Source organism: Pararhizobium sp. DWP1-1-3 (assembly GCF_049896125.1).
In the GTDB taxonomy this organism is placed as follows: Bacteria; Pseudomonadota; Alphaproteobacteria; order Rhizobiales; family Rhizobiaceae; genus Pararhizobium.
The window spans coordinates 57,067-113,028 of sequence record NZ_JAFCTR010000009.1 but is presented as its reverse complement, the minus strand read 5'-3'; the positions used below and the strand labels follow the sequence as shown (position 1 = coordinate 113,028).

At 58.4% G+C, this 55,962-nt stretch carries 55 protein-coding genes and 3 pseudogenes (2 of these 58 cut by a window edge); 38 read left to right on the top strand and 20 right to left on the bottom strand.

Translation table 11 applies throughout. The annotated features are described in order from the left end of the window. The 3 genes in view from ACP7BS_RS18715 to ACP7BS_RS18705 are tightly spaced (at most 27 nt apart) and all read left to right on the top strand, a layout consistent with a single transcriptional unit that may run on beyond the window. On the top strand, positions 1–699 hold the end of the coding sequence (locus ACP7BS_RS18715) for an ABC transporter ATP-binding protein (RefSeq protein ID WP_426230855.1). The gene continues 1,113 nt to the left of window position 1, outside the view; only the last 699 of its 1,812 coding nucleotides appear in the window; the start codon falls outside the window, past its left edge; the stop codon is at positions 697–699. Between the two features lie 16 nt (positions 700–715). Further along, positions 716–1,534, top strand: coding sequence for a 4-hydroxy-tetrahydrodipicolinate reductase (dapB, locus tag ACP7BS_RS18710; protein WP_426239318.1), 819 nt, complete (start codon positions 716–718; stop codon positions 1,532–1,534). A 27-nt stretch (positions 1,535–1,561) separates the two neighbouring features. Next, entirely contained in the window at positions 1,562–2,197 is a 636-nt protein-coding gene (locus ACP7BS_RS18705) for a 2,3-bisphosphoglycerate-dependent phosphoglycerate mutase (protein WP_426239317.1), read from the top strand. A gap of 54 nt (positions 2,198–2,251) precedes the next feature. Here the strand turns inward: ACP7BS_RS18705 and ACP7BS_RS18700 are convergent, their stop codons facing one another. Together ACP7BS_RS18700 and ACP7BS_RS18695 are read right to left on the bottom strand one after the other, a co-directional pair. After that, positions 2,252–3,124, bottom strand: coding sequence for a methylated-DNA--[protein]-cysteine S-methyltransferase (locus ACP7BS_RS18700; RefSeq protein WP_426239316.1), 873 nt, complete (start codon positions 3,122–3,124; stop codon positions 2,252–2,254). A gap of 64 nt (positions 3,125–3,188) precedes the next feature. Beyond that, positions 3,189–3,686, bottom strand: coding sequence for a DUF2244 domain-containing protein (locus ACP7BS_RS18695; protein ID WP_426239315.1), 498 nt, complete (start codon positions 3,684–3,686; stop codon positions 3,189–3,191). Between the two features lie 22 nt (positions 3,687–3,708). Between ACP7BS_RS18695 and nth the strand changes: the two genes are divergently transcribed. Continuing rightward, positions 3,709–4,473: an endonuclease III gene (gene nth / locus ACP7BS_RS18690; protein WP_426239314.1), complete on the top strand. Its 765-nt coding sequence runs from the start codon at positions 3,709–3,711 to the stop codon at positions 4,471–4,473. On the opposite strand, the gene ACP7BS_RS18685 is transcribed toward nth, so the two are convergent. Next, positions 4,466–5,044, bottom strand: a complete 579-nt coding sequence (locus ACP7BS_RS18685; protein WP_426239313.1) for a TetR/AcrR family transcriptional regulator — start codon at positions 5,042–5,044, stop codon at positions 4,466–4,468. The genes nth and ACP7BS_RS18685 overlap by 8 nt on opposite strands. An 83-nt stretch (positions 5,045–5,127) precedes the next feature. On the opposite strand from ACP7BS_RS18685, the gene ACP7BS_RS18680 reads away from it, so the two are divergent. Next, entirely contained in the window at positions 5,128–5,553 is a 426-nt protein-coding gene (locus ACP7BS_RS18680; RefSeq protein WP_426239312.1) for a VOC family protein, read from the top strand. A gap of 6 nt (positions 5,554–5,559) precedes the next feature. Here the strand turns inward: ACP7BS_RS18680 and ACP7BS_RS18675 are convergent, their stop codons facing one another. Further along, entirely contained in the window at positions 5,560–6,726 is a 1,167-nt protein-coding gene (locus ACP7BS_RS18675) for an MFS transporter (RefSeq protein WP_426239311.1), read from the bottom strand. A 131-nt stretch (positions 6,727–6,857) separates the two neighbouring features. Then, the gene (locus tag ACP7BS_RS18670) at positions 6,858–7,478 is read right to left on the bottom strand and encodes a TetR/AcrR family transcriptional regulator (protein ID WP_426239310.1); all 621 of its coding nucleotides are present in this window, start codon (positions 7,476–7,478) and stop codon (positions 6,858–6,860) included. A gap of 140 nt (positions 7,479–7,618) precedes the next feature. Between ACP7BS_RS18670 and ACP7BS_RS18665 the strand changes: the two genes are divergently transcribed. After that, a complete protein-coding gene (locus ACP7BS_RS18665; RefSeq protein ID WP_426239309.1) occupies positions 7,619–8,611 on the top strand; it encodes an adenosine kinase in 993 nt (330 codons plus the stop codon). Positions 8,612–8,633: 22 nt separating this feature from the next. Here ACP7BS_RS18665 and ACP7BS_RS18660 read toward each other — a convergent pair whose 3' ends face one another. Next, complete coding sequence (locus ACP7BS_RS18660; RefSeq protein WP_426230845.1) at positions 8,634–9,173, bottom strand: SH3 domain-containing protein; 540 nt, start codon at positions 9,171–9,173, stop codon at positions 8,634–8,636. Positions 9,174–9,370: 197 nt separating this feature from the next. Between ACP7BS_RS18660 and ACP7BS_RS18655 the strand changes: the two genes are divergently transcribed. Then, positions 9,371–10,375: a 2-hydroxyacid dehydrogenase gene (locus tag ACP7BS_RS18655; protein WP_426230844.1), complete on the top strand. Its 1,005-nt coding sequence runs from the start codon at positions 9,371–9,373 to the stop codon at positions 10,373–10,375. A gap of 4 nt (positions 10,376–10,379) precedes the next feature. Here the strand turns inward: ACP7BS_RS18655 and ACP7BS_RS18650 are convergent, their stop codons facing one another. From ACP7BS_RS18650 to recF, 3 genes are read right to left on the bottom strand one after another with little or no spacing between them, the layout of a single operon-like run. Further along, entirely contained in the window at positions 10,380–10,850 is a 471-nt protein-coding gene (locus ACP7BS_RS18650; RefSeq protein WP_426239308.1) for a GNAT family N-acetyltransferase, read from the bottom strand. Then, complete coding sequence (locus tag ACP7BS_RS18645) at positions 10,847–11,608, bottom strand: molybdopterin-synthase adenylyltransferase MoeB (protein WP_426239307.1); 762 nt, start codon at positions 11,606–11,608, stop codon at positions 10,847–10,849. The genes ACP7BS_RS18650 and ACP7BS_RS18645 overlap by 4 nt, the downstream gene beginning before the upstream one ends. Positions 11,609–11,620: 12 nt before the next feature. Further along, entirely contained in the window at positions 11,621–12,745 is a 1,125-nt protein-coding gene (gene recF / locus ACP7BS_RS18640; RefSeq protein ID WP_426239306.1) for a DNA replication/repair protein RecF, read from the bottom strand. Between the two features lie 215 nt (positions 12,746–12,960). On the opposite strand from recF, the gene ACP7BS_RS18635 reads away from it, so the two are divergent. Genes ACP7BS_RS18635 through ACP7BS_RS18625 form a run of 3 tightly spaced genes read left to right on the top strand, consistent with a single transcriptional unit; the run spans position 12,961 to position 16,164 of the window. Next, positions 12,961–13,422, top strand: a complete 462-nt coding sequence (locus tag ACP7BS_RS18635; protein ID WP_426239305.1) for a MarR family winged helix-turn-helix transcriptional regulator — start codon at positions 12,961–12,963, stop codon at positions 13,420–13,422. Further along, positions 13,415–14,617 carry an HlyD family secretion protein gene (locus ACP7BS_RS18630; RefSeq protein WP_426239304.1) on the top strand — a complete coding sequence of 401 codons (1,203 nt, stop codon included), beginning with the start codon at positions 13,415–13,417 and terminating at the stop codon, positions 14,615–14,617. Before ACP7BS_RS18635 ends, ACP7BS_RS18630 begins: the two co-directional genes overlap by 8 nt. A gap of 5 nt (positions 14,618–14,622) precedes the next feature. Continuing rightward, positions 14,623–16,164 (top strand): DHA2 family efflux MFS transporter permease subunit, encoded by a 1,542-nt coding sequence (locus ACP7BS_RS18625; RefSeq protein WP_426239303.1) that lies wholly within the window; start codon positions 14,623–14,625, stop codon positions 16,162–16,164. Between the two features lie 6 nt (positions 16,165–16,170). Here the strand turns inward: ACP7BS_RS18625 and ACP7BS_RS18620 are convergent, their stop codons facing one another. The 4 genes from ACP7BS_RS18620 to dnaK all read right to left on the bottom strand — a co-directional run bounded on the left by ACP7BS_RS18620 (position 16,171) and on the right by dnaK (position 21,000). Continuing rightward, positions 16,171–16,890 carry a glutathione S-transferase gene (locus tag ACP7BS_RS18620; protein ID WP_426239302.1) on the bottom strand — a complete coding sequence of 240 codons (720 nt, stop codon included), beginning with the start codon at positions 16,888–16,890 and terminating at the stop codon, positions 16,171–16,173. Positions 16,891–17,019: 129 nt separating this feature from the next. Next, positions 17,020–18,150, bottom strand: a complete 1,131-nt coding sequence (gene dnaJ / locus ACP7BS_RS18615; RefSeq protein ID WP_426239301.1) for a molecular chaperone DnaJ — start codon at positions 18,148–18,150, stop codon at positions 17,020–17,022. A gap of 244 nt (positions 18,151–18,394) precedes the next feature. Continuing rightward, positions 18,395–18,988 (bottom strand): GNAT family N-acetyltransferase, encoded by a 594-nt coding sequence (locus ACP7BS_RS18610; RefSeq protein ID WP_426239300.1) that lies wholly within the window; start codon positions 18,986–18,988, stop codon positions 18,395–18,397. A gap of 89 nt (positions 18,989–19,077) precedes the next feature. Next, the gene (gene dnaK, locus ACP7BS_RS18605; RefSeq protein ID WP_426230835.1) at positions 19,078–21,000 is read right to left on the bottom strand and encodes a molecular chaperone DnaK; all 1,923 of its coding nucleotides are present in this window, start codon (positions 20,998–21,000) and stop codon (positions 19,078–19,080) included. 440 nt (positions 21,001–21,440) lie between these two features. Here dnaK and ACP7BS_RS18600 point away from each other — a divergent pair, with 440 nt between their 5' ends. The 5 genes from ACP7BS_RS18600 (at position 21,441) to ACP7BS_RS18580 (ending at position 24,400) form a co-directional block, all read left to right on the top strand. Then, positions 21,441–21,830 (top strand): hypothetical protein, encoded by a 390-nt coding sequence (locus ACP7BS_RS18600; protein WP_426239299.1) that lies wholly within the window; start codon positions 21,441–21,443, stop codon positions 21,828–21,830. Positions 21,831–22,166: 336 nt separating this feature from the next. Then, positions 22,167–22,535, top strand: a complete 369-nt coding sequence (locus ACP7BS_RS18595; RefSeq protein WP_426239298.1) for a hypothetical protein — start codon at positions 22,167–22,169, stop codon at positions 22,533–22,535. A gap of 571 nt (positions 22,536–23,106) precedes the next feature. After that, the gene (locus ACP7BS_RS18590) at positions 23,107–23,475 is read left to right on the top strand and encodes a hypothetical protein (RefSeq protein WP_426239297.1); all 369 of its coding nucleotides are present in this window, start codon (positions 23,107–23,109) and stop codon (positions 23,473–23,475) included. An 88-nt stretch (positions 23,476–23,563) separates the two neighbouring features. Next, on the top strand, positions 23,564–23,932 hold the full coding sequence (locus ACP7BS_RS18585) for a hypothetical protein (protein ID WP_426239296.1): 369 nt from the start codon (positions 23,564–23,566) through the stop codon (positions 23,930–23,932). A gap of 99 nt (positions 23,933–24,031) precedes the next feature. Further along, entirely contained in the window at positions 24,032–24,400 is a 369-nt protein-coding gene (locus ACP7BS_RS18580) for a hypothetical protein (protein ID WP_426239295.1), read from the top strand. Positions 24,401–24,467: 67 nt separating this feature from the next. On the opposite strand, the gene ACP7BS_RS18575 is transcribed toward ACP7BS_RS18580, so the two are convergent. After that, positions 24,468–26,711, bottom strand: coding sequence for a transglycosylase domain-containing protein (locus tag ACP7BS_RS18575; RefSeq protein WP_426239294.1), 2,244 nt, complete (start codon positions 26,709–26,711; stop codon positions 24,468–24,470). 411 nt (positions 26,712–27,122) lie between these two features. Here ACP7BS_RS18575 and ACP7BS_RS18570 point away from each other — a divergent pair, with 411 nt between their 5' ends. From ACP7BS_RS18570 to ACP7BS_RS18555, 4 genes are all read left to right on the top strand, one after another. Further along, complete coding sequence (locus tag ACP7BS_RS18570) at positions 27,123–27,269, top strand: hypothetical protein (RefSeq protein WP_426230831.1); 147 nt, start codon at positions 27,123–27,125, stop codon at positions 27,267–27,269. A 116-nt stretch (positions 27,270–27,385) separates the two neighbouring features. Beyond that, positions 27,386–27,712, top strand: a complete 327-nt coding sequence (locus tag ACP7BS_RS18565; protein WP_426230830.1) for a hypothetical protein — start codon at positions 27,386–27,388, stop codon at positions 27,710–27,712. Between the two features lie 120 nt (positions 27,713–27,832). Further along, positions 27,833–28,027 carry a hypothetical protein gene (locus ACP7BS_RS18560; RefSeq protein WP_426230829.1) on the top strand — a complete coding sequence of 65 codons (195 nt, stop codon included), beginning with the start codon at positions 27,833–27,835 and terminating at the stop codon, positions 28,025–28,027. Positions 28,028–28,050: 23 nt separating this feature from the next. Then, positions 28,051–28,314 (top strand): DUF2934 domain-containing protein, encoded by a 264-nt coding sequence (locus ACP7BS_RS18555; RefSeq protein ID WP_426239293.1) that lies wholly within the window; start codon positions 28,051–28,053, stop codon positions 28,312–28,314. Positions 28,315–28,371: 57 nt separating this feature from the next. On the opposite strand, the gene ACP7BS_RS18550 is transcribed toward ACP7BS_RS18555, so the two are convergent. Next, positions 28,372–28,524 carry an entericidin gene (locus ACP7BS_RS18550; RefSeq protein ID WP_426239292.1) on the bottom strand — a complete coding sequence of 51 codons (153 nt, stop codon included), beginning with the start codon at positions 28,522–28,524 and terminating at the stop codon, positions 28,372–28,374. A 384-nt stretch (positions 28,525–28,908) separates the two neighbouring features. Here ACP7BS_RS18550 and ACP7BS_RS18545 point away from each other — a divergent pair. From ACP7BS_RS18545 to ACP7BS_RS18525, 5 genes and pseudogenes are all read left to right on the top strand, one after another. Beyond that, a pseudogene (locus ACP7BS_RS18545) lies at positions 28,909–30,237 on the top strand (ATP-binding protein); the annotation flags it as partial. 116 nt (positions 30,238–30,353) lie between these two features. Beyond that, complete coding sequence (locus tag ACP7BS_RS18540; protein WP_426239291.1) at positions 30,354–30,647, top strand: DUF982 domain-containing protein; 294 nt, start codon at positions 30,354–30,356, stop codon at positions 30,645–30,647. Positions 30,648–31,319: 672 nt separating this feature from the next. Further along, the gene (locus tag ACP7BS_RS18535) at positions 31,320–31,574 is read left to right on the top strand and encodes a hypothetical protein (RefSeq protein WP_426239290.1); all 255 of its coding nucleotides are present in this window, start codon (positions 31,320–31,322) and stop codon (positions 31,572–31,574) included. A 1,753-nt stretch (positions 31,575–33,327) separates the two neighbouring features. Further along, positions 33,328–33,513 carry a hypothetical protein gene (locus ACP7BS_RS18530; protein ID WP_426239289.1) on the top strand — a complete coding sequence of 62 codons (186 nt, stop codon included), beginning with the start codon at positions 33,328–33,330 and terminating at the stop codon, positions 33,511–33,513. A gap of 336 nt (positions 33,514–33,849) precedes the next feature. Continuing rightward, positions 33,850–35,748: a diguanylate cyclase gene (locus ACP7BS_RS18525; RefSeq protein ID WP_426239288.1), complete on the top strand. Its 1,899-nt coding sequence runs from the start codon at positions 33,850–33,852 to the stop codon at positions 35,746–35,748. 121 nt (positions 35,749–35,869) lie between these two features. Here the strand turns inward: ACP7BS_RS18525 and ACP7BS_RS18520 are convergent, their stop codons facing one another. From ACP7BS_RS18520 to ACP7BS_RS18510, 3 genes are read right to left on the bottom strand one after another with little or no spacing between them, the layout of a single operon-like run. After that, on the bottom strand, positions 35,870–36,724 hold the full coding sequence (locus ACP7BS_RS18520) for a TIGR01459 family HAD-type hydrolase (protein WP_426239287.1): 855 nt from the start codon (positions 36,722–36,724) through the stop codon (positions 35,870–35,872). After that, positions 36,721–37,989: an FGGY-family carbohydrate kinase gene (locus tag ACP7BS_RS18515; protein WP_426239286.1), complete on the bottom strand. Its 1,269-nt coding sequence runs from the start codon at positions 37,987–37,989 to the stop codon at positions 36,721–36,723. Before ACP7BS_RS18515 ends, ACP7BS_RS18520 begins: the two co-directional genes overlap by 4 nt. A 3-nt stretch (positions 37,990–37,992) precedes the next feature. Further along, on the bottom strand, positions 37,993–39,012 hold the full coding sequence (locus ACP7BS_RS18510; protein ID WP_426239285.1) for a class II aldolase/adducin family protein: 1,020 nt from the start codon (positions 39,010–39,012) through the stop codon (positions 37,993–37,995). A gap of 267 nt (positions 39,013–39,279) precedes the next feature. Here ACP7BS_RS18510 and ACP7BS_RS18505 point away from each other — a divergent pair, with 267 nt between their 5' ends. The 11 genes from ACP7BS_RS18505 (at position 39,280) to ACP7BS_RS18455 (ending at position 50,870) form a co-directional block, all read left to right on the top strand. Further along, entirely contained in the window at positions 39,280–40,059 is a 780-nt protein-coding gene (locus ACP7BS_RS18505; RefSeq protein WP_426239284.1) for a DeoR/GlpR family DNA-binding transcription regulator, read from the top strand. Further along, positions 40,056–41,465 (top strand): FGGY-family carbohydrate kinase, encoded by a 1,410-nt coding sequence (locus tag ACP7BS_RS18500; RefSeq protein WP_426239283.1) that lies wholly within the window; start codon positions 40,056–40,058, stop codon positions 41,463–41,465. Before ACP7BS_RS18505 ends, ACP7BS_RS18500 begins: the two co-directional genes overlap by 4 nt. Then, positions 41,462–43,042 carry a sugar ABC transporter ATP-binding protein gene (locus ACP7BS_RS18495; protein WP_426239282.1) on the top strand — a complete coding sequence of 527 codons (1,581 nt, stop codon included), beginning with the start codon at positions 41,462–41,464 and terminating at the stop codon, positions 43,040–43,042. Before ACP7BS_RS18500 ends, ACP7BS_RS18495 begins: the two co-directional genes overlap by 4 nt. Then, on the top strand, positions 43,039–44,016 hold the full coding sequence (locus tag ACP7BS_RS18490) for an ABC transporter permease subunit (protein ID WP_426239281.1): 978 nt from the start codon (positions 43,039–43,041) through the stop codon (positions 44,014–44,016). Before ACP7BS_RS18495 ends, ACP7BS_RS18490 begins: the two co-directional genes overlap by 4 nt. A gap of 68 nt (positions 44,017–44,084) precedes the next feature. Continuing rightward, complete coding sequence (locus ACP7BS_RS18485) at positions 44,085–45,023, top strand: ABC transporter substrate-binding protein (protein ID WP_426239280.1); 939 nt, start codon at positions 44,085–44,087, stop codon at positions 45,021–45,023. A gap of 85 nt (positions 45,024–45,108) precedes the next feature. Then, entirely contained in the window at positions 45,109–46,005 is an 897-nt protein-coding gene (locus ACP7BS_RS18480) for a TIM barrel protein (protein ID WP_426239279.1), read from the top strand. A 1,006-nt stretch (positions 46,006–47,011) separates the two neighbouring features. Further along, positions 47,012–47,725, top strand: a complete 714-nt coding sequence (locus ACP7BS_RS18475) for an alpha/beta hydrolase (protein ID WP_426239278.1) — start codon at positions 47,012–47,014, stop codon at positions 47,723–47,725. Positions 47,726–47,845: 120 nt separating this feature from the next. After that, a complete protein-coding gene (locus tag ACP7BS_RS18470) occupies positions 47,846–48,832 on the top strand; it encodes an MBL fold metallo-hydrolase (protein ID WP_426239277.1) in 987 nt (328 codons plus the stop codon). An 89-nt stretch (positions 48,833–48,921) separates the two neighbouring features. Beyond that, positions 48,922–49,545, top strand: coding sequence for a pyridoxamine 5'-phosphate oxidase family protein (locus ACP7BS_RS18465; RefSeq protein ID WP_426239276.1), 624 nt, complete (start codon positions 48,922–48,924; stop codon positions 49,543–49,545). Further along, a complete protein-coding gene (locus ACP7BS_RS18460; protein ID WP_426239275.1) occupies positions 49,542–50,015 on the top strand; it encodes a DUF1348 family protein in 474 nt (157 codons plus the stop codon). The genes ACP7BS_RS18465 and ACP7BS_RS18460 overlap by 4 nt, the downstream gene beginning before the upstream one ends. A 39-nt stretch (positions 50,016–50,054) precedes the next feature. Beyond that, complete coding sequence (locus ACP7BS_RS18455) at positions 50,055–50,870, top strand: GNAT family N-acetyltransferase (RefSeq protein ID WP_426239274.1); 816 nt, start codon at positions 50,055–50,057, stop codon at positions 50,868–50,870. 202 nt (positions 50,871–51,072) lie between these two features. Here ACP7BS_RS18455 and ACP7BS_RS18450 read toward each other — a convergent pair whose 3' ends face one another. Next, positions 51,073–51,693 carry a response regulator transcription factor gene (locus ACP7BS_RS18450; protein WP_426239273.1) on the bottom strand — a complete coding sequence of 207 codons (621 nt, stop codon included), beginning with the start codon at positions 51,691–51,693 and terminating at the stop codon, positions 51,073–51,075. Beyond that, complete coding sequence (locus ACP7BS_RS18445) at positions 51,683–53,584, bottom strand: PAS domain S-box protein (RefSeq protein WP_426239272.1); 1,902 nt, start codon at positions 53,582–53,584, stop codon at positions 51,683–51,685. Before ACP7BS_RS18445 ends, ACP7BS_RS18450 begins: the two co-directional genes overlap by 11 nt. A 324-nt stretch (positions 53,585–53,908) precedes the next feature. Here ACP7BS_RS18445 and ACP7BS_RS18440 point away from each other — a divergent pair, with 324 nt between their 5' ends. From ACP7BS_RS18440 to ACP7BS_RS18430, 3 genes and pseudogenes are all read left to right on the top strand, one after another. Then, positions 53,909–54,586, top strand: a complete 678-nt coding sequence (locus ACP7BS_RS18440; RefSeq protein ID WP_426239271.1) for an isochorismatase family protein — start codon at positions 53,909–53,911, stop codon at positions 54,584–54,586. Positions 54,587–54,750: 164 nt separating this feature from the next. Continuing rightward, positions 54,751–55,003 (top strand): annotated as a pseudogene (locus ACP7BS_RS18435) (XapX domain-containing protein). Between the two features lie 58 nt (positions 55,004–55,061). Further along, positions 55,062–55,962 (top strand): annotated as a pseudogene (locus tag ACP7BS_RS18430) (MFS transporter) (its annotated part continues 317 nt past the right edge of the window); the annotation flags it as partial.

Sequence of the window (55,962 nt, the reverse complement as noted above, 5' to 3'; positions counted from 1 at the left end):
AGCTTCATCGCAGAAGGCGGCAAGACGACGGCGCTTGTCGGGCCATCCGGTGCCGGCAAATCAACCGTCATCAGCCTCATTCCGCGGTTCTACGACCCTTCCGGCGGCGAGATCCTCATCGACGGACAGGACATCGCCCATGTCACCAAGCAGTCGCTGCGCAACGGCCTCGCCTATGTCTCGCAGCAGCCTTATCTGTTCGAAGGATCGATCCGCGACAATATCCGCTATGGCCGCCCCACCGCCACGGATGCAGAAGTCGAGGAGGCTGCGAAACTGGCCTATGCGCATGACTTCATCCGCACACAGCCGCAGGGATACGACACCGCAGTCGGTGAAAACGGTGTGACCCTTTCCGGTGGCCAGCGCCAGCGGCTGTCCATCGCCCGCGCATTGGTGCGCAATGCGCCCATTTTGCTTCTCGACGAGGCAACTTCTGCACTTGATACCGAGTCGGAAGCAGCCGTCCAGAAGGCTCTCGATCACGCCATGAGCGGCCGCACCGTGGTGGTCATCGCTCACCGCCTGTCCACCGTCGTCAATGCCGACAAGATCATCGTCATGAAGGACGGGATCGTTGCCGAGGAAGGCACGCATGAGGCGCTTGCGCAGCGCAGTGACGGCCTTTACGCTCGCCTTCACAATCTGCAAGGCACGGCGGAGTCAGAACCGGTCGCGGATGCCGAAACACTGATCTGAGGAAAATGAGGCAGGCATGAGCGGGACAGACATGAAACTCGTGGTGGTCGGTGCCGCAGGCCGGATGGGCCAGACGCTGATCCGCACCATCCATGCCATGCCGGGCGCGACCGTCTTTGCCGCCGTCGAACGGCCGGGTTCGGCCTTCATCGGCCGCGATGCCGGCGAGATTGCCGGGCTTGGACCGACCGGTGTCATCGTCACCGACAAGCCGCTCGAAGCCTTTGTCGAGGCGGAAGGCGTGCTCGATTTCACCGCGCCTGCCTCCTCGGTGGATTTTGCCGGCCTCGCGGCGCAGGCCCGCATCGTCCATGTCATCGGCACGACCGGTTGCTCATTGGACGATGAGGAAAAATTCAAGGCGGCCGGGCGGCATGCCCGGATCGTCAAATCCGGCAATATGAGCCTCGGCGTCAACCTCCTCGGCGTGCTGACACAGCAGGCGGCCCGCGCACTTGGGCCGGAAAACTGGGACATCGAAATCCTCGAAATGCACCACAAGCACAAGGTCGACGCGCCGTCCGGAACGGCACTGCTGCTTGGCGAAGCAGCCGCCAGAGGCCGCGAGATCGACCTTGCCGAACATTCGGTGCGGGTGCGCGACGGCCATACCGGCGCACGTGTCACTGGCGCCATCGGTTTTGCCACGCTGCGCGGCGGCTCGGTGATCGGCGAGCATTCCGTTATCCTTGCAGGCGAAGGCGAGCAGGTGACATTGTCCCATTCGGCGACCGACCGGGCAATCTTTGCCCGGGGTGCCATTACCGCTGCACTCTGGGCACGCAACCAGAAACCCGGCTTCTACTCCATGCTCGACGTGCTCGGGCTGTCCTGACCCCTAAAACTCCCCGGAGGAACTTCTATGAGCGGCACCCTCGTCCTTGTGCGTCACGGCCAGAGCGACTGGAACCTGAAGAACTTGTTTACCGGCTGGAAGGACCCCGACCTGACGCCGCTTGGCATCGAGGAAGCCAATGCCGGAGGCAAGGCGCTGGCCGATTACGGCATCAAGTTCGACGTCGCCTTCACATCGGTGCTGACGCGCGCCCAGCATACGCTGAAGCTCATCCTCGACAATCTCGGCCAGCCCGATCTGGAAACCATCAAGGACCAGGCGCTGAACGAGCGCGACTACGGCGATCTGTCCGGTCTCAACAAGGACGACGCCCGCGCCAAGTGGGGCGAAGAGCAGGTGCATATCTGGCGCCGCTCCTATGACGTACCGCCGCCAGGTGGCGAAAGCCTGAAGGACACCGGCGCCCGTGTCTGGCCCTATTACATGACCGACATCCTGCCGCGCGTTCTGGCCGGTCAGAAGGTCCTGGTCGCCGCTCACGGCAATTCGCTGCGCTCGCTGCTGATGGTACTCGACCGGCTGGACCGCGAGCAGATCCTCTCGGTCAATCTCGCGACCGGCGTGCCGATGGTCTACAAGCTGAAGGCGGATTCCACCGTCGCTTCCAAGGAAGTTTTGGGCGACATGTCCGGCGCCCATTGAGCGTCTGGATTGATCGAATTCAATGAAAGGGCCGCTTGCGCGGCCCTTTTCACGTCAGACCTTGCCCGCCTCCCAGCCGAGCATCGCCCGCTTGCGGGTGAGGCCCCAGTGATAGCCGGTGAGCGCGCCGCTTTTGCCGAGCGCTCGGTGACAGGGAACGACGAACGAGATCGGGTTGCGGCCGACGGCCGCACCGACGGCCCGTGAGGCGGTGGGCTGGCCGATATCGCAGGCAATGTCGGAATAGGTGACCGCCTTGCCCATCGGGATCTTCAACAGCGATTCCCAGACGCGGATCTGGAAATCGGAGCCGATCAGCACGACGCGCAACGGCTCTTGCGCGCTCCATTCCCTGGCATCGAAAATACGAGCCGCGTAGCCGGCGGTTGATGCGCTGTCCTCGATAAACTGGGCATTCGGCCAGCGGCTGGCCATATCCTCGAAGCTGGCTTTTTCATCGCCGGCATCGTTGAAAGCCAGACCGGCCAAGCCGCGATCGGTAACCATCACCAGCGCCACGCCGAATGGGCAGGGATGGAAACCATATCGAATCGTCAACCCGCCGCCGCGTTGCTTCCACTCGCCCGGCGACATCGCCTCGTGGGTGACGAACAGATCATGCAGACGCGAAGGCCCTGAGAGGCCGAGTTCGAAACTGGTCTCCAAAAGCGGCAGCTCCTCCTGGCGCAGCAGGCGCTTGGCATGATCAAGCGTCACGGCCTGGAGAAACGCCTTTGGCGACAGCCCGGCCCAGCGGGTAAAGGTCTTCTGAAGCTGCGTGGGCGACTGACCGAGATCACTGGCAATGGCGTCGAGAGACGGCTGATCGCGATAATTTTCGGTCAACAGTTCGACGACGCGGCTGACGGTCTCGTAATCGCTGCCGCGCGGCGTGATGTCGGTGGGAATCGATGTCTTGATATCCATCAGCGTATCTCCTTGAGACCAGAGATAAACACTCGAAGCGGGTCATCGCCACCCGATTCTTGTTCTATCGGCGTTTCACCGTCGCCAAGGCACCGGAAAAGGCGGCGGCGAATGTCTCGCGGTCATCGCGGTTGAGGAAAGAGCCGATATCGGTGGTGCGCTGCCGGTCGCTGAGCTGCATCGAGACGATGCCGATTTCTTGATGGCGGGAAATATTGAACCGCGTCCAGAAGGGATTGAACCGGTGCTCGATCATCCGGCCGGCCGGGTTGAATTTGCGCACGGAAACATCGGTGCGCGAAATGCGGATTTCCTCGCGGGCGCGGGCGGAGCGATAATTCAGCCAGAACGCACCGAACAGCAGCAGGAAATCCAGCCCGAAGAAAAAGACGATCGGCCAGGCTCCGATGACGATAAAAACGAAGATATGGACGAGGCTCATCAGGGCAGCGATGAACAGGAAAACCTTGAAACCCTTTATCCCGAGCGAACGATAGGGTGTCAGCTCGGCGGCGAAAACCGGCTGCTCCTCACTCGACATCTCGGCGTTGCCATCGTTCATGGCGAATGACTATAGATGCATCATGAAAAACGTGAAGCCACAATCAGCGGTCAAGCCGGCGAAAACAAAATCCGCGACCACCGGCCGCGCCAAAACAAAGCCGAAGGCGATCTACAGCAGGGAAGAGATCGAGGAGATTTTCCGCCGTTTCTCGATCCAGCGGCCCGAGCCGAAGGGCGAGCTGGAACACGTCAATCCGTTCACGCTGGTTGTTGCGGTGGCACTGTCGGCGCAGGCGACGGATGCCGGCGTCAACAAGGCAACGCGGGCGCTTTTCGCCATTGCCGACACGCCGGAAAAGATGGTTGAGCTCGGCGAGGAGCAGGTTCGCGAACATATCAAGTCTATCGGGCTTTACCGCAACAAGGCCAAGAACGTCATCGCGCTCAGCGAAAAACTGATCGCCGAATTCGGCGGCGAAGTGCCGCGCACCCGCGAGGAACTGATCACCTTGCCCGGCGTTGGCCGCAAGACCGCCAATGTGGTTCTATCCATGGCGTTCGGCCAGGCGACGATGGCAGTCGATACGCATATTTTCCGCATCGCCAACCGGCTATGTCTGGCACCGGGGAAGACCCCGGACGAGATCGAACACCAGCTGATGCAGATCATCCCCGGGCACTATCTCTACCATGCCCATCACTGGCTGATCCTGCACGGGCGCTATTGCTGCAAGGCGCGCAAGCCGGAATGCCAGCGCTGCGTCATTGCCGATATCTGCAAGGCAGCCGAAAAGACCAGCGAGATGCCGGCACCGCTGGTCGAGTTGCCGGCGCAGATCATCTGAGGGAAATGCCGTCAACCAGGGCGGCGATCGCCGCCTCATATTGATCACGCCTGCCGCCGGCCTCGATCGCCAGCGCTGCGCGGTCGAATGCAGCGGAAAGAAGCTGAGCGAATGCGCCCAGCAATACGGGGTCCTTGCCGGTTGCTGCAAACAGATTTGCGAGGCCAGCCTTCAAGCTCCCCTCCGCATGCTCAGCGTCTATGCCCTGCAGACTGTGAAGTCCGAGAATAGCGGGGCCTTCAAGCAGCAGAAGGCGTGTGCGGCCGGGCACAGCCATTGCATCGAAATAGCCACGTGCGCCATCCAGCAGAGCTTCGCGGGCGTTGCTGGATCCGGCGGCTTTTGCCTCGATCTCGACGCCTACCTGGCGGGCTTCGTCAGCGACGACGGCCGCAAACAGCGCCTTCTTATCCTCGAAATGATGATAGAGCGCGCCGCGCGTCACGCCAGCGGCGCTGGCGATCTCAGGGGTCGCCGTATCGGCATAGCCTTTTTCGACGAATAGCCCGCGCGCCGCCGCCATCAGGGCGAGGCGCATGCTATCGGTCCGATCCTTGTTGCTACGTCGCATTTTCCGCCTTTACATACAATCTGAATGTATGTTAATTACAAAAACATACAGAATGTATGATAATTTCGCACGGAGGAAAAGCCATGAAAATCACCAGCTACTATCCCGTCATCATGACCGGCGACGTTCAGGGCACGGCCGAATTCTATATCCGGCATTTCGGCTTCAAAGCGCTGTTTACGGCTGACTGGTATATGCACCTGCAATCAACTGAGAACGAGCATGTGACCCTGGCCATTCTCGACGGCAGTCACGAGACAATCCCGCAAAGTGGACGCGGGACCGTTTGCGGGCTTCTGCTCAATTTCGAGGTCGAGGATCCGGATGCAGTCTATGCGCAATTCCAGGCCGCGGGCCTGCCGATCCTTCTAACGCTGCGCGATGAGAATTTCGGCCAGCGGCATTTCATCACCGCCGATCCCAACGGCGTGCTGATCGACGTGATCAAGCCGATCTCGCCAACGGCCGAATTTGCGGCGCAGTATAATGCGTCCGTGCTGCCGGCCTGATCACGCTTAGGCCGTCGGTCTACGCTCCGTCAGCGAATAAAGGAGCGCCGAGACCGGCAGTGCCAAGCCGAGCATCGAGGCGGCCCACCAGCCGCCTTGCGCATAAAGCCAGCCACCAAGCGCCGAGCCGACGGCACCACCGGCAAAGAACGTCGCCATGTAAAGCCCGTTCAAGCGACTGCGATATTCGGCGCCGAGCATGAAGATGGCGCGCTGGCCCATAACCAGATTGGTCACGACGCCAAAATCCAGGAGGATGGCGGCGAAGGTGAGAAGGCCGAGTGCCCACAGTGACCCGGCCGGCGCGATATGGGTGATGAGGAAGGCCGCCGCGACGGAGATCATCGACAGGCGCGTTGCCGGAAAACTCCAGCCCTTGTCTGCAAGACGCCCGCTAATGGGTGCGGCGATGGCACCCGCGGCACCGGCCAACGCGAACAGCGCGATCTGCCCCTGCGACATGCCGAATTCCGGCCCGGACAGCAGCAACGGCGTTGTCGTCCAGAACAGGCTGAAGGCAGCGAACATGAAGGCGTGATACAGCGAGCGGCGGCGCAGGATCGGCGTGGTTGCGACCAACCGCCCCATCGAAGCCAGCAGCGCGCCGTAGCTCAATCCCGTCTGCGGAATGCGCGGCGGCAGGGCGCGCCCCAGCACTGCGGCCAAAATGACCAGCACTGTTGCCGAGATGAAGAAGACCATATGCCACGGCAGGAACTCGGCGATGAAGCTTGAGGCCGGACGCGCCAGCATGATGCCGACCATCAGGCCGCTCATGACATTGCCGACAGCCTGTCCGCGATGTGCCTCCGGTGCCATATGCGCCGCATAAGGCACGATGATCTGGATGGCGACGGAGCCTAGCCCGATGAAAAACACCGAGGCCAAAAACGGCAGCGGCTTCGAGGCGAGCCCGGCGCCGATGACCGCAACTGTTCCCAGCGCCATCACCGAAAGAATCAGCTTGCGATTTTCGAAGAGATCGCCCAGAGGCACGATCAGCAGAAGGCCGAGGCCATAACCGATCTGCGTCAGCGTCACAATTAATCCTGCCGCTCCGGGAGAAAGACCCAGCGACGCGCTGATCGGGCCAATCAAAGGCTGCGCGTAATAGAGGTTGGCAGCGATCAGGCCGCAGGAAGCGGCCAGAAGGAACATCATCGACGATGACATGGCTTTGGATTCTTGAGCCTTGGATTCGGAAGTTTTGGGTTCTGGGGTTTTGGGTTCTGATGCAATTTCACCCCGGCATGCGATACTGGTCACGGTCGTCTCCAAAGTCCAAATTCAAAAAATCAAAACGGTCAGCCCAACAGCTTCATCGCCACATCGGTAACCGCCATCATCTCAGGGCGGCTGCGGCCGGTTTTCCCGACGATGCGCATGCCCTGCAGCAGGCAAAGCAGTGCGCGGGCGGCATCCGCGGCATCGACACTGGTGGATACGGATCCATCCGACTGGCCCAGCAGAATGCAATTCTTCATGATCGCTTCGTTGCTGGCGTGGGCGACATCGACGCGCTCTGCAGCAACCGGATCCGATGCGGCCAGTTCCGCCGCAGTCGCAACGACGAGACAACCACGCTGGCCGAGCTCGCCATGTGCTGCCTCGGCATAAAACTGCAGCGCGGCTTTGATCTTGTCGCGGCCGAGCGGAATGGGCGTAATCGCCGCCATGAGCTTCGTGTTGCGCAAAACACGGTAGCGGTCGAACGCAGCGAGCAGGATGCCGCGCTTGTCCTTGAAGGCCTTGTAAATGCTGCCGGGCGTCAACCGCATCGCATCCGAAAGATCGCTGATGGACGTGCCGTGGTAACCGCGAACCGAGAAAACATCGATGGCGCGCTCCAGGGCCGCATCTGTGTCGAACTCCCGGGGCCGACCGCGCGGGCGTTGGTTCTGTGGTGTTTCTGCATTGGTTTCCATGCAGGCCGTATAGGAAACGATCGCTTCCTATATCAAGTAAAATTTCCGTGTAGACGCTCTTTTTCGCTTTCCACTTCCAAACTGCTGGAAATCCGCTATTACCGGACACCGACTGACACAAACATTCCAGGCGGTTCCGGATGACAAAATTCGACGTGCTCACGATCGGCAATGCGATTGTGGATATCATTGCGCGCTGCGACGACGCATTCCTGGTCCACAACGGCATCATCAAGAGCGCGATGAACCTGATCGATGCCGACAGGGCAGAACTGCTCTATTCGCGCATGGGACCGGCACTCGAAGCGTCCGGCGGCAGCGCCGGCAATACCGCTGCGGGCGTTGCCAATCTCGGCGGCCGGGCCGCCTATTTCGGCAAGGTGGCCAACGACCAGCTGGGCGAGATCTTCACCCATGACATCCGTGCCCAAGGTGTGCATTTCGAGACCAAGCCGCTCGATGATCTTCCGCCGACCGCCCGCTCGATGATCTTCGTCACCGAGGACGGCGAACGCTCGATGAACACCTATCTCGGCGCCTGCGTCGAACTCGGACCAGATGATGTCGAGCCGTCGGTGGTTGCAGACGCGGCGGTCACCTATTTCGAAGGCTATCTGTGGGACCCGCCGCTCGCCAAGGACGCCATCCGCGAATGCGCCCGCATAGCCCATGAGAATGGCCGTGAAGTGGCGATGACGCTGTCCGACAGCTTCTGCGTCCATCGCTACCGGGCAGAATTCCTCGACCTGATGCGCTCCGGCACCGTCGACATCGTCTTTGCAAACCGCGCCGAGGCCCTGGCGCTATACGAGACGGAAGACTTCGAGCAGGCGCTGTCGATGATCTCGAAAGATTGCAAGCTGGCCGCCGTGACGTTGAGCGAGGAAGGCTCGATCATCGTCAAGGGTGACGAGCGGGTCAAAGTCGAGGCGACGACGGTCAGCCGCGTTGTCGATACGACAGGTGCGGGCGATCTCTACGCCGCCGGTTTCCTGCATGGTTATACGACGGGTCGGTCATTGGCCGACTGCGGCAAGCTCGGCAGCCTTGCGGCTGGCATCGTCATCGAGCAGATCGGCCCGCGTCCGATGATCTCGCTCTCTGCAGCAGCAAAGGAAGCCGGTCTGCTCTGACCGGTTTGCCGTCGCACAACCCCTACTTGAAGGCTTCGCCCGGATACGCGCCCCAGATTTCGCCCTGAGAAATCCAGCCATCGGTGCCTTGCGCTTCGGCGCGGCACCATTCGCCGTTGCACTCGCCGACATGAACGACGACGCCCGGCTCGATCCGTGCGACGATGGCGCCGCCCGATTGCGGGTCGCGCCGCATGTTGACGAAGACGCCCTCGCCCTTGCCACGCATCCATGGGGCAGCAACGGCCGTCCGGTCGCCGGACAGCAGCGCCTGGTTGACCCAGCCCTCGGTGCCATCGGCATCGCGGATCTTGCGCCAATTGTCATATTCCTGGGTCACTTCGACCGGCACGCCCGACTTGAGATAACGCCAGGCAACGGCATAATCGACACTCGGGCCAACGCGAAGATTGACGCTCTTGGATTTCAGGCTGACGAAGCGGGGCAATGGCAGCCCGCTGGCACCCTTGGCCGCCTGGGCAAAAGCCGGTGCTGCCTCGATTGCGACGAGTGACAACGTGACTGCGGTGGCGAAAGCGAGCCTGGAAAGGAACTGACGCATGACAAAATCCATTTTCCAAAAAAATTCAGAAGCTTGCAGCTAAATCTCTGACCGACCCCGTCGAAGACCAGCAAATCGTCTGGGAACATCTCGAGTTTTGTTTGTCTTCCCCACCGGGTCTGGTAGAAAATGGAACTGCAGGGAGAACGATCACTCATCTTGGTTAAAAACCCGTCAACAAGGCGAAGCAGGCAGCAATGACCGCGAAGAAAAAACCCAAGGTCTACATCACCCGCAAACTGCCCGATGTCGTCGAGACGCGCATGCGCGAACTGTTCGACGCTGAGCTCAACATCGACGACACGCCGCGCACGCAGCCCGAACTGGTGGCAGCCGTGAAGCGGGCCGACGTGCTTGTTCCGACCCTTACCGACCGGATTGACGCCGCACTGATCGAACAGGCCGGACCGCAGCTGAAACTAATCGCCAGCTTTTCCAACGGCGTCGATCATATCGATGTCGATGCCGCCGCGCGCCATGGCATAACTGTGACCAACACGCCGAACGTGTTGACCGAAGACACCGCCGACATGACGCTGGCACTCATCCTCGCCGTTCCGCGCCGGCTGACGGAAGGGGCCAATATCCTGACCGACCGCAAGGGCGAATGGGCCGGCTGGTCACCGACCTGGATGCTCGGGCGCCGTATTTCCGGCAAGCGCATCGGCATTGTCGGCATGGGCCGGATCGGCACTGCCGTCGCTCGACGCGCCAAGGCTTTCGGGTTGTCGATCCATTACCACAATCGCCATCGCGTCAGCACCGAGACCGAGGAAAAACTGGAGGCGACCTATTGGGATAGCCTCGACCAGATGCTCGCCCGCGTCGATATCGTTTCGGTCAATTGTCCGTCGACACCAGCGACCTACCACCTGCTTTCGGCACGACGGCTGGCGCTGATGCAGCCGACCAGCTACATCGTCAATACGGCCCGCGGCAGCATCGTCGATGAAGTCGCGCTGATCAAATGCCTGCGCGAAGGCAAGATTGCCGGCGCCGGGCTCGACGTGTTCGAGAACGAACCGGCCGTCAACCCGAAGCTCGTCAAGCTTGCCAGCGAAGGCAAGGTGGTGCTCTTGCCGCACATGAGTTCGGCAACGCTTGAGGGCCGCATCGACATGGGCGACAAGGTGGTGATCAATATCCGCACCTTCTTTGACGGCCACCGCCCGCCGGATCGTGTCCTGCCCGGCCGCGATTGATCCCTCAGAGCGTCTTGCGCATCTCGACGAAGGTCGGACGGTCAAAACCGGGATGGCAGCCTTCCGCAGTCCGCAGAAAACCCCAACTGGCGAAAATGCGGTGGTTTTCGACCAGCTCGATCCGCGTTTCGAGGCGCAGGCAGGACAGCCCATAATCAGCCGCATAGCCCTCGGCCGCCTGCAGCAATAGCCGCCCGACACCCTTGCCTTGCGCATCCGGGGCGACGGCAAGCTTTCCGATATAGAGACAATCCGGCGGCTCCGGCTTGCAGAAGATACAGCCCAGCAATTGACCGTTCTCGATAGCTGTATAGGCTTTCTCAACCCTCGCCTTTTCCATCAGCAACGGTAGGGTCAGCAGGAGTGCAGACGATGGCGGATCGATGCGGGGCTGCATAAAGGCGAACGAAGCAAGGATGAGCGCCCTCAGCGCGTCCCAATCGCCGAACGTTTCATCGATCGGGACGGGGTTCACCGCGTTCTCCGGCTGTATTTGATGGTCTCGAACCGTGCGGCGAGCCCGTCATACATCAGCAGGCGGCCAATGAGTGGCTCACCAGCGCCGGTGATGACCTTGATGACTTCCATAGCCTGCAATGTACCGAGAACGCCGGTCAGCGCGCCAACGATACCGGCTTCGGCGCAGGAGGGCACGACACCCGGCGGCGGCGGTTCGGAAAAGAGATCGCGATAGCCCGGATTCTGGCGGCCATCGGCCGCCTTCTTCCACGGCTGGAGAACAGTCAGCGCCCCATCGAAGCGGCCGACGGCGGCCGTCACCAGGGTGATCTCCAGACGTTCGGCCGTATCGGCGGCGAGATAGCGGGTGGTGAAATTGTCGGAGCCATCGACAACAATGTCATAGGCGGAAAACAAGGTGTCAGCATTGGCCGCCTCCAGCCGCTCCACATGCCGAATTACATCCACATGCGGATTGATCCGCTGGAGTGCATCCGTGGCGCTGTCGGCCTTGGTACGGCCGATATCGGGGGTGCCATGGATGACCTGACGCTGCAGGTTCGACAGCGAAACAGTATCGTCATCGACGATAGCCAGCGTGCCGACACCGGCGGCGGCGAGATACTGCAGGACCGGCGCACCAAGGCCACCGGCACCGATGACCAGCACCCGAGCCGCCTTCAGCGCCTGCTGCCCGGCCCCACCGATTTCCGGCAGGATGATGTGGCGGGCATAGCGCTGGATTTCTTCGGAATTCAGAGGTTGTTTACTCATGATGCCGAACTCTCACCCGGAAACGGTCCCGTTGGCAACGGTGAGATAACGCGCCCTGTCACCAAGGGCTGAAAACATCGACTGGTCCGTGCCGGTCATGAAGGCCTGACCGCCGAGATCGTCGACCAGATCAAATAGCGCCGCCCGCCTGCCTTCGTCGAGATGGGCGGCGATCTCATCGAGCAGCAATACCGGCGCATGGCCGGTCATATTGCCGACCAGGCGGGCATGCGCGAGGATCAGGCCGACCAGTAGCGCCTTCTGTTCGCCGGTCGAGCAGCGTGCGGCTTCCATGTTCTTGGCACGGTGCCGGATCAACAGATCGCTGCGGTGGGGGCCATCGAGCGTGCGGCCGGCTGCGGCATCGCGGTAACGGCCAACCCTCATCATTTCCAGATATTGCTCTTCCAGATCGAAGGCCGGGCGATGCCATTCGCCGTCGAGAAAACCGGAGAGCGCCAGGTCAGCGGCCGGGAACACGCCGCCCTCGTGATTGCGATCCACCAGCCCCGCCAACAGACCGAGCATTTCCTGCCGCGCTAGGGCCATCGAGATGCCAAGCTCTGCCATCTGGCGCTCAAGGCCCGTCAACCAGACCGGATCCGGCCGCCCTTCCGACAAAAGCTTGTTGCGGCTGCGCATGGCGCGCTCGTAATCGGTGGCGCGGCGGCCGTGTTCCGGATCGAGCGACAGGACCAGCCGGTCGAGGAACCGGCGACGGTCGCCCGAGCCCCCTGTGAACAAACCATCCATGGCCGGCGTAAGCCAGAGCACGCGCAGATGATCGAGAAGTTCATCGACCGTCTTGACCGTCGTTCCGTTCAACCGAAGGCGGCGTGTCTGGCCTTCCTCAGCGCCTGCCGTGCCCGTGCCGATCTCGACCGGGCCGTCCATGCCCTCAAGCTCTGCAAACACGGAGAAGCCGGTCTCGGCCCCGACCCGCGCCACGTCGGCATAGGCGGCACGGCGCAGCCCGCGCCCCGGCGATAGGAAGGAAACGGCTTCCATCAAATTGGTCTTGCCCGCACCGTTCTCGCCAGTCAGCACCACATGGCGGGTGTCGAGATCGAGCGATAGTCCCGCATAATTGCGAAAATCACTGAGCTTCAGACGGGAAAGAGAAACCTTGTGCGGCATGGGGAATCCGGTTTGCGTTGGGGTGAGAGCTAAGCCGAGAGGACGCCGATGGCAAGGCGGAACATCGGTTAGCGTCACGTCCGAGGCCATGGCGCCGCAGATCACCGGGATGTGACAGAAAAATTACCGCAGCGCACACATGCCTGATTGCGCAGATGCGAATACTCAAATAAGATTGCTTATCTTATGTATGCTAACGATATGGCACTCACTCCATGAACCTTACCCCTACCCTGGGTTTTCTGCTTCACGACGTAGCCCGCCTGCTGCGCAAGCGCTTCGAGCAACGCGCGAAACACATGGGCCTGACACGCTCGCAATGGCAGACGATCGCCTATTTGGCACGCAACGAAGGCATCCATCAGAGCGGTCTTGCCGAGCTCCTGGAAATCGAACCGATTACCCTGATGCGGGTGCTCGACAAGCTTGCCGAGCGCGGCTTCATCGAACGGCGACGCCACGAGACCGACCGCCGCATCTCGCTTCTCTACACAACCGAGCTGGCAAGGGGGCTTTTGTCCGATATGCGCGCCATCGGCGACGCAACGCGTTCCGAAGCCTTGCAAGACATTCCAGATGAGGACCGTGAAAAACTCGTCGCCATTCTCGACCTGATGAAATCCAACCTCCTGCAGGCCTGCCGCGCGCCGGCCGATAAAGAAACCCACCATGGCTGACTCCCTCCGCGTACCCGCCAATGCCAATGTCACAACCCCCGAAACATCAGAAGCTGTGATAGCCGAAGCAAAGATCAACACCGCACCTCCGGCATCTGCCGATCCTGCCCCTGCCGCCGGCATCGTTCGCCGCCGCCGCAGCCTGAAGCGGCCGATCCTGTTTGCACTGCTGCCGATCGCGCTGATTGCCGGCGGCTACTTCCATGTGACCGGCGGCCAGATCATGGAAACCGACAACGCCTATCTGCAGGCGGACATGGTCGGCGTTTCGACCGATGTTGCCGGTACCGTTGCCACCGTCAATGTGCACGAGAATGAAACGGTCAAGGCCGGACAGGTTCTATTCCAGTTGAAGCCGGATTCGTTCCGCATTGCCTTGGAAGGGGCTGAGGCCAAGCTCGCCGCCTCCCGCAACGAACTTTTGAACCTCAAGGCGAGCTATGCCCAGACCTTGGCGCAGATTGCCCAGGTCGACGCCGACATTCCCTATTACCAGACGGCTTTCGACCGCCAGCAGACCCTGATCACCAATGCCGCCGCATCGCACGCGACCTATGACCAGGCCAAGCACGATCTCGATGCCGCCAAGCAGAAGGTGACTGTGGCCAAGGCCCAGGCCGAAACGACGCTGGCCCAGCTGGGCGGCGATGCCAATCAGCCGATCGAGCGAAACCCGCTCTATCTCGAAGCCAAATCGGCCGTGGACGACGCGCAGCGCCAGTTGGACGACACGACGGTGCGGGCGCCGTTTGACGGCGTGGTCACAAACGTCAACGCGCTGCAACCCGGCAGCTATCTGGAGGCCGCACAGCAGGCCTTCTCGCTGGTCTCGACGAAGAACATGTGGATCGCGGCCAATCCGAAGGAAACCGAGCTTACCTATGTGAAGCCGGGCCAGCCGGTGACCATCACCGTCGATACCTATCCGGGCGTCCAATGGAAGGGCAAGGTCGCCAGCGTCAGCCCGGCCTCCGGCGCCAGCTTCGCGCTGCTGCCGGCACAGAACACCTCCGGCAACTGGGTAAAGGTGGTGCAGCGCATTCCGATGCGGGTGACGATCGACGACACCGCCGGCAAGCCGCCGCTGCGTGTCGGCATGAGTACGCTGGTCGCCGTCGATACCGGCCGTGCGCGCGGAATGCCGGACATGATCCAGAAACTTCTTGGCCATTCGACCGCCCACGCCCAAGAGTAACGGCCATGAGCAGCTTAGCCTCTGCCGCCACGACCCCCGTCGCCAATCGCGGCGCCATCACCGCCTGCATCATCCTTGCGGTAATCATGCAGGCGCTGGACACGACCATCGCCAATGTGGCGCTGCCCTATATCCAGGGCAGCGTGGCGGCGAGCGCGGACCAGATCAACTGGGTGCTGACTTCCTACATAGTCGCCGCCGCGATCATGACGCCGCCATCCGGATTCCTGGCGGCGAAGTTCGGCCGCAAGCGCGTTCTGCTGGTGGCGATCGTCGGCTTCGTCGCGGCTTCCGTGCTTTGCGGCCTCGCCCAATCGCTGCCACAGATCGTCGGTTTCCGCCTGCTGCAGGGCCTGTTCGGCGCAGCCCTCGTGCCCCTGTCACAGGGCATCCTGCTTGACATCTATTCGGTCGAGGAACGCGGATCGGCGATGGCGCTGTTTGGCGTCTCGGTGATGGTCGGCCCGGTGCTCGGCCCGGTCATTGGCGGCTGGCTGACGGAAAATATCAGCTGGCGGTGGGTGTTCTACATCAACGTTCCGATCGGTGTGCTGGCCTTTGCCGGCATCAGCGTCTTCGTCAAGGAAACCAAGCTGGACACGCAGGCAAAACTCGACTGGTTCGGCTTCGGTATGCTCAGCCTCGGCATCGCCTCGCTGCAGCTTTTCCTCGACCGGGGCGGCCAGCTCGACTGGTTTTCCTCCGGCGAAATCCTGATCGAGGCCATCGTCTGCGCCAGCGCCTTCTATCTGCTGGTCATCCATACGCTGACGACGGAAAAGTCCTTCATCAATCCGCGCCTGTTTCTCGACCAGAATTTTGCCGTCAGCATGCTGTTCATTTTCGTCGTCGGCGTCACCTATCTGGCTTCGCTGGCGCTGATGACACCTTATCTTCAATCGCTGATGGGCTATCCCGTCGTCACCGCCGGCATCGTCATGGGGCCGCGCGGGCTGGGAACAATGGTCTGCATGTTTGTGGTCGGCCGTCTGATCGGCAAGGTCGATACCCGCATCCTGCTGTTCATCGGATTGGCGATCACCGCCTGGGCGATGTACGACATGATCGGCTGGACGCCGAATGTCTCGCAATGGACGATCATCTCCGTCGGTTTCATCCAGGGCGCCGGGCTCGGATTCCTGTTCGTGCCGCTGACGACGATCGCCTTTGCAACACTGCCCGCTGAAATGCGCGGCGACGGCACCGGGCTCTACAATCTCTCTCGCAATATCGGCTCCAGTGTCGGCATCGCTGTCGTCTCCGCGTTGCTGATTGAAAACACCCAGATCAATCATGCGTCGATCGCTGCCTATGTCACCCCGTTCAACCATGCCTTCCAGGCACCGGCGGCCGCGGGGCTCGATCCGATGACTGCCGTCGGGCGTGCTTCGCTCGACAATATCGTCACGCTGCAGGCGACGATCATCGCCTATATGGACGACTTCAAGCTGCTGATGATCATGTCGCTGGCGGTGATGCCGCTCGTCTTTCTGCTGCGCAAGCCGAAGGCTCCGCCGGCAATCGACCACAGCGCGGTGATGGAATAGGCGACGTTAACGCCGGTCGAGCTCCGGATAATAGCGGAAGATGCCCTGTTCGTTGAAGGCAAGCCGCCGTTCCGAGGTCAGATAGGCCTTGATCCGCGGTAACTCGCGAACCTGCGCATTCAGCGTAACGAGGAGCGGATAGTCGGGTTCCACCGCCGTCATCGCGGCTGGAAAAGCGTAACGCAATCCCTCGACGAGGTGGAACAGCGACAAATCGACATAGGTCAGTGTTTCGCCCAAGGCATGTACCTGCCCTTGGTTGGTCTTCGCCAGCTGCCCTTCGAAATAGCCAAGGAATTTCGGCAGCCGTTCCTCGCGAAAATTCTCGGCCCGCCGCAACGCTTCGTCCTTCTGATCCTCGTAATGGAGCGACACGCCGATCGGATGATGGACGTCGTGGATTTCAGCAACGAAATCGGTGATGCTGAGTTGCAGCCCATGCGCGGTTATCCGCCCAGCCTCGTCTTCAGGCGCGAGACCCAGCCGATTACCCAGATAAAGCAGGATATTGGCCGCGTGGGAGATGACGAGGTCTCCATCCTTCAGGAAAGGCGGGGCAAGCGGCGTAACGCCCGTCGTTCTGGTCTTCATCATCACAATCATCCGCGCCATGCCGCCGTCATTTCGGGCGACATCGATGTAGTCCGCACCCGCCTGTTCCAGCGCCAGACGAACGAACTCACCCCGGCCGGGGATGCCGTCCCAATAATAGAGTTCGTAGGTCATGGCGCACCTTTCGCGTTAGGATACAGCGTAGCTGCAGGACCGGCCGCAGACAAAAAAGCCGGAGGCATCGCTGCCTCCGGCTAATATATATTGCGGATTGTCTGTTCTGCCAGCCGCCGATTGCGGCGCTTACTCGATGTCGAAGAAATCCTTCATGCGGGAGAAGAAGCCCGCCGATTCCGGATTGTTTTCCTTCGACGACAGCTCCTCGAACTCCTTCAGCAGCTCACGCTGGCGCTTGGTCAGCTTCTGCGGCGTCTCGATCTGGATCTGGATATAGAGATCACCCATCTGGCTGGAGCGCAGCACCGGCATCCCCTTGGCCTTTAGGCGGAACTGCTTGCCAGCCTGTGTGCCTTCCGGCACCGAAACCCGCGACTTGGTGCCATCAAGCGTCGCCACATCGAACTTGCCGCCAAGGGCTGCCGTCGTCATCGAGATCGGCACGCTGCAATAAAGATCGGCGCCGTCGCGCTGATAGAACTCATGCGGCTTTACCGACAGGAAAATATAGAGATCGCCGGAAGGCCCGCCACGCAAGCCGGCTTCGCCCTCGCCGGACAGGCGGATGCGGGTGCCGTCCTCGATGCCGGCCGGGATATTGACCGAGAGCGAGCGTTCTTCGGTGATACGGCCCTGGCCGTGGCATTTGCCGCAGGGGTCGGCAATCGTCTGGCCGCGGCCCTGACAGGTCGGGCAGGTGCGCTCGATCGAGAAGAAGCCCTGGGCGGCACGCACGCGGCCGGAACCCTGGCAGGTGGCGCAGGTGGTCGGCTTGGTGCCGGGCTTGGCACCCGAGCCGGTACAGACATCGCAGGTGATCGAGGTCGGCACACGGATCTGCGCCGTCTTGCCGGCATAGGCCTCTTCGAGCGAGATTTCCATATTGTAGCGCAGATCGGCACCACGCTCGCGGCCGCCAGACGAGCGCCGCTGCCGGCCGCCGCCCATCATCTCGCCAAAGATGTCTTCGAAAATATCGGAGAACCCGCCGGCACCACCGCCCATGCCAGCGCCGCCGCCGCCCATGCCGCCCTGTTCGAACGCTGCGTGACCGTAGCGGTCATAGGCTGCCCGTTTCTGCGGGTCCTTGAGCATCTCGTAGGCTAGGCTGATCTCCTTGAACGTCTTTTCAGCTTCCGCATCGCCAGGGTTCTTATCCGGATGATACTTCATTGCGAGTTTGCGGAAAGCGCTCTTGAGCTCCTTCTCGTCTGCTGTTTTCGCAACGCCGAGCGTTTCGTAAAGATCACGTTTCATACTTGCAGAATGTCCTGTTGAATAGGCGCGTCGAAACCGGCTGCCCGGCGGTCGCCAAATTTCCTTGCAACAGGATTTAGTAAACCTTCAAGCGGGATACCATAGGCAATACACTATCTCGGCCGCTTTTTCTCGGAAAAGCATTGAATCAGGCTCTCTCACCTTCGTTCCGTGCCTTTGGGCAACATCGATTCGGGGCAGAAACGGATTTGATTCCGTACCGGAACGGCTTCTTGGCATTGGGTCACGCATCGTCCCGGCCGCAATCCAGAAATTTTATGAAATAGACGGATGCCTTGGCAGCCCCGTGAGGATCGACAAAATGGTGAGGAACAACACCGATTTCCCGCCAGCCCAAACGGCGATAAAGCCGTTCCCCGGCCCCACCCAAAACCGTATCGAGAATAAGGAGCGAACGCACTAGCCGCACAGCTTCCGTCTCTACAGCCAACATCAGCGCGGTACCGACACCTCTACCCTGGAAATCACGGTGGACGAGCAATTTGAAAATCTCCGCCCGATGCGGAGCATTCGGTTCCGGGGACAGATATAGCTGGACCATTCCGACGATCTGTCCGTCGATCGTGGCGCAGAAAAGCAATCGTTCTTGTTCGGCAATGGCGTTGAAAACACTCAGCCAATAGGCCTCTGACTGCTCGCGGCTGAAGGGCAGGACAAATTCGACGACCGCGCCATCTTCGACGCTTTGGACGAGTATCGTTGCAAGCCGGTCCAGATTCTGCGCCGCATACGCCCTATCGACAATCGAGATTTCCATTTCGCCCCTCAACTGGCTATACAGCTGCCGCAGTGTGACCTGGAAGGCTTTGGCGTTCAACGGGTCGCCGTGGGGCCGTGTTCATAACCGAAAACAAAAAACCCGGAGCTTTGCGGCTCCGGGCTATCTGATGGATATTTGAAAAAGACTTATGCGGACTTCTTACGGTCGTCCTCGTCTTTGACTTCTTCATAGTCGGCATCGACGATGTCGCTATCGCGGGCTGCATCGGCCTCTGCATCCGCATGGGCCGTTTCAGTCTGCTGCGATTCGTACATCGCCTGGCCAAGCTTCATCGAAGCTTCGAGAAGCGTCTGGGTCTTGGTCTTGATGTCTTCAGCATCCGGCTCGGAGGCTTCGACGGAGGTCTTCAGAGACGCGATCGCATCGGAGATCGCGGTGCGCTCGGCTTCGGTGACCTTGTCGCCGAATTCCTTCAGCGACTTTTCCGACGAATGGATCAGGCTTTCGGCCTGGTTCTTCGCTTCGACGCCTTCACGGCGCTTCTTGTCGCTTTCGGCATTCGCCTCGGCATCCTTGACCATCTTCTCGATATCGGCGTCGGACAAACCGCCCGATGCCTGGATCCGGATCTGATGTTCCTTGCCGGTGCCCTTGTCCTTGGCCGAAACCTGCACGATGCCGTTGGCGTCGATATCGAAGGTGACTTCGATCTGCGGAACGCCACGCGGTGCCGGTGGAATGCCGACCAGGTCGAACTGGCCAAGCAGCTTATTGTCCTGGGCCATTTCGCGCTCGCCTTGGCTGACGCGGATGGTCACGGCATTCTGGCTGTCTTCGGCCGTCGAGAAGGTCTGCGACTTCTTCGTCGGGATCGTCGTGTTGCGTTCGATCAGGCGGGTGAACACGCCACCCAGTGTTTCGATGCCGAGCGACAGCGGGGTCACGTCGAGAAGCAGAACGTCCTTGACGTCGCCCTGCAGAACGCCGGCCTGGATCGCGGCGCCCATGGCAACCACTTCATCCGGGTTGACGCCCTTGTGCGGCTCCTTGCCGAACAGCTGCTTGACGATTTCCTGTACCTTCGGCATGCGGCTCATGCCGCCGACCAGAACGACTTCGTCGATCTCGGCTGCGGTGACGCCGGCATCCTTGAGGGCTGCCTTGCACGGTGCAACGGTGCGCTGAACCAGCTCGTCAACCAGGCTTTCGAACTTGGCGCGCGACAGCTTCATCGTCAGGTGCTTCGGACCGGTGGCATCCGCCGTGATGAACGGCAGGTTGATTTCGGTCTGCTGCGACGAGGACAGTTCGATCTTGGCCTTTTCGGCAGCTTCCTTGAGGCGCTGCAGAGCCAGCTTGTCGTTCTTCAGGTCGATGCCCTGATCCTTCTTGAACTCGGCTGCAAGATATTCGACCAGACGCATGTCGAAGTCTTCGCCGCCGAGGAAGGTGTCGCCGTTGGTCGACTTCACTTCGAAGACGCCGTCGCCGATTTCCAGAACCGAGATATCGAACGTACCGCCACCCAAGTCGTAAACGGCGATGGTCTTGCCGTCCTTCTTGTCAAGGCCGTAAGCAAGAGCTGCTGCGGTCGGCTCGTTGATGATGCGGAGCACTTCAAGACCAGCGATGCGGCCGGCATCCTTGGTTGCCTGGCGCTGCGCGTCGTTGAAGTAAGCCGGAACGGTGATAACGGCCTGCGTGACCTTTTCACCGAGATAGGATTCTGCGGTTTCCTTCATCTTCTGAAGGATCATGGCGGAGATCTGCGACGGGGAATAACCCTTGCCCTGCGCTTCGACCCATGCGTCGCCATTGTCGCCCTTGACGATCTTGTAAGGAACGAGGGCCTTGTCCTTTTCGACGAACTTGTCGTCGTAACGGCGGCCGATCAGGCGCTTGACGGCAAACAGCGTGTTTTCCGGGTTGGTGACGGCCTGACGCTTGGCCGGCTGGCCGGTCAGACGCTCGCCATCGTCGTTGAATGCAACGATCGACGGCGTGGTGCGTGCACCTTCCGCATTCTCAATGACCTTCGCGTCCTTGCCGTCCATGACGGAGACGCAGGAGTTGGTCGTTCCCAAGTCGATACCGATTACTTTAGCCATGTCGTTCTCTCCTTGCAGCGGACTGTCAGAACCCGGTCAGGCATTCATGCGACAGCCCCTAACGGGATGGTCTGTGGAATATTCGCAGCGAAAACTGCGGTGATGGGGCGTATATAAGGACCAGTGTTTCGGACTGCAAGGCATGACCACGCCACGAAGCCGAGGAAATCAACGTCTATTATGACGAAGCATCGCGCGTCGTTACCGAAATCAGCAATCCTCTCTAGGAAGGCGATTGCGGTTCTCGCTCCAGAACGCGGGGACGTCCAGCAGGCATGGCAGTGTCGACGTGATCGTCTGCTGCGGGAAAATCATCGCATGTTCATTGGGTTGACCGGGATATAATTGTTTCGCAGGCTTTTTCCAGCCTGAATTTATCCCCGTCGCCTCTACACCCCGCACAATTGTCCGACTGAATTGAAAAGCGGATGGCGTGGCCAATGATTTCGACAGACCCGGCAGACTTGAGCATGCGAAAACTCAGCTACCGGCAGGCGGCGATGGCCGTCGAAATTCGAGCGCTGACCTTATGCCTGGAATGGAAAGCCGGTTTTCGCCCCGAGCAGCCGCGGGTGCCAGCCGGCAATCCCGATGGCGGGCAATGGGCCGGAGACGGTTCCGACAGCCGGCCGATCCGCGTCAACCGCCGCGGGCCTCGTGGCGCGGGACAAGTCCGCATTCTCGACAGATGGCAGCCCGTCACGCCTGGGCAGGAAGCGCGGCTGGCGGTCAGTATTGGCCGGATGCAGGAAGCGCGTTACGCGCCGTTCAAAGACGTGACCCGAACTGGCGGCCGACCCCGCAAGCCTACGAGACGGTCGAGGGGCTGATACGGGCCAATGAATCCGTAACACAGGAGGCGATGCTCCGCGCGCTCCAGTTGCGACTGCCGCGGACCGGCATCGGACCCTATGCAAAAGAGTGGCTTGCGGCGCCAGCAACCAACAGGCGGCTTAACAGGGCGGAGCAAGCGGAAATCGATCGCATCGGCCGTACCTACGGATGCCACTGGTGTGGTATAAAGTCACCGGGAACCTGGAGTGGTCATTTTATCGGCGACCATCAGATCCCGAGGTCGGTAGGCAGACCAAGCAGAATTTATCCGCACTGCTTGTGGTGTAGCAGTTCACAAGGCGGGCTTTTATCAAAAGGGAGATTTTGACGCCATGACCGTGCAACATTTGTCGATCGCCCCGGAATATGTAAGCTTTTACGTCGCAGGCCGCCGGAACGTTGATATTCCGTTGCATATGGATAGAAGAGGCATTCTGTCTTCAAAGGACTGCGTCAACATCCCCGCTCTCTATTGGAACGACGGAGACACGCACGTGACACTCGGACCAGCCTCGGAGATCCCGCACATTGGGGAACCTGACTTCGACGGCCTTCTGAATACTCCCAATCTGGAGTTCATCCTATTCGATGCGAACGAGCCGCAATTCGCCATCGTGCAGGTGCCGTCCGCAAAAACGCGCATCCGTGTCTGGATCGATCACCCCACAGAGCCACAAAATGTGGTTATCGCTTGGGGGTAGACCAAGATGGCACAGCGAACAGATGCGGTGCGGTTCGATGAACCGTTTCTGTTGAGTGCAGTAATTCGCAGGGAGGACTTTTATCGAATAGGGGGTTTTGACATTATGACCGTGCAGCGGATGTCCATCGCCCCGGAATATGTAAGCTTCTATGTTGCGGGCCGTCGGAATGTTAGGATTCCAACGCATATGGATCGAAGAGGAGTGCTCTCTTCAAAGGATTGCATTCTCATTCTAGCCTACTATTGGAGCGACGGAGACACGGACGTTACGTTCGGACCAGTCTCCGAGATCACGGAGGCAAGAAATCCGGATTTCGACGGCATTCTGAACACCCCCAACAACGAGATTATTTTATTTTATGCAAATAACCCTCAATTCGCTATTTCACGCGTATCATCCGCGAAAACTCGAATTCGGGTCTGGATGGATCATCCCATCGAGCCATCAACCGTCGTGATAACCTGGGGGTAAACAGAGACGCGTGTCGAAGGGGTGCTATTCGATGGTGCACTGTTGGCCGTGCAGTAAATCACAAGGCGGGCTGATATCTCAAGAAAGGGAATGCTTGATGTCCGTCAAGAAAATTACAATCACGCCCGAATATCTTAGCATCTATGTTGCAGGTCGTCGCAACGTCAAAATTCCTCTTCATATGGACAGACGGGGAATATTTTCCTCGCCTGACTGCATCAACGTTCCTGCGCTCTACTGGAACGATGGAGACACCTCTGTGACATTCGGACCGATTTTAGAAATTAAGGAAACGAGAGAGCCGGATTTCGATGGAATTCTGAACACTCCCAATAACGAATTGATTTTATTTGATGCAATCGAGCCTGAATTCGCCAGTACACACGTGCCTTCCCAAAAAACACGTATCCGAATCTGGATCGACCATCCCAGCGAGCCCGAAAATGTCACCGTCGCATGGGGGTAGCGATAGCGAGATCCGGCTTTCTGGACATTCCCGTTGTGTGCTCAGTCAACCACAAGGCGAACCTTTTTCAAAGAAAAGATTTAACGCCATGACCGTGCAACACCTGTCGATTGCCCCGGAATATGTGAGCTTTTACGTTGCAGGCCGTCGAAATGTCGATATTCCGACGCACATGGATAGGCGAGGTGTCCTTTCGTCAAAGGACTGCATTCTCATTCCCGCGCTCTATTGGAACGACGGGGACACGCACGTGACGTTTGGACCAGCTTCCGAGATTAAGGAGAACCGGAAGCCTGATTTCAACGGTATTCTGAACACCCCCAACCAAGAAGTTATCTTGTTTGACGCGAACCAGCCCCAATATGCCATTGCGCGCGTCCCATCCGCGAAAACCCGTATCCAAGTCTGGATGGATGATCCGATCGAGCCAGAAAACGTGGTTATTGCCTGGGGATAAGCAAAAGCAGTGCAGCGAAGGGATGCTGCCCGATGACGAGTTGATGTTGAGCACAGTAAATCACAAGGCGGACTGATATCTCAAGGAAGGGACTACTTGATGTCCGTAAAGAAAATTACAATCACGCCAGAATACCTGAGCATCTATGTTGCAGGCCGTCGCAACGTCAAGATTCCGCTCCACATGGACAGGCAAGGAATATTTGCTTCCTCTGACTGCATCAATGTTCCAGCTTATTATTGGGGCGACGGAGATACCAATGTGACGTTCGGACCAATTTCAGAAATTACAGGGATAAGAAAACCTGATTTCGACGGGATTCTGAACACCCCCAATAACGAACTTATCTTGTTTGATGCTATCGAGCCCGAATTCGCCAGTGCACACGTGCCGTCCACGAAAACTCGCATTCGTGTCTGGATCGATCACCCGATCGAGCCGGAAAACGTTATCATCGCTTGGGGATAGCGACTGTTCACACCGGTTCGGTCATGCATGGCCCCCATCGTCAGGAGCACCAAACTGTGATTGCGGTTCAACCGCCGGTCAGGATGTCGAACAGGGTCGTGCGGCGGGTCGTACCGGTGGTCTCGCCGACATCGGCCGGTGGTGTAAGCCCGGAATTTGCCGCCTGCGCCGGCTGATCGAAATCCTGCGTGCCAGGCGTCTGTCCGTTGGCGGCGGGTGCCTGCGGAAATTCATCCGCCGCCCCATTGCCGAACGTGCCCGAGATAACATCGCCAACGCTTTCGGGTGCGGCCTGATTGTCGTCGAATGTCGGCTGGATCCCGGTCGTGCCGAAGACCGGCGAGGGCGACAGGCCTTCATGGGCGGCCGTCATGAAATCATGCCAGGCCTTGGCCGGAAGACCGCCGCCGGTGACCTTCTTCATCGACTTGCCATCATCATTGCCGAACCAGACCCCGGTGGTCAGATTGCTGGTGAAGCCGACGAACAAAGCATCACGGAAGGACTGGGTTGTTCCCGATTTGCCGGCTGCCTGCCAGCCCTTCAGCCGGGCAGCCTTGCCGGTACCATGATCGATCACGCCCACCATGATCTGGTTCATCTCGCTGACAACAGCCGGATCCAGCACACGGGGTGGATTGTCATAGGTATTTTCATAAAGAACAGTGCCGTCAGCCGTTGAAATCCGCCGGATCACATGCGGCGTCGCCTTGAAGCCGCCATTCATAAACGGCGCATAGGCTGACGTCAGCTCGACAAGGCTGACCTCCGAGGTTCCGAGCGCGATCGAGGCATTGGACTGCATTTCGGATTCGATGCCGAGCCGGCGCGCCAGCTTGATGACATTCTGCGGCCCGACCTCCATCACCAGCTGGGCGGCGATGGTGTTGAGCGAATTGGCCAGCGCATTGGCAAGCGTAACCTCCCCGCGATATTTCTGGTCGTAATTCTCCGGCGTCCAGTTGCCGATCCGGACCGGCGCATCATTACGGATCGACATCGGCGTACGGCCGATTTCCATTGCGGCGGCATAGACGAAGGGTTTGAAGGCCGAACCCGGCTGGCGCCTGGCCTTGACGGCGCGGTCGAACTGGCTTTCGGCATAGTCACGGCCACCGACAAGGGCGCGGATGGCGCCGGTGCCATCGATCGATACCAGCGCCGCCTGGGACACATCCAGTTTCTGCCCGGATGCATCAAGGCTCGCAGCCAGCGTTTCCTCGGCCTTCTTTTCCAGATTGAGATCGAGCGTCGTATCGACGATCAGATCCTGGCTGATCTCGCCAACCATGCCGGGCAGCTGATCCATGACCATGTCGGCAACATAATATTGCGCACCGGACCAGAAGCTTTTCGCCTTGGTCGGTGTCTGCGACATCGCGGTCTTGATCTCGCTGTCAGTGATGAAGCCTTCCTCGCGCATGGCGCCGAGCACGACCTGGGCCCGCTCTTCGGCAGCCTTCGGATCGCGCGCCGGCGAGAGGCGCGACGGCGCCTTCAGAAGGCCTGCGAGCAAGGCCGCCTCGCCCAGGTTCACATCGCGCGCGGATTTGTTGAAATAGCGCCGCGAGGCCGCTTCGACACCATAGGCATTGGAACCGAAGAACACCCGGTTCAGATACATCGCAAGAATCTGGTCCTTGGTGTATTTCTGCTCCAGCCAGACGGAGAGCAGCACTTCCTGCACTTTGCGCTCCAGTGTACGCTCCGGCGACAGGAACAGGTTCTTGGCCAGTTGCTGGGTGATTGTCGAACCGCCCTGCACCATGCGCCCAGAGGTGATATTGGTCAGTATCGCCCTTCCCAGACCGAGCGGATCGACGCCGAAATGCGAATAGAAGCGCCGGTCCTCGATGGCGATGACCGCCTGCGGAATATAGGGCGACATGTTTTCGAGCGACAGCGCCTCGCCGCCGGTGGCGCCGCGATTGGCAATGATATCGCCGCTGACAGCCAGTATCTTGACGTTGGGCGGCCGATCGGGAATAGCCCAGGTGGTGGCGCTCGGCATGCGCGATCCGTAATAGAGCACCAGTCCGCCGACGCCGATGGCGCCCCAAATTCCGAGCACGACGCACCAGTAGACCAGCGACCGGATCAGGCCCGTCAGGCCGCCTCCGTCACGCGAACCGCCCCGTCTGCTGGTTTTTCGTGAACTGGTCTTCTTCGCTCCAGGCTTCGAACCACCGGATTTCCTGCCGCTGCCACTGACGCGTTCGCCGGCATTCATGCGCAGATCGCCGTCATCCTGACCGCGTCCACCTTCAAAGGAAGGTTCAATCCTCTGCCCTGATGTTCGATTTCCTGCCATGTCGGGGTGGGTCTGCTCCAGCTGGGCGTTTGGGGAGCGTGGCCGGCACATAGTCCGCAACGCACGATTTCGCACCGTGCGATGAAGTGTAAATGCGGCGATTTAAGGGGGCGTTAACTTCACGGCCTCGAGTGCCACCGGTTCCTGGCCGCGCGACAACGCACTTGCGGAATGCGGCAATAATCGCCATGTAATGATCCAGCGCCAACTGCGGTGCCTGAAGCAATTCCATCGCTTCAGCGCGGCCAACTCAAATCCGCTCGCCAGATTTTTGGAACATGCGGCAAGCATGTCCTTAATTCTCTGACCCAGCCTGTTACCTTTTTGCTAAACCGTTTTGCGACGGAATGGCCGCTTTTGTGACGTTAATCGTTGCAGAGGCCTTTAAACAACGATCCAAGGAGACCATCCATGTCGACCCCATCAGACAAGCCCTACGAACCGATCTCTTTTGCAAAGAAACACCGGATATCCGTTGAAGACGCCCGCAACATCCTCGACCAGGCAGCTGGCGATAAAAAGGCTGCCGACAAGCATGCGCGGCGTGTCAGCGTTTAAATTTTGATGCCCTGTGGGCGGCACCGCTGAATTGACGTGCCGCACAACAGACTTTCCATTGTTGGGAACCATTCCACTGGCTAACTCGTTTGTCGGTCGGCAACAGGAGAACCAAGATGGCAGAAACAACCAATAACGACATTGAATCATTGCGGGCCGAAGTGGCGCGCCTTTCCAAAATCGTCAGCGCCCAGAGCGCTCAGGCTTACAGTGATGTCCGTGACCGGGCATCCAGTGTGCTTGATGCCGCAGCACCTGTGGCCCGAAAAGCGGTAAGTGCAGCGCGGACCGAAGGCAGCGCCATCGCTCAAACCGCCCGGGAACATCCGGCAGCGGCTGGTAGCGCACTGACGTTTGCGCTGCTGGTCGGAGGGGCGATCGGCTTTTTGCTGGGGGCTGCCTCCAAGCAGGAACCGGAACCTTCCCGCCGCCGATATTGGTAACGCGCGTACTGCCAAAGCGGCGTGCAGATTTGAAAGGCCCCGATCGGGGCCTTTTTTCATGAGACACCGGAACTTTTTCCCCCAAATCCGGTTATCTGAGCCTCAAACAGGGGATTTGCCATGGGCCAGATTTATCATCTCAATTCAGAAAACGATGAGCTTCTGTCGGAGGCTGAAAAAGCTTTCGACCTCTCTGCGCGTAGGCAGGCACTGCTGCGAAACGTTCGCGACGTGCCGGAAACGCCGCGCCGGAAACCGGTTCTGAAAGCCCTTGCCGGCTTGCTCATTCCTGTTTCGCACGGCCTGCAAAACTGAAACCCTATCGCGGCGGAAGACCAATGGAAAACGACAGAGAAACCAAAATCCGCAAGCGCGCCTACCAGCTTTGGCAGGACGACGGCTCGCCCGACGGCAAACAGGAAGACCACTGGGCAGCGGCTGAACGCGAAATCGACGGCGGCGAGAGTGAAGGCGGAGATGCCGTTAATCAGAGTGTCGTGCGCGAAGCGATCCGCGAACACACCGATGCGTTTGTTGTGGCGACCGATCTGGACGACGCAGAGCAACGTGAAAGCTCGCCCGGCACGCGCGAACAGCCGTAGCCGAACATTTCTCTCAAGAGTTCGCCGCTATTGGCGAGTCCGTGTAAATTTCTTCTGTCAGTTCGCGTTGGCACGCGCAACGCGGTGGGTCGCATCATCCAGCGCATGACTGGTCTGTACGCCATCCCGCTTCATGCCTTGCACGGTGTTGGCACATCCGGACAGCGAAAGTAGAGCCAGGCAAACGGCAGCTATCAGGAACTTCGACATTTTTGGTCCTCCACTTAACAGTGATAAACAGGACATGACGCCGCCATTAAATAAATCAACCGGCGTGCGGAAAATACCGTGCCGCGCTCAAGATGGCTGCGGATAATTTCTGAGGCAAAATCGAAAAAGAGTGCGTCTCCATCTTGATATTCGGCTTATAAAATCCAATAAAAACAATGCGTCAGGTTAAAAATGAATATTAAAACTTGACTGACGAGCTTTGATAACCTATTTGAGCTTTGGTCGATATTTGTTAGATGACTTTGGTTTTTGCGACTTGTGCGCAATCGGACGAACTTTCCTTCAGATTCGAACAAAAGCTTTTCCGTAACGTTTACGGGATGGTTCAACATAATTTGCTAGAGAAAGGGATCGTTATGGCCACTGGAGATCGCCGCGAAGGAGGGACGTTTCGAGCGGGAGGGATGGAGACTTCGCAAGGACGGCACGCGCTTTTGGGCGAACGTCATCATCGACGCCATTCACCTTGAGGACGGCACCCTTATCGGCTTCGCGAAAGTAACGCGCGACATCACCGAAAAGCGACAGGCTCTGCAGGCGCTGGAATATGCCCAGCAAGAGCTGTTTCAGGCACAGAAGATGGAAGCCGTTGGGCAACTGACCGGTGGAATTGCGCATGACTTCAACAATCTTTTGATGGCAATCCTCGGGAGCCTCGAGATCGCGCGAAAGCGGGCGCTCGAAGGTCAGATTGTTGTCGACCTCATCGACAATGCCATAATGGGCGCAAAGCGCGGCGCATCTCTGACCCAGAGGCTGCTGGCGTTTTCCCGAAAGCAGGACCTCAATCTTGAGGTCGTGGATGCGCCAGCTCTGGTTCGCGAAATGGCCGAACTGCTCCAGCGCTCCATCGGTCCCTCCATCGAGATCAGCACGACCTTCCCACTTTCCCTGCCGCCGGTGTGGTCGGATCCGAACCAGCTGGAAAGCGCGCTCCTCAACCTTGTCGTCAACGCCCGCGACGCGATGCCAGATGGAGGAATGATCGCAATCTCGGCCCGAAAACATGTGCTGAAGGAAAAACAAGTTCCGGACCTTCGCGCAGGCGAATACGTCTGTCTGTCGGTGAGGGACGAGGGCGAAGGCATGGACGCTGAAACCCTCGAGAAAGCAACGACGCCCTTCTTCACCACGAAAGGTGTCGGCAAGGGCACCGGGCTTGGCTTGCCGATGGTGCAAGGGGTATTGGCCCAGTCCGGGGGGCGCCTGATCGTGAAGTCGACAAGTGGCGAAGGCACCACCGCCGAGCTATGGCTTCGTGTTGCGGAAATCGCGGCGGAACCTCAATCCGTGGCGGAGGTGACGCCGTCGGCGCCAGTACCTCCGCTGACCGTGATGGCGGTCGACGACGACAGTCTTGTGCTTATGAACACCGTTCTGATGTTGGAAGATCTGGGCCACACGGTGCTTGAGGCAAGCTCCGGAGAAGAGGCGCTTCGGCTCATCGCCCAGGGACCACTGCCCAACATCCTGATTACCGATCACGCAATGCCGCGAATGACCGGCGCGGAACTGGCCCGCCAAGTGATCGAGCGGCACCCCGGACTTCACGTAGTCCTTGCCACTGGATATGCGGAGTTGCCGGGCGGTGAGGGAGCCGGACTGGCACGATTGCCCAAACCATTCACGCAGGAGCAATTGAACGAGGCACTGGCTGCGGTCTTGAGGCCATGTCAGAATGCAAATTCGTGAGCCGCTTCCTTTCGATGGACGGCCTCTCGACGGAGGTTTTATGGTCGCGGCATCACGCCGGTCAACATCGTATTGCGAACCGTCTTTGATAAGAGGGGCTAACAGGAGGAGATAAGATGAGCAGGCGAGATATTCTCTGGAGCCAGCCGCTAAAGGTCACGCTTCATGCTGGGATTGATCGAACATTTGGCAGCGTCTATGAGGCGCTTGATTTTCTGGAAAATGAATGGCCGCAAAAACGCGGTGAGTGCTATGACCGGGCTGTCTTTGCCTGCCGCCAAGGGTTGAACGGCGTGGCACCGACGGAACTTGCCCGCGAAGCGTTTATAGCCGCCTGTCTCGAGGCTGGCTTGCCAGCGTTGCCGGCGGCGCCACTGCATCCTCACCGCCTGACCCGGGCGCGCCTCTGATATCCAAGGCCTCCACCGCTGGTGCCGTATGGGATAGGGGAACACCGCAAGGCTTCCTGCAGAGAGGGTCACGGCTACCTGGCGGCCTGGTATTTGAGAGTAAGACCGATAAGCAAGCCGAGCATCATGAGGAATGTTCCAACCCGCAGGATATCACCAGCGAACTCCGTGTCGGTGCGGAAAGTCTGATGACGGTTGCGACGGTGGTGAGCGGCGCGGGAAGGGGGGCCTATCCAACCTAAAATGGTCGCGAATCGATTCCAGCTAAGGCTGATCGCGAGGAAGCAAAATCAGGTGAAGCTGCTAGCGTTTTCCCGAATGGCTATCCCCGGCTTTGCGCCCCTTATGCTGATTTTGGAAAACGCCCATCAGACTTATCCCATGTCGATCGCGGGCACACTTTCTTGAGCTCCTGAACGCCGTTCCAGCTCATTAGAGTGCGGCGGATTTCTGGCAGGTATTTGTCGCAATAGTCCAAGTTTTGTGGCATACAGTGAAAGAACTGACAAGCCCGCAGAATTTGTGAATTTGATCGGAGGCGGAGCATGAAAAGGGCGGTTTTCCGAGAGATCACAAGCAACAGATGCTACCGGCTTGACGGCGCGGTGGCGGCCAGCCCTTTCACCAGATCGCCGAAGAGACCGGCTCGATGAGTTCTTCGATAGGAATTGAATGGTAGAAAAACAACCGACACCAGCGGAACTGCGGTTGTGGCTGGCACGTATCAAAGCTGAACACGCTGTTGGAGCACCTGCTGAGGAAGCCAATGTCGTTTTGAAACAAATGATCTCCTCATGGCAGTCGGTTAGGGACAGCGCTTCTGGGGCCATCGGTAGGGGCGGTCTCAAGGCATGCGTTCCATGCCAGCAGATTGGTATGGAAGGTGATCTTGTCAAAGACGCCAATGACCTAACCGATCTGGTTTGAGGAAATCCTGTCATCGTGATCATTGCTTCGATCGCCTGGCACCCGACGATCGCGGATTTGTCGGCACCGGTTTTTGCCTCCGCTACCGTCTGCCCGGCGTCTTCCGCCCGGTCGAGGACGAACGGGGCTGTGATGGTGGATCTAATCGAGCGCGCTTCCGGTTCCGCCGAGTGAAGCTCTCCACGTTAGCTCCGTATTGCCAAATCTTCGGCGCGCGTGGCATGTCTTTAGTTCTCTTGGAAGGAAAATGAACTTTTTTGGGGCTCTCCGATCAACTTCACGCCGCGCGTCGTCCTGGCCCATTGCCCAAATGCGGATCGGAGCTAGTGACACGACGACGCCGGCGACATTCCGTGACGGCAATAACGTCGATCACGAACTGACGCCGCCGCAAATTTTGACAAGAGTCTGCCGCTACATCTCGGCGATCTAACAGGCGTCTTGGGACTCAAGACGATCGAACCAATACCGGCCGATTTCACGGGCGGCATAGTCGCCTACATGAAAATCCCGTGATGACAACGGCTCGCCAGATCTATGCTCCCCGGCTAAATCAGCGCACACAAAGCAATTCGCTGGTTAACGGTAAATGATCGGTGGCGGGATTGATGGTAGTCTAAATTAGTAATTCCTTTAGAAGGTACCGTTACTGGATGGGGACCCCTCCGAAACCGCCATCCTTGGGGCACAAGGGTGGCGTTTTCGTCGTCCATTTCTGTTTAGCAGCCAATTTCGGAGGGATCATAGTATTATCGTCGCCATGAAAAGTCCGACTACCACAATATAGGCGAGCATGGTTCCCAGAAATCGGGCCATTTCCAAGTTAGTGTCAGCATGTCCTAGCCAGGCCAACCACCAGCCAGGTCCCTGATCTTCGTCAGACATCTAAAAACCCTCCGGCTAGATTTCAACGTTTACCCCTCTTTACCTGCGCGCCCGTGAATGAAAGCATGACCTTGATTGCTGGCTCGGGCGTCTTCGTTCGGGTGGGGGTGGTCCGCGTACATAAGGCGAAGGTTCTTCAGGCGATCCTCGTGAGAGACCGGTAGTTTCGGCGCGTCGATCATCCTGGTTCCTCCTATCGCCGGGGAACCTGACTGACGTCGAATTGTTCCGCTGGGAGGCGGGCACATGGGCAAAGGATCTGACACTCTGGCTCCGTCGGGCGAGGGAGGGCGTTCGGTGCATTTGAGCACGCAAACATTTAAGCCCTCGCTGGAAACGGCAGGGGCTGTCTTTTGTGTCATGTCAATCGATGACCTTTGTCTCGCCAAGCGCCTCGGTCCACGTCAGCAACCTTGATGGTCCGCATTTGCGGATTTCGATGAAGCTATCCGCTTCACCGACACGCACAGCGCCGTGTTCGCTCGCGGACCGGCAGATGGATCATGGGGATGAGCTGCCGTCGGGACAGACCAATGTAGCAGGTTGGCACCTTGCACTGCACGGAACGATGTTGCGTTGCAACAGATCATTTTGGAATGTGTTTCTTACAAACCGCCGCAAATATCATACTTTTGAAAACGCGTTCTACGTCCGTGTGTTATCCAATTGACAAAACCGACGTGTAATATACGTTCGAACCTGCCGGTCTGACCCGAGATGAAGAGGAGAGTGCCTTGAATATTTTCACAAGTACCTTGTCTCTCATTTCCATCCGAAAAGTGCATGGTTGTCGCGATCGATTGTGACGTAAACCGCGTCCGCTCGCATCTATACAATCAGCGTTCCGCCTCGATCGGAGAATTCAGTGATGAAACAGGTCGTTGAGTACCAGGGTATTCCAGTTGGTGTTCTCATACCCCGTGACGGCAACCTCGCCTTTATGGCAGTGAAATACAACGTCATTGAGCTTGATGGCCGCAGGTTTTCGTCGGCAAGCGAAGCGCGTGAAGCCGTTCGAATCCATGTGACACAACGCGTCGACGTTGCAGCCTAGGGCTGGCTTTTCGACGGAGTGCGCGCTTTCTCTTTGGCCGTCGAACGAATGCGCCTTCCCACAGCATCACCGATTGCGGTCTTGTCTAGCGACTTGCATGAGATCTCTTTAATGACCAGCCTCACCAATGATGCCGCGGTAGCTGCGGCTCGCCGAACGTTCGCCTCTCGGCCAGAGGCGAAGTGCGAGCTTTGCTAACCCTCGCGTTTGACCTTAGCCTTGACGCGCCCACGCAGTGGCGCGGCGAATAATGCTCGAATTACTGCTAGTCTCAACGAGTCGTTCAGATCGGCGAACTATCATCGCTGCGAAAACGTGCGTTTGGAACCCATATCAATGAATCCCTGGAATGAACTGCTTGCCAACCTTGCGATTGTCGCCATAACGACTTCGCTGTGGACATTTGGCCATCGACACGTGGCGCGCTTTACGCCCCGATCCCGGTCAGCAGTGTTCGGCGGGATCATGGCGTGCGGAACGCTTGGTGCAATGTCGCTGCCCTTTCAGTTCCATCCCGGCGTCTTGCTCGATCTTCGCTACACATTTCTGGCCATTTCCGGGCTGTTCGGTGGCCCCGTCGCTGCAGCCGCTCCCTTTATCGTTGCCGTCGCTCGCCGCGCCATGAGCAGCGGAACCGGACTCTCTGTTGCGCTGCCGTTGATATTCATGGCGACAGCGAGTGGATTGATCGCCCACAGCTTCATTCGTGGCATTCCGGACGGCCGGAGCATCGCTGTGGTGTCGCTGGCAGTGGTTTTCAGTGGTACGGCCGGATTTTTTGTTAAGGTGCCGTTCGATCAATGGCCCGTCGTCATGCCGTCGGTTGTCGTGCCGTTTGCGTTGCTGCTCTTTGTTTCCGCCATGATTTCAAGCTTTGCGATTTCGCAGGAGCTCAAGCGGCAGGAGGCGACCACCCTGAACCGCATCTACAAGGCGATCATAGAAGCTCTTCCCGACTGTCTGAACGCCAAGGATCTTAAGGGTCGGTTTATCGCAGCCAATCCGGCGACAGCTGCGCTAATGAGCGCCGGGGTCGCCGCCAACCTTATTGGAAAGACGGATTTTGACTTCTATCCGGAAGAAACGGCGCGGGGATTCCGTGCGGATGAAGAGGCCCTTCTGCGCGACGGTAAGCCCATCGTAATCGAGCAGCGCTTCACCCGCACGGATAGCGCCGAGACGTGGCTTGCCACGTTAAAAGCGCCATTCAACGATGACGATGGCAAGCCGATCGGCATCATCACGCACAACAGGGAGATCACCGACCGGAAGCGGCTGGAAAGCGAGTTGGCGCAAACGCAGCGACACCTGGCGGACGCGCTGGCCAGCATGGCAGACGGCCTAGCCATGTTCGACAGCAAAGGTGCGCAGGTGTTTAACAATGCGCGATATCTGGAACTCTTTCCTCTGACGGCTGACGTGCGTTCGACGGGAGCCTGCCTGAGGGCAATCATTCGGGCCGCTATAGAACTGGGTGAAGAGATACCTGTCACTGGAGACATCGACAACATTATTGAGAGATCGGCGGATGCAATTCTGCGCCCCGGCGACCGTCAGATGCGGCTTGCTGATGGACGCTGGATCGAAGCGCGCACCCGCACGACCGTGGAAGGCGCAAGCCTGATCGTGTTTTCCGACATCACCGCGAGCAAGCGCGCCGAGGAGGAACTTCGCACCTTGAATGAGCGACTTGACATCATGGCGCACACGGACGGCCTAACGGGACTGCTTAACCGAAGAGCGTTCGATAGCTCGCTGGACGAACTCGTCTCCCGGAATCCTCAGATCGCCGCCGGCCCAAGCCTTTTGATGATCGATATCGACAAATTCAAGGCATACAACGACACCTACGGACATCCGGCTGGCGACACCTGTCTGAAGAGGGTCGCAAATCGCGTCGCCGAGATTATAGCGCCGTATCCGCGCAGTGTCGTTGCGCGGTACGGCGGCGAGGAGATCGCAGTCATCATACCCCAATGCGATAGCGCTCCCGCTCTTTCGCTGGCAAAACTTCTTTGTGCCCAGGTACGGGAAATGGAAATCGAGCATGTCGGGAGTGAAAAGGGACGGGTGACTGTGAGTATCGGAACAGCGACGATGAATGCAGCGGGCGTCTACGGAAAGAAGGATCTGCTGAGATCGGCCGATGAAGCGCTCTATGCTGCGAAAGCCGCTGGTCGCGACTGTGTTAGAGGCTGTGATAAGCTCGACGATGCGGCGGCAGCGCGAGCATAAACGGACGGAATTGCTTTTCTTTTCGTCTGACAGCCTTCGATCGGATGAGCTGAACCTCGGTTGCGAAGTAGCGCACCGGCAGATTGAGGTTGTGGGTTCTATTTTTCCGTGAAAAGTGAAGCTACCGTTCGTCAACGAGGCTAAACCGCTCTAGCAAGTAGGTCGGCGTGACGTCGAACTTATCGAGCAGCGCCTTTATCGTGGAGCCCGAAAGCCCCGACAATATTCCGGTCTCAACAAGCGCCGAGGGCAGACTTGCGTTCGTTGCTCCAGCAATGTCGTGCTCGATGCTATCGCCGATACAGACAATCCGGTCGGACGCGATTGAACCCAGGGTCGAGCGGGCATAGTGGTAGATTTCCTTGTGCGGTTTGCCGATCCAGGTGACCGCTCCTCCCAACTCTTCATAGAGTTTGGCAAGGCTTCCCGCGCCTGGTGCTATCGTTCCACCAGCGAGCTTATGGATGTCGGGATTGGTACAGTAGCACGGAGCGTTTTTCTCTGCTGCCGGACGCAACAACGCGCGATATTCTTCAAGCGAGATGAGTTCGGCCTCGCTGCCGGAGATCACCACGACATCCGCATCGGACGCATCGTCCACTGTGATCAGACCCAATCGGTCGGCAAGGTTCGTGTCGCCGCCACTTGATATGGTCAGGCAGCGGGTTTGACTCCTGATCAGCTTCAGGTCCTGGGAAAGAATTTCGTAGGCTACGTCGCCTGACGTGACAAAACGGTCGAAGCTGGATCGCGCGAAACCAAGTGCAACGAGGCGATCTGCATTATAGTCGCCGCTACGCCCCGAATTCGAAAGAATGATGACCACTTTACCGGCCTCCTTCAGGGCCGCGAGTGCAGGCGGAGCCCCGGGATATGGTCCAATGTCATCGCGAAGGACGCCAAACTGATCGATGAGAAAGACATCGTAGTTTGCAATAAGATCCTCAAGGCGGACGGTTAGGGGTATCAAGCTCATCTCCCACTCTCAGCAAGGACCAGAGATGCTGTTCCTACGGCAGCTTCAGAAGATCTCGATGGCAGGAAATCAACGCCGAGAGCGCACTGACGCATCTCAGTCCACACTAGATTCTTTGCTCCACCACCCACTGTGCGAACTGTGCGCAGTTGAGCGGCGCCGAGATCATTCAGGCGCCCGTACCCAAGACGTTCGATCTCCGTCATGCCCTCGAGAACGCCCTGGAAGAAAACGGCGTCGTCTTTCGGGCGGGGCTCGAGACGGGGTGGGTAGGAAGGATCGTTGATGGGGAAACGTTCGCCTGGCTTCAGCAGTGGGTAATATTGGAGCCCAGTCGGATGATCAGTGTCGAGCTTTTCCGTTAGTTGGGTCAACCGATCGTCGCCGAACAGGGCACGAATGACCGCGCCACCACTGTTTGACGCGCCGCCGACGAGCCAGAAGTCCAGGACGCGGTGGGAATATACGCCGTACTCTGGTGCGTTGATCGGCCGATCCGATGCCAGTTTGACGACCATTGTCGACCCGAGAGCGGTCACGCCGTCGCCGGTCTCAGACGCGCCAGTCGCGAGAAACGAGGCGCAGCCGTCAGTGGTTCCGGCGTGTAGGCGGCATGAAGAGGGCAGCCCGATCGCAGCGGCGAACCCGCCCACCATCTGTATCGGCTCCCCCGCGCGGTAGACGGTGGGAAGCTCGTCAATGGCAAGCCCTGCGGCCTCGATCCACGCGGGCCAAGTGGAGGCATTGAGGTCGTATCCAGTCTTCAGCGCGTTGTTTTCGTCCGTCGCTGGTTTCGACAGGCCGAGTTGCAGCAGGACCCAGTCGGCTTGATGCATAACGTGCGATACACCCGCCCTGCGGGACAGGTGAACAGCCCGGGCGAGGCCGGAATGGGCGCCGCGCGCCGGGCTTTCCAGGGGGGCTTCTCGCGCTATTCGCGCAACTATAGACGCGTCCGGGCACGGCTCGTTGTACATCAACACGTCGCCAACCGGCGCGCCTGCGTTGTCAGTTGCCAAGACGGTGCCGGACGTCCCATCGACGGCAATGCCGCGAACGCAGGACAGTGAGCACTCCGACGCAAGGCGCGTCAGGCAGGACCGCACGCCCTCCCACCATGCGGCCGGCGATCTCGTTTCTGAGGCGCCGGCAAAGGCCATCGCGGTGAAGCCGACGACGTGACCTTCCTGCGAGAGCGCCACCGTGCGGACGCCGGATGTTCCTATATCAATGCCGATTGCCACGGCAGGCTCGTTCACTGTCATGGTTCAGCGCCCATTTACCTTGCGGTCAAGCGCCTGGCGGTATTGCTCTGCTTCCCAATGGGTGAGTTCATACACGTCATCCGGCGTCAGATATTCAATCGCTTCGCCTGCGGGAATCCGCGCAACGACCTCGGCGAGGCATCTTGCCATCGCGAGACCACCGGGGGTCAGTTCCTTCGAGACCAAAACGCCTTTGCCAGAAACCGCGATAAGCTTCGGCACTTCCTTGCCTTCGGCACTGCAGTGCACGACGAACTCTGCCGCAGACTGGCCATCTGTCAGGAGGCCGACTGTGGAGCCGAGAAAGATGACGTGATCCGGATAGAGAGAGCCACCGAGTGCGAATTCCAGATTCTCCGGAGATAGTGCCGTCTTGTGGCTACCGGGATCGGATGCAGGCTGAAAGTCGGATCCTTCCGCCAGTACGGAGAGTGCGGTGACATCGGGTTTGCCCCCATCGCGCGAAGGGCAGGCGAGTGCCTCTGAGACGCGCCGGATTCGGTCGGAAACCTCGGCCACATCACGTCCGCCGACAATAATGCCGTGATTGAACAGAATGAGCACGTCGGGAAGACTGCCGGAGACAGCATCGATTTCGTGGGCGAGGGGCGTTCCGGGGCGGCGATACGGGATACTCGCCCATGTCAGGTCGCTGACCGTTGCCATGCGTTCGCTCAAAATCTGCTCGCGGCGCCTGAGAACGGACAGCGCGATTGCATTAACGCAGTGATAGTGCGCAACAACCGGATTCTGTAGGGCCGCATGGAAACTCGTTTCGATCGAGGGACGGAGTCCGCTCGAGTTCAACTCATTGACAACAAAGTCGGTCGCCTTTTCGGCGCGGGGGTCTCTGTCCCTCAATGCGGCGACGAGCGGCTCCACTTCGACCGGCACCATAATGTCCCGGTCCTTGGCCTGCGAAAGCCATGTGCCGGAAGCCTTGACCCACATCATACCGCCGAACTTCGCGGATGTGTTTCCGCCAGCCCCCTGCGTCTTGAGGATGTCGCTCCCCACAGCCACGGACAAATCCAAAAAGGCTTGGAAGTCCTTATTCGATCCGACTGATTGAGCGATTGCGGCCACGGTCAACTCCTCCACATCTACGTTTGCACTGCATCATTCCAGTTTGCGCTGCCGTCGCGTCTGGTGAGCAAACTTTCCGCGATATCGTATGGATTTGATCGCATATCGTCAATGATGAAGTTTTTCGCTCTCTCAGGCTTGCGGAATACATCGTTCTGTGATTATCTTTAATCATCGACACGGGAGATGTCGGGAGGCATTTCATTGAACGATTCCGAACGCCACAAGGCTATTACCGATCTGCTGCAGGAGACGCCGTTCGCGTCCGTGCGCGATCTGCAGGAGCGCCTTGCGGTCTCACCCGCGACCATTCGCCGCGACATCGACAAGCTTCATGAGTTGGGCAAGGCTCGCAAGGTCTATGGCGGCATTTCTGCCAGCGACGGCGGCTCGGCAGGACGTCTGTCAGCAAGGCCTTATGACGAAAACCGCGATATTGCTGTCGAGGCGAAACACGCTATCGCAGAAAAAGCCGCGGGCCTTGTGCGTGATGGAGACTCGATCATCGTTCATGCAGGATCGACGTGCTTCCAGCTCGGCATTCAACTGGCCCAGCGCAGCGTCCGGATTTACACCAATTCCATGCCGCTTGCCGCCTATCTCGGTGAGCATGCCATCTGCGAGCTCATTCTTGCTGGCGGCGTTCTGTACCGGGAGCCCGGGATTATCCACGATGCGTCGGCGGGTGCCCCCGGCTACTTCGCCTCCCGGTTTTTTCTTGGCACCCAAGGTGTCAGCAGCGATGGTCTGCTGGAATCGCATCCGCTTTTGACAAGGGCCATCGGCGAGCTGAGTGCATGTGCCGACGAAATCGTTCTCCTGGCTGATAGCCGAAAATTCACAATCAAGCCTCGCAATGTCGTCCTCCCGCTTTCACGTATTGGAACGGTCGTGACAGACGATGGTCTTTCTGATGCTGCAGCGAAGATGCTGGAAGATGCAGGTGTCGAGATCCTCGTCGCCGGCACGGGGGGATCCAAGTGAGCCAGTCAGCGATCGCCATCTTCGATCTTGGCAAGACGAACTCCAAGCTTTTCGTTATCTCGCGGGAGGGTACGGTACTCAGCGAAGCTCGCACCAATCCAGTCTGGCGCGACGAAGACGATGTCAGGGTTCTCGATGATGAGACTCTGTTCAACTGGATGAGACGTTCACTCGTCCATGCCGTCACCATGCATGGTGTCGATCGGATAATGTTCTCTGGTCACGGCTGCACGTTTGCGCTGGTGCGGGGCGATCATCTGCTTCATCCTATCCTTGACTATGAGCAGGAACCGCCAGCGGCCGTTGCCGATAGAATCGACCGGCTCATTCCTGGCTACTCCGAAACGTTCTCGCCAAGATTGCCATTGGGATTCAATTTCGGCAGGCACATACTGTGGCTCGCCGACAGGTCTCCGCAATTGCTCGACATCTGCGACGCCATACTTTGCTATCCGCAGTTCTGGTCGTGGAAATTCTCGGGCCACAAGGTCTCGGAAGTGTCCTATCTCGGATGTCACTCACATCTTTGGGCCCCGGTCGCTGACGATTTCAGCACCTTGGTGGACAGCCAGGGCTGGCGATCAAAGATGCGGGAATTCGCAAGGGCAGGCGAGGAGATCGGGCAATGTGATCTTGAACTGGCCGACGGTACCAGCGTTGCTCTCGCGGTTCACAACGGTGTCCACGACAGCAATTCTGCACTCTACTACTACCGCTCGCTGGGGTTCTCCGATTTCACGCTCGTCTCGACCGGCACCTGGGTGGTGATCTTCAACCCATCCAGCCCGTTGGACACCTTGGACCGCGAACGAGACATGCTGGCGAACGTGACTGTGGATCACAATCCGGTTGCCACGATCCGCTTTATGGGCGGCCGGGAATACGATGTCGCGAGCGGTGACTGGAAACAGGCCGTTTCCGCAGAAGCCGTTCTGGCAGTCATTGAGAAGAAGGCCTTCGCACTGCCGTCGTTCGCCGCGGGCGGGCCGATGCCCGGCAGAGAAGGGCGCTTTATAGGCCCGCAACTGCAGGGCGAGGAACGGGCCGCCGCAGCGCTGTTATACGTGGCGCTCATGACAGACTTGTCGCTTGATCTGATCGGCTCCGTCAATCCCATCGTGATTGACGGAGGCTTGGTCAAAACCGGCCTTTACGCCGCGGTGCTCGCCGCGTTGAGGTTAAGTCAAACCGTCTACAGCAGTTCCAATGCGGAAGGCAGCGCCTTCGGAGCCGCAGCATTGGTTTTCGAACAGTTCGGTGAAAGTCCGTTCAAAAACGAATGCACCGTGTCGCGTCCGGCCGAGATACCGGGGCTCGAAGCATATCGCGATCTCTGGCGCGCTGAGCTCGACCGCTTGGCGGGCAACATTGTCAAAGAGAAGCAACTGTTGGAGAGGCAAGCATGAGCGTCACCGCGACTGCCGCACCGGGGGCGACACCTGTCCTGGAGATGCGCAACATCAGCAAGACGTTCGGCAGCACACGAGCGCTCTCGAATGTTTCGATCACGGTATTCCCCGGTGAAGTCCATGCGTTGATGGGCGAAAACGGGGCCGGCAAGTCGACGCTGATGAAGGTGTTGTCCGGTGCCCACAAGGCCGATGCAGGCGGAACGATCCTCGTTGACGGCCAGCCGGTTGTTGCAGGCGATCCCATCAAGGCGAAGGCCAATGGGATATCGGTGATCTATCAGGAGCTGTCGCTGGCGCCAAACCTGACCGTGGAGCAGAACATGTTCCTTGGCGCCGAGCCATCCATGGCCGGGATTCTAAATCGCTCGGACACAAGACGGCGTGCAGAGCCGATCCTCAAGCGTCTTGGCGTGGGGTTTGGCCCTTCCAGCCAGGTCGGCCAGCTTTCGTTGGGCGAGCGCCAGATGGTGGAAATCGCCCGCGCGCTGACTACCAATGCCCGCATCATCGTGATGGACGAGCCGACAACGTCGCTCACAAGCCGAGAGACGGATCGCCTGTTCGAGGTCATTGCCAGTCTCAAGTCACAAGGCATTGCGATTATCTATATCAGCCACCGGATGGAGGAAATCTACCAGCTGGCCGATCGCGTGAGCGTACTTCGGGACAGCGCCTACGTCGGCACTTTGGATAAGGCCGACCTCTCTGCGTCCAAGCTGGTTTCGATGATGGTCGGACGGGATCTCTCCTCATTCTACAAGAAAGAGCACCACTTGGCGGGCGGCGAGCAGCGCACCGTGCTTTCCGTTCGCAACATCGATGACGGACGAAGAGTGCATGATTGCTCATTCGATGCGCACGCCGGTGAAGTGCTCGGAATTGCCGGCCTCGTCGGTTCGGGAAGGACGGAGCTTGCACGCTTGATATTCGGCGCAGACGCGAAGAAGGCGGGCAGTCTTTTCCTAGAGGGTAAGGAACTCTCGATCTCCGGTCCGCGCGATGCCTTGGACGCCGGCATTGCCTACCTTACCGAAGACCGGAAGGGCCTCGGGCTATTCCTCGATATGTCCATCAGCGAGAACATCAACATAGGTGTCATCGGATCCGATGCGAAAGCCGCTGGTGTGCTCGACTTTGCCCAGGCGAAAACGCGGGCGGCTCGTGCCGTTACGTCGCTTGCCATCCGCACGAAGAGCACCAGCATCAACGCCGGAGCGCTGTCCGGCGGTAATCAGCAAAAAGTTCTTATTGCGAGACTTCTCGAAACCAGGCCCAAGGTCATCATTCTCGATGAACCAACCCGTGGCGTCGACGTCGGCGCGAAATCAGAAATCTACCGGATCATCGATGAACTCGCCCAGAACGGGATCGCCATCGTGGTTATCTCCAGCGACCTGCCGGAGATCATCGGCATCGCCGACCGCGTCCTGGTTATGCGCGAAGGACGCATTGCCGGGGAGGTGACTGGCTCGAAGGATCACCCAATCAATCAAGAGGCCATCATGGCGTACTCCACGGGCTCGGCGACATCCGATGCGGTAAAGTCAAAGAAGGACAGACATCAGCCATGAGCACAAACACGAGCGAAAATGCTAATAAGCTCAAGCTGCGTACGACGCTCACGGCGCTCGGCATGCTGCCGGTACTCATCCTTCTAGCTATCGGCTTCCATTTGCTCAGTGGCCGCTTCCTGAGTGTAAACAATCTGTCGATCGTCATGCAGCAGGCATCGATCAACACCGTTCTTGCTGCCGGCATGACCTTCGTTATCCTCACCGGTGGTATCGACCTGTCCGTCGGCTCAATCCTGGCCGCCTCCGCGATGGTCGCCGTGATCGTGTCACTGTTTCCCGATATTGGAATGCTCGGCATCCCTGCGGCCATCGCCGTCGGACTGGCGTGTGGTTTCGTCAACGGTTCGATCATCGCATTTCTCAAACTGCCGCCTTTCATCGTCACCTTGGGTTCGCTGACTGCTATCCGCGGCGTGGCGCGTCTGCTGGGCAACGACACCACTGTCTTCAATCCGGACCTGCCATTCGACTTCATCGGAAATGGAAGCGTCCTGGGAGTACCATGGCTTGCCATCATCGCTCTTGTGACAGTCCTGGTCTCCTGGTTCGTTCTCAAGCGCACCGTTCTCGGCACGTGGATCTATGCGGTTGGAGGCAACGTGGAAGCTGCCCGGCTGACTGGCATCAAAGTGCCGATAGTCCTGCTTTTCGTCTACAGCGTGTCGGGTCTCCTGGCGGGGCTTGGAGGTACTATGTCAGCCGCGCGTCTCTATGCTGCCAACGGCCTCCAGCTTGGGCAGTCGTATGAACTCGACGCGATCGCGGCAGTCATTCTTGGCGGCACGAGTTTTGTAGGCGGTGTCGGGTCCATCTGGGGGACATTGATTGGTGCGCTGATCATCGCCGTGCTGTCCAATGGACTGATTCTCGTCGGTGTCTCGGACATCTGGCAGTACATCATCAAAGGCCTCGTCATCATCATCGCCGTCGGTCTCGATCGCTATCGGCTGAAAGGACTAAGCCGCACCTGATCTGCGGCGAATATAACCGGATTACCGGGAAACGAAGGCGCCGGGAGCGCCGCAACGGAGGAAAAATAATGCGTACAATTTCGAAACTGCTACTCGGACCAGCGATCGCAGCGGCCATCGCCATGCCGGCCTCGGCGAAGGATCTGCAGAAGATCGGCATCTCTGTCGGCTTGCTCGGCAACCCTTTTTTCGTCGCAACAATCAAGGGCATCGAGGATCGTGCCAGGGAAATCAACCCGAACGTCGAAGTGACTTCGGTTTCGGCCGACTATGACCTCAACAAGCAGGTCTCGCAGATGGAGAGCTTCGTTGCGGCCGGCGTCGACATCATCATGCTCAATGCCGTTGACGCAAAGGCAATCGCGCCAGCGGTCAAAAAGGCGCAGGCGGCCGGTGTGATCGTCGCCGCGTTCGACGTGTCGGCGCCGGGTGCAGACGTCACCGTCATGACCAACAATATCAAGGCGGGCGAAGAGGCTTGCCAGTACATCGTCGACCAGATCAAGGGTAAGGGCGATGTCGTCATCATCAACGGACCGGCCTCCTCGTCGATCATCGACCGCGTGCAGGGGTGCAAGAATGTCCTGACCAAGAGCCCTGACATCAAGATCCTGTCCGACGACCAGAATGCCCAAGGCTCGCGCGACGGCGGCATGGCGGTGATGCAGGGTCTGCTGACCCGCTTTGACAAGATCGACGCCGTATTCGCGATCAACGATCCGACCGCAATCGGCGCCGAACTTGCGGCCAAGCAGCTGAACCGCAACGAGTTCTTCTTCACCGCTGTGGACGGCGCTCCGGATATCGAAAAGTCGCTTTCAAGCGGCAAGTCGATGATCAAGGCATCTGCCTCGCAGGACCCTTACACCATGGCCGGGGACTCCCTGACGCTGGCTGTTGACTTGCTCAACGGCAAGAAGCCGGCACAGGACACGATCCTCCTCGACCCCAAACTCATCACTGCCGATAACATCAAGGATTACAAGGGCTGGACTGCAGCTCGCTAAGGACTTCTCCCGAGTGGCCCGCCGTCGTCACCGTGGCGCGGCGGGTCATGATCCAAACATAAAAAATCGCAGGAAACGTTGTCCCATGTCCAAAATTGGTGTCCATTCCTTCGTCTGGAGCGCAGGCTCGTCAAAGGACGAGTTGGAGAATGCGCTCAGCAAGACGCATGATCTTGGCTACAAGCTTATTGAATTTTCTTACCTCGATCCAAAGCAGGTGGATGTGAAATGGCTTTCAGGTCGTCTCAAGGAGCTTGATCTCGATGTCGCGATCAGCATGGGTCTTCCTCCAGAGGGGGACATTTCGAGCAGTGATACTTCGGTCGTCAACACCGGGCGGGACATACTCGATAAGGCCGTCGCTCTCGTCAGGGATCTCGGCGGCACCAAGCTCGCCGGTATCCTGAGTTCTGCTCATGGCAAACAGGAGCAGGCACTCACGAAGAAGGCCTGGGACACAAGTGTTTCAGCCTTGTCGAAGGTGGCCGATCGCGCGAAGTCTGCCGGCGTGACGCTGAACCTTGAGATTGTCAACCGCTTTGAGACCAACATGCTCAACACGGCCTCTCAGGGTCTGGCGTATATCAAGGATACTGGGGCATCGAATGTTCTGTTGCATCTAGATACCTTCCACATGAACATCGAAGAGGCTGATGTCGGGCTGGCAATCCGTCACGCAGCCGACAAGATCGGCTACATGCACATTGGCGAGAGTCACCGTGGGTATCTTGGAACTGGCAACGTCAACTTCGCAAGCATTTTCGATGCGCTGGTTGCAATCGACTGGAAAGATTACGTTACGTTCGAGTCATTCTCGACCACAATTGTCGACAAAGACCTTTCGCTCAAGACCGCCATCTGGCGGAACCTCTGGGACGACAATGTGGCGTTGGCGCACCATGCGCGCGATTTTATTGAACTTGGCATGGAAACCGCAACGATCAAGGCAGCTTTGGTGAAAAAGGCGCATCTAGCGCTCTAAGCGCATTCCAATGTTTGTCGGGCCGGCTAAGCAGACCTGACAAACTAGGGTAGGTCGCCTGATCCCTTCAGCACGGTCATGGCGGTATATCCTTGAACAGCATCCCCCAACCGCTATCCGAGCGCGCCAATAGTGGATCGCGTTCAAACCTCGCGCAAATCTTCCTCAGTTGGAGGCCTGATCATTGCCTCGCCCGGCAGGAAGGGTTGTAAACAGGGCCATTCCCGATCGGTCTGATCCGTTCGCCAGTGTTTCGCAGCGCCTTTTCAATCACTTACAATGGAGATAGCGGATCGTTGGTTTGATTCCCATCAAGGCGGACGTTCAACGAGCGTTCAGCTTTTTCACATGCTGAGGAAGGATTTGTCCGCCCCAAATCTGCCGCGCAACCCATTACACCGCCTGTCAGCCTCGGCATCAGATGGGATGCCGTCAGTCTCGCTGTGGCGGCAATTGGGCCGCCCGTGCCGCCCGCTGCTGCCGCGATCTCCTTAGGAGATAGGTTAGGACGGTTCCGTGCGTCTCACCCTGGGCAACGGCGTGCCCGCTTCCCAAGCCGCGACCTTGCAGCAATGTCCCAAATCTGCGCCGCGCGCTCGCGGAAGATCTTGATCCCTGATCAATTCTCCGCTCCGTCCGGAAGTCACGGCGACGGTACAACACGCAGCGGAACACGATCTCGCGTCAGTGTGTGTGCTGAGTCGATCCCCCCACTGCCTGTAATGTTGGTGCGGGGCTGAAAAATACGCTGTTCGCGATGTTAGGTTAGCTGAGATTTATGGACCAAGGTCTATTTCAGCAGTCCCTTCGTCTAGTCGGAGGGGACCAATGTCTCAATTGAGAGTTGGCATCATCAGCCCTACAAATGGCCTCCAAGCGAGTGGAGCACGCCGGCATTACCAGTGCGACATCACACTCATCGAAGCCAATGCTATATCCGCCAAAAAACTCAATGTTGAGCTTTCGCGGACAGATAGTCAAATCGTGTCACCCGGGAGCTCGCGCAATGACTACTTCTCGTCCTTTATCCGAATCCGTTTCAGTAGTGCTCGTGCACGGCGCGTTCGTGGATGCCTCCGGTTGGCGAAAGGTCTATGACACCTTGTCGGAGGAAGGCTATGAGGTTCTCGTTGTTCAGAACTCTGCCGTAACCTTCGATCAGGATGTTGAGCGCACCAGAAGCGTGATCGCTGAGGCGAAACATCCAGTTGTGCTCGTCGGACATTCGTATGGTGGCGCCGTAATTACGGAAGCCGGGAGCGAGGAAAAGGTCCTGGGTCTCGTTTATCTGGCAGCTTTCGTTCCCGACGCCGGGGAATCCGTCTTCGACCTAGCCTCACAAGAGATCCCTGGTGCGGAGAAAGCCCCACTCCTTCCACCGAAGGATGGCTTCATCCAAATCGACCCACAGAAGTTTGCGGTCGCATTCTCGGCCGATATCGATGCCGCCGAAGCGCATTTCATGGCTGCCGCCCAGAGGCCGTGGGGCCTTGAAGCTGTCCAGGGCAAGATCACCTCTGCGGCATGGAAAGCCAAGCCATCCTTCTATCTGCTCGCAACGGAAGATCGGATGATACCCGCTCAAGCGCAGGCAGCGATGGCCGCGCGCGCAGGTGCTGCGGTCGTAGAGGTTAGCAGTAGCCATGCGGTAATGCTGTCCCATCCTGACAAAGTCGCAGCGCTCATCAGATCGGCAGCTGAGTTGAACCAGCACAACTGATGCTGAGCGTCGGTTGCTGTCCACATCAATCAACGAGGGGGGAATACCATGCGTAACTTCTTTATGCCGACACGTTCACAGGCGCCACAAACATCGCCGACAAAATCCGAGGAGAATGGCATGCCTCAGCTTTCACGCCGCGCTTTCGCGAGCGCTCTGCCTCTTGGTCTCGTTGGAGGTACCCTCTTCGGCGGAAGTCTGCTCAGCGACTTGACTGCCAAGGCTGCAACATCGAAGGCCACAGGAACCCCGGTCGCAACAACGCCGTTTGCACAGATTCGCATCGGCCGTTTTACGGTGACGGCGCTGACGGACGGGTATGCTGACATGCCCTACAACTACTTCCCGGGACGCTCAGCCCCCGAAGTGGAAGAGGCCGCAAACGCCCAGTTTACGGCCAGACCCAGCGGGGTTCGTTTTCTGTTCAATCAATACCTCGTTGAAGACGGTAAGCAACGCATCCTGATCGATGCCGGCGCCGCAGGTTCTATCGGGGAAACCGGGCATCTGCCGCAGGCGCTGGCCACGCTCGGTCTGAAACCGAGCCAGATCGATGCCGTTATCGTGACCCATATGCACCAGGACCACATGGGCGGTCTGGTTCTTGGCGGTAAGAACAATTACCCGGATGCTGAGGTCTATATAGATCGCCGTGACGTCAAGCACTGGACCGACCGGGCTAAGCGCAATGGCGCGCCTGATTTCCTGCAGCCAAGCTTCAAGATGGCTGAAGAGGTGGTGCGCCTCTATCCAAAGCTGCAAGCGATCGACGGAGAGCGCGAGATCGTTCCCGGCATTTCGATTGTCGACCTGACCGGCCATACGCCTGGCCATATCGGCGTCCGCATCGAGGATGGCGGCAAGAGCCTGATCATGGTTTCCGACATGATTTTCCCGGTCGTCCATCCGGCTGCAACGGACGTCTTCTTCCTTTTCGAACAGGATCATGCTGCTGCGAAAGCCATGCGTGATCGCTTCTTTCCACAAGCTGCCTCGGAAGGTGCCTTGATCGCTGCGACACACATGCCGTTCCCAGGTCTTGGCCGCGTGGTCTCCGATCGTGGTCAGATGCGCTGGGAAGTAGCCGACTGGGCCTTGCAAGACTGATGCTTTACCCGAAGGATCTGGCCACCTGAAGACAGATCAAGGCCCGCATTGTCCACTGATGCGGGCCTGCTCGAATATGGAGACGAGGTATGCCGTACCACTTTCTGGAAGTCGCGGTGACGCCAAGCGTCCGAGCCGCGCAGGCGGATATGGGGGTGGACCAGATATGGCTGGGCGAGCACGATCGCCCTTCGGATACTTTGACGGAGAACGAGATCGCTTTCATCGCGGCGCGCGATAACTTCTATATAGCGTCTGTGTCAGGAACGGGTTGGCCATATGTACAACATCGCGGTGGGAAAATCGGTTTTCTCAAGGTTGTTGATCCGCAAACGATGGCATTTGCCGACTATCGCGGAAACCGCCAGTACATCAGCGCAGGGAATTTTGCAGCCAACGACCGCGCCTGCCTGTTCCTAATGGACTATGTCCGACGGACCCGGCTCAAAGTCTATGCCCACGTCGAGCGGCTGACGCTCGACGCCGACCAATCGCTCACGGACCTCGTATCCGATCCGACGTATAGGGGCCGTGCAGAGCGGATATTCAAGCTCCGGCTCGAAGCATACGACTGGAACTGTCCCCAGCACATTACCCCCCGCTACACCGAGCAGCAGGTTGAGCAAGCAGTCGCACCACTTCGTCAGAAGCTGCAACAGCTGGAAGCTGAAAATGCAGCGTTGCGGGCAATATTAGAAGGAAGATCCGAATGACCGACGCTCAAAGACCGCCTCTGCCCCCGTTTACATCAGAGACTGCTGCCGAAAAGGTGCGGCGAGCCGAAGATGGCTGGAATAGCCGGGACCCGGGCAAGGTCGCGTTGGCTTACACGGCTGATAGTCAGTGGCGTAACCGCGCCGAGTTCGTCAATGGTCGTGAGGCAATCGTTGCTTTTCTCACAGGAAAATGGCGGCGGGAGCTCGACTACCGTCTGATCAAGGAGCTGTGGGCGTTCGATGGCAACAGGATTGCCGTCAGGTTTGCATATGAGTGGCATGACGACAGCGGCAATTGGTTCCGATCCTTCGGCAACGAGAACTGGGAGTTCAATGATAGTGGCCTGATGCGCAAGCGATACGCCTGCATTAACGACCTGCCGATCCGCGTGGAAGACCGTCGCTTTCACTGGCCGCTCGGTCGTCGGCCCGACGACCACCCGGGGCTCAGCACGCTTGGTTTCTGATCGATCTCGTCTCCATCTCCATCAGTCGAAGACAGTGGCATGGTCATTTTAAATTCGTACTTTTCACAGCGTTCATCTCCGGCAGAAGAGGAGGCTGTCGAGGTCAAAGCCTTCGTCGATCTGTACAATGCCTCACCGGCAACGCTCAAGGCCGAAGAGCATTTTGGATGCCTTCCCATCAACCGTGGATGCGCAATCTCGCTGCCGAGCGCGCCAGCCATCGGCCTGAATCGTGTATTGGGACTGAACTCCGTGGAGGAACTTGAGGAAGCCTATAGGTGGATGAAGAGGAAGACCGGACACCGGTTTTTGCAGGTAAACACAGATAAGGTTTCGGCCGAGACTAAAGACTGGATCCTCGCCAAGGGTCTGCTTGAGGATGGTGTGGGCTGGGCGAAGCTTGTCTACGACCGCTCATCAGTGAACCTTTCGGAGCCCAACTCTTTCCGAACGCGACTCGTTCATGTTGAGGAAGCTTCGCTCTTCGGATCGATGGTGTGCAAAGGCTTTAACTTTCCCTCGACCCTGACGAGGTTGTGGTCTGCAATCGTCGGAAAAGTGGGCTGGTCGTGTTTTTTCGCTTTGGATGGTGACTATCCAGTCGGGACGGCCGCCATGTATCAGTCGGGTACCTACGCATGGTTAGGCGGCGGCACTACACTTCCGGAGTCACGAAATCGCGGCGTTCAAAAAGCCCTCATTAAGAGCCGTATCGAACATGGGCTCGGCAACGGCGTGTCGACATTTGCCGTCGAGACATTGGCACCTGTAGTTGGAGAAGGGAACATTTCCTTTGATAACCTCAGGAAAGTAGGCTTCCGGCAGGCATTTCACCGGAAGAACTTCAAGTTGTGAGATGAAAATCTTGCCCGATGGGCTCGCCCGCCCGACTCGATCTCATCGATCGTGATCTGCAGAGTTTTTGCGGCTTCGAACATTGACCGAGTGAACAAGGTTGCCGGCAGATCGTCAAGACGTTTGCTCGCGCCGCATGGGCATTTTGCGGCGTCGCGAAACGTGTTCCCGCTTAACGCCGGTCATTCCCACTGAGCTTGACCTACAAAAGTTCGTCAGCCATTTTGACCAAATGAGCGACTGAAGTTGCTTTCATTTTCCGCATCATGTGGCCCCGGTGAAGCTTCACCGTTGGCTCAGCAAGTTGAAGCTCTGCCGCAATCTGCTTATTAAGTTTACCGACAATCACTAAAGCCATTATTTGGCGCTCACGCTCCGTCAGCGTCAAATATCTTGATCGGGTGGCCGCGTTCAGTGTTTTTATCTCTCGATGAGCGGCGTCACGAGCGATCGCGCGGTTGACGGCTTCCAACAGATCTTGCTCCCGAACCGGTTTGCTAAGAACGTCTATGGCGCCCGCCTTCATCGCCCGCACCGCCATGGGCACATCGACGTGTGCGCTAATCAACACTACGGACCGAGGAAGATTGCTCTTTGCCAACTCCTCCTGAAACTCAAGTCCGCTTTGGCCGGGAAGTCGGATGTCCAAAACGATACACCCGGCTTTTTCGGGATCGTCTGCGGCTATGAACTCTTTTACGGAGCCGTGTGTTTCAGCGCTTAGGCCCACGGACTCGAACAGCCCCTTGAGAGCTTCGCGGACGCTTTGATCGTCATCAATGATGATGACAGTGGGCCGTCTGTTCTTCCTGTCATCGATCAATGGCCGCGTCCTTGAAGCTGGAGAGCGTGAAGTTGAATGAACTCCCGCGTGGATGACTGGATGTAGCCCAGATGCGCCCTCCATGAGCCTCAACAATAGAGCGGCAGATGGAAAGGCCCATCCCTATGCCGTCAGGTTTCGTGGTGTAGAACGCCTCAAATACCCGGTCGAGCTGTCCAGGGGGGATGGCTTCTCCCGTATCTGAAACACTAACTTCGACTTCACCCTCTGGACGCTGCGTGCACTTGACCCTGATAAGGGCATCTGCGCCAGGAGGCATAGCTTCAGCGCTGTTCATTATCAGATTAAGCAGGACCTGCTGTAGCTGCGTGCGATCACCCAAGACATAGACGGGGTCTGGCGTAAGATCCGTGACCACCTGTAAGCCTCGGGATTGCAGCTCTTCCCGCAGAAGGAAAAGCACGTCACGAAGAGCTCTGGTAAAGTCAGTCCTCTCCATACGCACAGGAGATCTCTGAGCCATCGCGCGTATGCTGGAGACAATCTCGCCGGCGCGGTGCCCATCATGCACAACGCGCTCCGCCGCCTGCCGGGCTTGCCCAAGGTCCGTATGTCCGTCTTGAAGCCAGCGCAAGCAGGTCCCGGCATTAGTGACAATCGCCATGAGCGGCTGATTGATCTCGTGTGCTATCGAGACGGCAAGTTCCCCGATCGTGGTCAAACGGGTCACGTGCGCGAGGTCGCTTTGGCTTTGGCGAAGGGACTCTTCTGCGCGTTTGCGATCCTCGATATCTACAACGACGCCATACCACCGAACCACATTTCCGTCCGCATCGAGGAGGGGGCTTTGTTGCAGGTTGAACCACCTATATTCGCCGTCGAACCGTCTGATACGGGCATCAACTGGATTGGGGTGCTTGGTAGCAACGATTTGCTCCCAACTCACGCGCATACGGTCGACGTCATCGGGATGAAACACACGGTAGAAGCCGAACCCTTGGAGGTCTTCCATCATGAGGCCTACAAAATCTATGAAAATCTTGTTCCAGTACTCCAGCTGCCCATCAGGCGTGCAGGACCAAGCCATGGCAGGGATCGTATTGATGATGAGGTCTAACTTGTGCTCACTCTCTCTGAGTGCGGCCTCGCTTTCGCGCAGAGCGTTTTCCGCGCACTGCAAGTTTTCAATGTCGATGTTAACGCCGAACCAGCGCACTATGCCATTCGCATCGGTAAGCTTCCGGCCCGAGAAATAAAACCAGCGGTATTCTCCGTCTCTGCCACGAATGCGCCCTTTCAGCTGTGTGTGGTCTGAGTGTTCGAGGTCTCGCTTCCAAATCTCCACCATCTCCGGGATATCATCGGGATGGTACAGGTCCAGAAAGCCCCATTCGAGGATTTGATCCGCGGGTAGCCCGGCATAGTCAAGCCAACTCTGATTCACAAAATCCGCGCTTCCATCAGGTCGCGCCGACCATACGAGAACCGGCAGCGAATTGATGATGAGCCTGAGGTTCTCTTCGCTGGCCGCCAGTGCCGATTTCGTCTCCATGAGAGCATTCTCGGCCTGTTTCCGATCGTCGATATCAAGAACGACACCGTACCACTTCAAAACATTGCCCTCGGGATCGAGATGAGGCTTTTGACGAAGAGAGCACCAGCGATAGTCACCATCCGCGCGTCTGAGGCGGCCTTCGACTTCCTTTCCCGTCTTGGACAACATAATTCGCTGCCACTCGGCGCCTAAATGGGCGACGTCATCGGGATGAAACAGGCGGTAGAAATTTTCCCCGGCGATGTTTGCAAGCGGCATGCCGATAAAATCAAGGAAGTGCTGATTTGCAAAATCCAGCATCCCATCAGAAGTCGTCGACCAAGCCATCGCAGGGATCAGGTCGATGATCGTGTCGAAGTTCGTCTGATTTTTCAAGTAATCCCCCGCTGCTCGTGTTCTCATAAACTACGCTTTTCCACTGAACTGCGTTAGCCGAGATTCATAGACGAAGGTCTATTTTTCAATCCTTTCGTCTAGTCGAACGAGACCTTGATCGCAGTTGAGAGCAGCCCAGATGCGCTTTAGAGATAAGCAAAAGCGATCGGATGTTTGCACATAAGGCATTTAGATCACCTTTCCTAAAATCAGGCGGTGCTTGGTTTACCAGCGTATGGATCGCTTTGAACGGCACCCGACGATGTGGTGCCCTAGGCATTCAGCCAATTGCAGCCGCACAACGAAACAAGATGGAGATTGATAATGACACTCTCAGCCAGCAAATCCAGCATCCTTCCCTCGGGCGGTGGCGCAACCCTGCTTGATCCGTCCGATACGGTGATCCTCCTGCTCGATCATCAGTCTGGTTTGTTCCAGACTGTAAAAGATATCGCAGTCGCTGATCTCCGCAGAAACGTGGCGATGATTGCCAAATTAGCTACACTCCTCGACATTCCTGTCATCACAACGGCTTCGGAGCCTGCAGGCAGCAACGGTCCGCTTATGCCGGAAATTCAGGAATACGCGCCGCACGCCGTCTACGTTCCGCGTAGAGGTGAAGTTAACGCATGGGACAACGACGATTTCGTCCGCGTAGTGAAGGCGACTGGCCGTAAAACACTTGTGATGGCTGGCGTCTGGACAAGCGTATGCGTGATGTTCCCCGCACTCGATGCACGGGCAGCGGGTTACGAAGTATATGCGGTAATGGATGCCTCAGGCGACCCCAGTGAAATGGCGTCTCGAGTTTCGTTAGCTCGCTTTGTGCAAGGCGGAGTGAAGCCGACATCCACAAATTCGCTCTTGTCAGAACTCCACCGCACCTGGGCTCGTCCAGAGGCCGGCGACCTCGCCCAGCTTTATGCGATGGCAGCACCGAACTATGCGGCTGTGATCGAGAGTTATCAGAGGGCTCAGGACGCTGCCAGGAATGCGGGCTGACCTAACGACTGATTGCGAGCGGTATTGGTTCCAGCCCGCTCGCTCTAATGTGCAGCAAATAGAAACCCTTTCAAAATATCTGGGCCCAGTGAGCCCCGAGGAAAGTCTCTCGTTCCACCGATGGTGGCCAACAGAGCTGTTCATCCCCATCGAAGGTCTCAGCCATGAAAATCTACATGCTTGTCGCTCGCCGTCGGCCTTCTCGTCGGGATCATCTACGGCCTTCTTAACGTGCGTTCACCCGCACCACCAGTTATCGCCTTGGTCGGTCTTCTCGGCATTCTTGTCGGAGAGCAGATCGTGCCGCTTGCAAAGACGATATGGGCGAAGGAGCCAGCTGCTGTTTCATGGCTCACCCACATCAAGCCGCACATGTTCGGCCATATGCCCAAAGGCCGACAAGCCCCGGTCGAGTGAAGTGATGGGCACCAACAAAGCCACAGGCGGAGGCTTCGCTCCGCTGCGACAGCCCGTCCTGATGGGGCCGACATGGCAGGCCATCGTTCCTGAACTTGTGCCGCGCGAAGATGTGAAGGGGGCTGTTGCGCTCAACTCCCTCGCCATTAACATTGCCCGCTCCATCGGACCTGCAGCGGGTGGTCTGCTACTTGCAGCCTTTGGTGCGGCAGTGACTTATGGTGCCGATGTTGCCAGCTACATACTCGTTATCGCGGCGCTTATCTGGTGGCCGCGCGCCAAAAATGCCGACGACGCTTTGTCCGAGAACTTCTTCGGCGCGCTCCGAGCTGGCCTCAGATATACCCGCGCCAGCAAACCGCTTCATGTCGTGTTGTTGCGCACTGATATTTTCTTCGCCTTTGCCAGCGCTGTCTGGGCGCTGCTTCCACTCGTCGCCCGCCAGCTTCTCGGCGGGAATGCAAGCTTCTATGGATTGCTTCTTGCCGCGGTCGGCGCAGGTGCCATCGGTGGCGCGCTGATCATGCCGAAACTGCCGGAACAGTTTGATTCAGATGCCCTCCTACTGGGTGCCGCCATCATCACCGCCCTCGTCATGGGTGCGCTCTCTTTTGCGCCTCCGCAGTGGCTGGCCGTTGTTATCCTGCTGTTTCTCGGCGCGTCGTGGATCACCGCTCTCACAACGCTGAATGGCGCATCGCAGGCCGTTCTGCCGCACTGGGTGAGAGGTCGCGGCTTGGCGGTTTACGTCACCGTGTTCAATGGCGCGATGACTGCTGGAAGCCTGGGCTGGGGCGCCGTTGGTGAAGCTGTCGGCGTACCTGCAATGCTCCTCATCGGAGCCGCCGGACTGCTGGTCGCGGGCTTTATCATGCACCGCGTGAAGCTGCCGACAGGGGACGCGGACCTCGTCTCATCCAATCATTGGCCTGAGCCGCTGGTTGCAGAACCCGTGGCGC

What these genes read in the sequence shown, in the direction of transcription:
- dapB (WP_426239318.1), top strand. Translation starts at nt 716, where the DNA reads ATGAGCGGGACAGACATGAAACTCGTGGTGGTCGGTGCCGCAGGCCGG.
- ACP7BS_RS18705 (WP_426239317.1), top strand. Translation starts at nt 1,562, where the DNA reads ATGAGCGGCACCCTCGTCCTTGTGCGTCACGGCCAGAGCGACTGGAAC.
- ACP7BS_RS18700 (WP_426239316.1), bottom strand. Translation starts at nt 3,124, where the DNA reads ATGGATATCAAGACATCGATTCCCACCGACATCACGCCGCGCGGCAGC.
- ACP7BS_RS18695 (WP_426239315.1), bottom strand. Translation starts at nt 3,686, where the DNA reads ATGAACGATGGCAACGCCGAGATGTCGAGTGAGGAGCAGCCGGTTTTC.
- nth (WP_426239314.1), top strand. Translation starts at nt 3,709, where the DNA reads ATGAAAAACGTGAAGCCACAATCAGCGGTCAAGCCGGCGAAAACAAAA.
- ACP7BS_RS18685 (WP_426239313.1), bottom strand. Translation starts at nt 5,044, where the DNA reads ATGCGACGTAGCAACAAGGATCGGACCGATAGCATGCGCCTCGCCCTG.
- ACP7BS_RS18680 (WP_426239312.1), top strand. Translation starts at nt 5,128, where the DNA reads ATGAAAATCACCAGCTACTATCCCGTCATCATGACCGGCGACGTTCAG.
- ACP7BS_RS18675 (WP_426239311.1), bottom strand. Translation starts at nt 6,726, where the DNA reads ATGTCATCGTCGATGATGTTCCTTCTGGCCGCTTCCTGCGGCCTGATC.
- ACP7BS_RS18670 (WP_426239310.1), bottom strand. Translation starts at nt 7,478, where the DNA reads ATGGAAACCAATGCAGAAACACCACAGAACCAACGCCCGCGCGGTCGG.
- ACP7BS_RS18665 (WP_426239309.1), top strand. Translation starts at nt 7,619, where the DNA reads ATGACAAAATTCGACGTGCTCACGATCGGCAATGCGATTGTGGATATC.
- ACP7BS_RS18660 (WP_426230845.1), bottom strand. Translation starts at nt 9,173, where the DNA reads ATGCGTCAGTTCCTTTCCAGGCTCGCTTTCGCCACCGCAGTCACGTTG.
- ACP7BS_RS18655 (WP_426230844.1), top strand. Translation starts at nt 9,371, where the DNA reads ATGACCGCGAAGAAAAAACCCAAGGTCTACATCACCCGCAAACTGCCC.
- ACP7BS_RS18645 (WP_426239307.1), bottom strand. Translation starts at nt 11,608, where the DNA reads ATGAGTAAACAACCTCTGAATTCCGAAGAAATCCAGCGCTATGCCCGC.
- recF (WP_426239306.1), bottom strand. Translation starts at nt 12,745, where the DNA reads ATGCCGCACAAGGTTTCTCTTTCCCGTCTGAAGCTCAGTGATTTTCGC.
- ACP7BS_RS18635 (WP_426239305.1), top strand. Translation starts at nt 12,961, where the DNA reads ATGAACCTTACCCCTACCCTGGGTTTTCTGCTTCACGACGTAGCCCGC.
- ACP7BS_RS18630 (WP_426239304.1), top strand. Translation starts at nt 13,415, where the DNA reads ATGGCTGACTCCCTCCGCGTACCCGCCAATGCCAATGTCACAACCCCC.
- ACP7BS_RS18625 (WP_426239303.1), top strand. Translation starts at nt 14,623, where the DNA reads ATGAGCAGCTTAGCCTCTGCCGCCACGACCCCCGTCGCCAATCGCGGC.
- ACP7BS_RS18620 (WP_426239302.1), bottom strand. Translation starts at nt 16,890, where the DNA reads ATGACCTACGAACTCTATTATTGGGACGGCATCCCCGGCCGGGGTGAG.
- dnaJ (WP_426239301.1), bottom strand. Translation starts at nt 18,150, where the DNA reads ATGAAACGTGATCTTTACGAAACGCTCGGCGTTGCGAAAACAGCAGAC.
- dnaK (WP_426230835.1), bottom strand. Translation starts at nt 21,000, where the DNA reads ATGGCTAAAGTAATCGGTATCGACTTGGGAACGACCAACTCCTGCGTC.
- ACP7BS_RS18600 (WP_426239299.1), top strand. Translation starts at nt 21,441, where the DNA reads ATGATTTCGACAGACCCGGCAGACTTGAGCATGCGAAAACTCAGCTAC.
- ACP7BS_RS18595 (WP_426239298.1), top strand. Translation starts at nt 22,167, where the DNA reads ATGACCGTGCAACATTTGTCGATCGCCCCGGAATATGTAAGCTTTTAC.
- ACP7BS_RS18590 (WP_426239297.1), top strand. Translation starts at nt 23,107, where the DNA reads ATGTCCGTCAAGAAAATTACAATCACGCCCGAATATCTTAGCATCTAT.
- ACP7BS_RS18585 (WP_426239296.1), top strand. Translation starts at nt 23,564, where the DNA reads ATGACCGTGCAACACCTGTCGATTGCCCCGGAATATGTGAGCTTTTAC.
- ACP7BS_RS18580 (WP_426239295.1), top strand. Translation starts at nt 24,032, where the DNA reads ATGTCCGTAAAGAAAATTACAATCACGCCAGAATACCTGAGCATCTAT.
- ACP7BS_RS18575 (WP_426239294.1), bottom strand. Translation starts at nt 26,711, where the DNA reads ATGGCAGGAAATCGAACATCAGGGCAGAGGATTGAACCTTCCTTTGAA.
- ACP7BS_RS18570 (WP_426230831.1), top strand. Translation starts at nt 27,123, where the DNA reads ATGTCGACCCCATCAGACAAGCCCTACGAACCGATCTCTTTTGCAAAG.
- ACP7BS_RS18565 (WP_426230830.1), top strand. Translation starts at nt 27,386, where the DNA reads ATGGCAGAAACAACCAATAACGACATTGAATCATTGCGGGCCGAAGTG.
- ACP7BS_RS18560 (WP_426230829.1), top strand. Translation starts at nt 27,833, where the DNA reads ATGGGCCAGATTTATCATCTCAATTCAGAAAACGATGAGCTTCTGTCG.
- ACP7BS_RS18555 (WP_426239293.1), top strand. Translation starts at nt 28,051, where the DNA reads ATGGAAAACGACAGAGAAACCAAAATCCGCAAGCGCGCCTACCAGCTT.
- ACP7BS_RS18550 (WP_426239292.1), bottom strand. Translation starts at nt 28,524, where the DNA reads ATGTCGAAGTTCCTGATAGCTGCCGTTTGCCTGGCTCTACTTTCGCTG.
- ACP7BS_RS18540 (WP_426239291.1), top strand. Translation starts at nt 30,354, where the DNA reads ATGAGCAGGCGAGATATTCTCTGGAGCCAGCCGCTAAAGGTCACGCTT.
- ACP7BS_RS18535 (WP_426239290.1), top strand. Translation starts at nt 31,320, where the DNA reads ATGGTAGAAAAACAACCGACACCAGCGGAACTGCGGTTGTGGCTGGCA.
- ACP7BS_RS18530 (WP_426239289.1), top strand. Translation starts at nt 33,328, where the DNA reads ATGAAACAGGTCGTTGAGTACCAGGGTATTCCAGTTGGTGTTCTCATA.
- ACP7BS_RS18525 (WP_426239288.1), top strand. Translation starts at nt 33,850, where the DNA reads ATGAATCCCTGGAATGAACTGCTTGCCAACCTTGCGATTGTCGCCATA.
- ACP7BS_RS18520 (WP_426239287.1), bottom strand. Translation starts at nt 36,724, where the DNA reads ATGAGCTTGATACCCCTAACCGTCCGCCTTGAGGATCTTATTGCAAAC.
- ACP7BS_RS18515 (WP_426239286.1), bottom strand. Translation starts at nt 37,989, where the DNA reads ATGACAGTGAACGAGCCTGCCGTGGCAATCGGCATTGATATAGGAACA.
- ACP7BS_RS18495 (WP_426239282.1), top strand. Translation starts at nt 41,462, where the DNA reads ATGAGCGTCACCGCGACTGCCGCACCGGGGGCGACACCTGTCCTGGAG.
- ACP7BS_RS18490 (WP_426239281.1), top strand. Translation starts at nt 43,039, where the DNA reads ATGAGCACAAACACGAGCGAAAATGCTAATAAGCTCAAGCTGCGTACG.
- ACP7BS_RS18485 (WP_426239280.1), top strand. Translation starts at nt 44,085, where the DNA reads ATGCGTACAATTTCGAAACTGCTACTCGGACCAGCGATCGCAGCGGCC.
- ACP7BS_RS18480 (WP_426239279.1), top strand. Translation starts at nt 45,109, where the DNA reads ATGTCCAAAATTGGTGTCCATTCCTTCGTCTGGAGCGCAGGCTCGTCA.
- ACP7BS_RS18475 (WP_426239278.1), top strand. Translation starts at nt 47,012, where the DNA reads ATGACTACTTCTCGTCCTTTATCCGAATCCGTTTCAGTAGTGCTCGTG.
- ACP7BS_RS18470 (WP_426239277.1), top strand. Translation starts at nt 47,846, where the DNA reads ATGCCTCAGCTTTCACGCCGCGCTTTCGCGAGCGCTCTGCCTCTTGGT.
- ACP7BS_RS18465 (WP_426239276.1), top strand. Translation starts at nt 48,922, where the DNA reads ATGCCGTACCACTTTCTGGAAGTCGCGGTGACGCCAAGCGTCCGAGCC.
- ACP7BS_RS18460 (WP_426239275.1), top strand. Translation starts at nt 49,542, where the DNA reads ATGACCGACGCTCAAAGACCGCCTCTGCCCCCGTTTACATCAGAGACT.
- ACP7BS_RS18455 (WP_426239274.1), top strand. Translation starts at nt 50,055, where the DNA reads ATGGTCATTTTAAATTCGTACTTTTCACAGCGTTCATCTCCGGCAGAA.
- ACP7BS_RS18440 (WP_426239271.1), top strand. Translation starts at nt 53,909, where the DNA reads ATGACACTCTCAGCCAGCAAATCCAGCATCCTTCCCTCGGGCGGTGGC.